46 protein-coding genes (1 of these 46 running past the window's edge) are annotated in these 57,671 nt (G+C 71.3%); 30 read left to right on the top strand and 16 right to left on the bottom strand.

What is annotated here, in order from left to right; translation table 11 throughout:
* The 4 genes in view from ACWD3C_RS33765 to ACWD3C_RS33750 are tightly spaced (at most 47 nt apart) and all read left to right on the top strand, a layout consistent with a single transcriptional unit that may run on beyond the window.
* Positions 1-181: the final stretch of a roadblock/LC7 domain-containing protein gene (locus tag ACWD3C_RS33765; protein ID WP_451149975.1), read on the top strand. Its footprint begins 233 nt before the window's first position; only the last 181 of its 414 coding nucleotides appear in the window; the start codon falls outside the window, past its left edge; it ends in the stop codon at positions 179-181.
* Positions 178-540 (top strand): DUF742 domain-containing protein, encoded by a 363-nt coding sequence (locus ACWD3C_RS33760; protein ID WP_451149974.1) that lies wholly within the window; start codon positions 178-180, stop codon positions 538-540. Before ACWD3C_RS33765 ends, ACWD3C_RS33760 begins: the two co-directional genes overlap by 4 nt.
* Positions 518-1,129: a GTP-binding protein gene (locus ACWD3C_RS33755; protein WP_451149973.1), complete on the top strand. Its 612-nt coding sequence runs from the start codon at positions 518-520 to the stop codon at positions 1,127-1,129. Before ACWD3C_RS33760 ends, ACWD3C_RS33755 begins: the two co-directional genes overlap by 23 nt.
* Positions 1,130-1,176: 47 nt before the next feature.
* Positions 1,177-2,475, top strand: coding sequence for a cytochrome P450 (locus ACWD3C_RS33750; RefSeq protein WP_451149982.1), 1,299 nt, complete (start codon positions 1,177-1,179; stop codon positions 2,473-2,475).
* A 131-nt stretch (positions 2,476-2,606) separates the two neighbouring features.
* Here ACWD3C_RS33750 and ACWD3C_RS33745 read toward each other — a convergent pair whose 3' ends face one another.
* Positions 2,607-3,851 carry a cytochrome P450 family protein gene (locus ACWD3C_RS33745; RefSeq protein ID WP_451149972.1) on the bottom strand — a complete coding sequence of 415 codons (1,245 nt, stop codon included), beginning with the start codon at positions 3,849-3,851 and terminating at the stop codon, positions 2,607-2,609.
* 181 nt (positions 3,852-4,032) lie between these two features.
* Here ACWD3C_RS33745 and ACWD3C_RS33740 point away from each other — a divergent pair, with 181 nt between their 5' ends.
* Complete coding sequence (locus ACWD3C_RS33740; RefSeq protein ID WP_451149971.1) at positions 4,033-4,422, top strand: hypothetical protein; 390 nt, start codon at positions 4,033-4,035, stop codon at positions 4,420-4,422.
* Between the two features lie 129 nt (positions 4,423-4,551).
* On the opposite strand, the gene ACWD3C_RS33735 is transcribed toward ACWD3C_RS33740, so the two are convergent.
* Both ACWD3C_RS33735 and ACWD3C_RS33730 read right to left on the bottom strand, forming a co-directional pair.
* A complete protein-coding gene (locus ACWD3C_RS33735; protein ID WP_451149981.1) occupies positions 4,552-4,983 on the bottom strand; it encodes a DUF6114 domain-containing protein in 432 nt (143 codons plus the stop codon).
* The gene (locus tag ACWD3C_RS33730) at positions 4,971-5,624 is read right to left on the bottom strand and encodes a DUF6230 family protein (RefSeq protein WP_451149970.1); all 654 of its coding nucleotides are present in this window, start codon (positions 5,622-5,624) and stop codon (positions 4,971-4,973) included. The genes ACWD3C_RS33735 and ACWD3C_RS33730 overlap by 13 nt, the downstream gene beginning before the upstream one ends.
* Before the next feature lie 678 nt (positions 5,625-6,302).
* On the opposite strand from ACWD3C_RS33730, the gene ACWD3C_RS33725 reads away from it, so the two are divergent.
* Positions 6,303-6,956: a Tat pathway signal sequence domain protein gene (locus ACWD3C_RS33725; protein WP_451149969.1), complete on the top strand. Its 654-nt coding sequence runs from the start codon at positions 6,303-6,305 to the stop codon at positions 6,954-6,956.
* Positions 6,957-7,007: 51 nt separating this feature from the next.
* On the opposite strand, the gene ACWD3C_RS33720 is transcribed toward ACWD3C_RS33725, so the two are convergent.
* Positions 7,008-7,982, bottom strand: coding sequence for a lytic polysaccharide monooxygenase (locus ACWD3C_RS33720; protein ID WP_451149968.1), 975 nt, complete (start codon positions 7,980-7,982; stop codon positions 7,008-7,010).
* Between the two features lie 435 nt (positions 7,983-8,417).
* Here ACWD3C_RS33720 and ACWD3C_RS33715 point away from each other — a divergent pair, with 435 nt between their 5' ends.
* The 5 genes from ACWD3C_RS33715 to ACWD3C_RS33695 all read left to right on the top strand — a co-directional run bounded on the left by ACWD3C_RS33715 (position 8,418) and on the right by ACWD3C_RS33695 (position 15,709).
* Complete coding sequence (locus ACWD3C_RS33715) at positions 8,418-10,169, top strand: S8 family peptidase (RefSeq protein ID WP_451149980.1); 1,752 nt, start codon at positions 8,418-8,420, stop codon at positions 10,167-10,169.
* 93 nt (positions 10,170-10,262) lie between these two features.
* On the top strand, positions 10,263-10,838 hold the full coding sequence (locus ACWD3C_RS33710) for a hypothetical protein (protein WP_451149967.1): 576 nt from the start codon (positions 10,263-10,265) through the stop codon (positions 10,836-10,838).
* Entirely contained in the window at positions 10,831-11,973 is a 1,143-nt protein-coding gene (locus ACWD3C_RS33705) for a damage-control phosphatase ARMT1 family protein (RefSeq protein WP_451149966.1), read from the top strand. Before ACWD3C_RS33710 ends, ACWD3C_RS33705 begins: the two co-directional genes overlap by 8 nt.
* Positions 11,974-12,189: 216 nt before the next feature.
* The gene (gene cyc2 / locus ACWD3C_RS33700; RefSeq protein ID WP_451149965.1) at positions 12,190-14,406 is read left to right on the top strand and encodes a germacradienol/geosmin synthase Cyc2; all 2,217 of its coding nucleotides are present in this window, start codon (positions 12,190-12,192) and stop codon (positions 14,404-14,406) included.
* 664 nt (positions 14,407-15,070) lie between these two features.
* A complete protein-coding gene (locus ACWD3C_RS33695; protein WP_451149964.1) occupies positions 15,071-15,709 on the top strand; it encodes a PDZ domain-containing protein in 639 nt (212 codons plus the stop codon).
* A gap of 48 nt (positions 15,710-15,757) precedes the next feature.
* On the opposite strand, the gene ACWD3C_RS33690 is transcribed toward ACWD3C_RS33695, so the two are convergent.
* Entirely contained in the window at positions 15,758-16,510 is a 753-nt protein-coding gene (locus ACWD3C_RS33690; RefSeq protein ID WP_451149963.1) for a phosphodiesterase, read from the bottom strand.
* A gap of 147 nt (positions 16,511-16,657) precedes the next feature.
* Between ACWD3C_RS33690 and ACWD3C_RS33685 the strand changes: the two genes are divergently transcribed.
* The 3 genes from ACWD3C_RS33685 (at position 16,658) to ACWD3C_RS33675 (ending at position 19,570) form a co-directional block, all read left to right on the top strand.
* The gene (locus ACWD3C_RS33685) at positions 16,658-17,278 is read left to right on the top strand and encodes a LysE family translocator (protein WP_451149962.1); all 621 of its coding nucleotides are present in this window, start codon (positions 16,658-16,660) and stop codon (positions 17,276-17,278) included.
* Between the two features lie 119 nt (positions 17,279-17,397).
* Entirely contained in the window at positions 17,398-18,519 is a 1,122-nt protein-coding gene (locus ACWD3C_RS33680) for an aminopeptidase P family protein (protein ID WP_451149961.1), read from the top strand.
* Positions 18,520-18,637: 118 nt separating this feature from the next.
* Entirely contained in the window at positions 18,638-19,570 is a 933-nt protein-coding gene (locus ACWD3C_RS33675; protein WP_451149960.1) for an aminoglycoside phosphotransferase family protein, read from the top strand.
* Positions 19,571-19,756: 186 nt separating this feature from the next.
* Here the strand turns inward: ACWD3C_RS33675 and treZ are convergent, their stop codons facing one another.
* Complete coding sequence (gene treZ / locus ACWD3C_RS33670) at positions 19,757-21,502, bottom strand: malto-oligosyltrehalose trehalohydrolase (protein ID WP_451149959.1); 1,746 nt, start codon at positions 21,500-21,502, stop codon at positions 19,757-19,759.
* Positions 21,503-21,682: 180 nt separating this feature from the next.
* Between treZ and ACWD3C_RS33665 the strand changes: the two genes are divergently transcribed.
* From ACWD3C_RS33665 to ACWD3C_RS33655, 3 genes are all read left to right on the top strand, one after another.
* Positions 21,683-22,234: an FHA domain-containing protein gene (locus ACWD3C_RS33665; protein WP_451149958.1), complete on the top strand. Its 552-nt coding sequence runs from the start codon at positions 21,683-21,685 to the stop codon at positions 22,232-22,234.
* Between the two features lie 232 nt (positions 22,235-22,466).
* A complete protein-coding gene (locus ACWD3C_RS33660) occupies positions 22,467-23,789 on the top strand; it encodes a M14 family zinc carboxypeptidase (RefSeq protein ID WP_451149957.1) in 1,323 nt (440 codons plus the stop codon).
* Positions 23,786-24,196: an SSI family serine proteinase inhibitor gene (locus ACWD3C_RS33655; RefSeq protein ID WP_451149956.1), complete on the top strand. Its 411-nt coding sequence runs from the start codon at positions 23,786-23,788 to the stop codon at positions 24,194-24,196. Before ACWD3C_RS33660 ends, ACWD3C_RS33655 begins: the two co-directional genes overlap by 4 nt.
* A gap of 43 nt (positions 24,197-24,239) precedes the next feature.
* Here the strand turns inward: ACWD3C_RS33655 and ACWD3C_RS33650 are convergent, their stop codons facing one another.
* The 3 genes from ACWD3C_RS33650 to glgX form a co-directional block, all read right to left on the bottom strand.
* Positions 24,240-25,484, bottom strand: a complete 1,245-nt coding sequence (locus tag ACWD3C_RS33650; protein WP_451149979.1) for a M14 family zinc carboxypeptidase — start codon at positions 25,482-25,484, stop codon at positions 24,240-24,242.
* Between the two features lie 142 nt (positions 25,485-25,626).
* Positions 25,627-28,020: a malto-oligosyltrehalose synthase gene (treY, locus tag ACWD3C_RS33645; protein ID WP_451149955.1), complete on the bottom strand. Its 2,394-nt coding sequence runs from the start codon at positions 28,018-28,020 to the stop codon at positions 25,627-25,629.
* 26 nt (positions 28,021-28,046) lie between these two features.
* Positions 28,047-30,176, bottom strand: a complete 2,130-nt coding sequence (gene glgX / locus ACWD3C_RS33640; RefSeq protein WP_451149954.1) for a glycogen debranching protein GlgX — start codon at positions 30,174-30,176, stop codon at positions 28,047-28,049.
* A 180-nt stretch (positions 30,177-30,356) separates the two neighbouring features.
* Between glgX and ACWD3C_RS33635 the strand changes: the two genes are divergently transcribed.
* The 4 genes from ACWD3C_RS33635 to ACWD3C_RS33620 all read left to right on the top strand — a co-directional run bounded on the left by ACWD3C_RS33635 (position 30,357) and on the right by ACWD3C_RS33620 (position 34,845).
* Positions 30,357-31,184, top strand: a complete 828-nt coding sequence (locus tag ACWD3C_RS33635; RefSeq protein WP_451149953.1) for a Tat pathway signal sequence domain protein — start codon at positions 30,357-30,359, stop codon at positions 31,182-31,184.
* A gap of 123 nt (positions 31,185-31,307) precedes the next feature.
* Positions 31,308-32,639, top strand: a complete 1,332-nt coding sequence (locus tag ACWD3C_RS33630) for a copper amine oxidase (protein WP_451149952.1) — start codon at positions 31,308-31,310, stop codon at positions 32,637-32,639.
* A gap of 102 nt (positions 32,640-32,741) precedes the next feature.
* Positions 32,742-33,980, top strand: a complete 1,239-nt coding sequence (locus ACWD3C_RS33625) for an SAV2148 family HEPN domain-containing protein (protein ID WP_451149951.1) — start codon at positions 32,742-32,744, stop codon at positions 33,978-33,980.
* Between the two features lie 139 nt (positions 33,981-34,119).
* Complete coding sequence (locus ACWD3C_RS33620; protein WP_451149950.1) at positions 34,120-34,845, top strand: exonuclease domain-containing protein; 726 nt, start codon at positions 34,120-34,122, stop codon at positions 34,843-34,845.
* Between the two features lie 150 nt (positions 34,846-34,995).
* On the opposite strand, the gene ACWD3C_RS33615 is transcribed toward ACWD3C_RS33620, so the two are convergent.
* Together ACWD3C_RS33615 and ACWD3C_RS33610 are read right to left on the bottom strand one after the other, a co-directional pair.
* Entirely contained in the window at positions 34,996-35,487 is a 492-nt protein-coding gene (locus ACWD3C_RS33615; protein ID WP_451149949.1) for a YbaK/EbsC family protein, read from the bottom strand.
* Complete coding sequence (locus ACWD3C_RS33610; RefSeq protein ID WP_451149948.1) at positions 35,457-36,617, bottom strand: DMT family transporter; 1,161 nt, start codon at positions 36,615-36,617, stop codon at positions 35,457-35,459. Before ACWD3C_RS33610 ends, ACWD3C_RS33615 begins: the two co-directional genes overlap by 31 nt.
* Positions 36,618-36,712: 95 nt before the next feature.
* Here ACWD3C_RS33610 and ACWD3C_RS33605 point away from each other — a divergent pair, with 95 nt between their 5' ends.
* Positions 36,713-37,669, top strand: a complete 957-nt coding sequence (locus tag ACWD3C_RS33605; protein WP_451149947.1) for a LysR family transcriptional regulator — start codon at positions 36,713-36,715, stop codon at positions 37,667-37,669.
* 78 nt (positions 37,670-37,747) lie between these two features.
* Here the strand turns inward: ACWD3C_RS33605 and ACWD3C_RS33600 are convergent, their stop codons facing one another.
* On the bottom strand, positions 37,748-38,599 hold the full coding sequence (locus tag ACWD3C_RS33600; RefSeq protein ID WP_451149946.1) for a phosphotransferase enzyme family protein: 852 nt from the start codon (positions 38,597-38,599) through the stop codon (positions 37,748-37,750).
* 225 nt (positions 38,600-38,824) lie between these two features.
* Here ACWD3C_RS33600 and ACWD3C_RS33595 point away from each other — a divergent pair, with 225 nt between their 5' ends.
* The 7 genes from ACWD3C_RS33595 to ACWD3C_RS33565 all read left to right on the top strand — a co-directional run bounded on the left by ACWD3C_RS33595 (position 38,825) and on the right by ACWD3C_RS33565 (position 51,251).
* Complete coding sequence (locus ACWD3C_RS33595) at positions 38,825-39,802, top strand: carbohydrate ABC transporter permease (protein ID WP_451149945.1); 978 nt, start codon at positions 38,825-38,827, stop codon at positions 39,800-39,802.
* Positions 39,799-40,632: a carbohydrate ABC transporter permease gene (locus ACWD3C_RS33590; protein WP_451149944.1), complete on the top strand. Its 834-nt coding sequence runs from the start codon at positions 39,799-39,801 to the stop codon at positions 40,630-40,632. The genes ACWD3C_RS33595 and ACWD3C_RS33590 overlap by 4 nt, the downstream gene beginning before the upstream one ends.
* Positions 40,632-41,912: an ABC transporter substrate-binding protein gene (locus ACWD3C_RS33585; RefSeq protein ID WP_451149943.1), complete on the top strand. Its 1,281-nt coding sequence runs from the start codon at positions 40,632-40,634 to the stop codon at positions 41,910-41,912. Before ACWD3C_RS33590 ends, ACWD3C_RS33585 begins: the two co-directional genes overlap by 1 nt.
* Before the next feature lie 358 nt (positions 41,913-42,270).
* Entirely contained in the window at positions 42,271-43,056 is a 786-nt protein-coding gene (erm, locus tag ACWD3C_RS33580; protein ID WP_451149942.1) for an ErmE/ErmH/ErmO/ErmR family 23S rRNA (adenine(2058)-N(6))-methyltransferase, read from the top strand.
* Between the two features lie 37 nt (positions 43,057-43,093).
* Positions 43,094-44,299, top strand: a complete 1,206-nt coding sequence (mgt, locus tag ACWD3C_RS33575; protein ID WP_451149941.1) for a macrolide-inactivating glycosyltransferase — start codon at positions 43,094-43,096, stop codon at positions 44,297-44,299.
* Positions 44,300-44,724: 425 nt separating this feature from the next.
* Complete coding sequence (locus ACWD3C_RS33570) at positions 44,725-50,826, top strand: DNRLRE domain-containing protein (RefSeq protein ID WP_451149940.1); 6,102 nt, start codon at positions 44,725-44,727, stop codon at positions 50,824-50,826.
* A gap of 98 nt (positions 50,827-50,924) precedes the next feature.
* Positions 50,925-51,251, top strand: coding sequence for a hypothetical protein (locus ACWD3C_RS33565; RefSeq protein WP_451149939.1), 327 nt, complete (start codon positions 50,925-50,927; stop codon positions 51,249-51,251).
* Positions 51,252-51,411: 160 nt separating this feature from the next.
* Here ACWD3C_RS33565 and ACWD3C_RS33560 read toward each other — a convergent pair whose 3' ends face one another.
* On the bottom strand, positions 51,412-53,679 hold the full coding sequence (locus ACWD3C_RS33560) for an MMPL family transporter (RefSeq protein WP_451149938.1): 2,268 nt from the start codon (positions 53,677-53,679) through the stop codon (positions 51,412-51,414).
* A gap of 236 nt (positions 53,680-53,915) precedes the next feature.
* Between ACWD3C_RS33560 and ACWD3C_RS33555 the strand changes: the two genes are divergently transcribed.
* Positions 53,916-54,464 (top strand): DUF1697 domain-containing protein, encoded by a 549-nt coding sequence (locus tag ACWD3C_RS33555; protein WP_451149937.1) that lies wholly within the window; start codon positions 53,916-53,918, stop codon positions 54,462-54,464.
* Positions 54,465-54,490: 26 nt separating this feature from the next.
* On the opposite strand, the gene ACWD3C_RS33550 is transcribed toward ACWD3C_RS33555, so the two are convergent.
* The 3 genes from ACWD3C_RS33550 to ACWD3C_RS33540 form a co-directional block, all read right to left on the bottom strand.
* A complete protein-coding gene (locus ACWD3C_RS33550; RefSeq protein ID WP_451149936.1) occupies positions 54,491-55,291 on the bottom strand; it encodes a sirohydrochlorin chelatase in 801 nt (266 codons plus the stop codon).
* 6 nt (positions 55,292-55,297) lie between these two features.
* The gene (locus ACWD3C_RS33545) at positions 55,298-56,173 is read right to left on the bottom strand and encodes an ABC transporter permease (RefSeq protein ID WP_451149935.1); all 876 of its coding nucleotides are present in this window, start codon (positions 56,171-56,173) and stop codon (positions 55,298-55,300) included.
* A 219-nt stretch (positions 56,174-56,392) separates the two neighbouring features.
* The coding region (locus ACWD3C_RS33540) for a sulfate adenylyltransferase subunit 1 (RefSeq protein ID WP_451149934.1) at positions 56,393-57,671 on the bottom strand (1,279 nt) is incomplete at its 5' end.

The following is a 57,671-nucleotide window of genomic DNA, read 5'->3' as shown; positions in this document are numbered from 1 at the left end:
CATCGAATTCGCGCACGGGTACGTCTTCCTGGTCGCGGCCGGCGAGGGCGCCTACCTGGCGGTCTCCACCGGCGAGGAGGTGGACATGGAGGCCGTGACCTACCGCATGCACAAGCTGGTCGACCGTCTCGGCAAGGAGCTCACCAGCCCGGCCCGGCAAGGCACCGGCAGTCCGGCATGACGCCCCGGCCGCGCCCCGGAGAGCGGCTGGTGCGGGCGTACGTCGTCACCGACGGCCGCTCCCACCCGAGCCGCAACACCCTCGACCTGGTCACGCTGCTGATCGCCGCCGGTGATCTGCCGCCGACCGGGCTGAGCCCGGAGAAGCGCCGGGTGATTGAGTTGTGCCGGCCCGGCGCCCTCTCCGTCGCCGAGGTCGCGGGGCATCTGTCGCTGCCGGTCAGCGTCACCAAGGTGCTGGTCGCCGACCTCATGGACAGCGGTCACGTCGTCACCCGCGCCCCCTTCGTCCCGGCGGCGGAACTGTCCGACCTGCGCATCCTTGAGGAGGTCCTCGATGTGCTCCGCGCCCGCCTCTGAAGCACCGTCGGGCATCCATCTGCGGCCGGGCGTCCGTACCGCCGCCAAGCTGCTGGTCGTCGGGCACTTCGCGGTCGGCAAGACCACGTTCGTCGGCTCGCTCTCCGAGATCCGGCCGCTGCACACCGAGGAGGTCATGACCGAGGCGGGCGCCCTCGTCGACGACCTCGCCGGTACGAAGGACAAGACGACCACCACGGTCGCCCTGGACTTCGGCCGGCTCACCGTCAACGACGCCTTGGTGCTCTACCTGTTCGGCACCCCCGGCCAGCAGCGCTTCACCCAGCTGTGGCAGGACATGACCCGCGGCGCCCTCGGCGCACTGGTCCTCGCCGACACCCGGCGCCTGGACCACTCCTTCGACGTCATCGGCGTACTGGAGGAGCTGGGACTGCCGTACGCGGTCGCCGTCAACGACTTCGACGACGCGCCCGCGCACGGCCTCGACGAGGTGCGCGAGGCGCTGGACCTGCTGCCCGGGACCCCGCTCGTCCGCTGCGACGCCCGCGACCGGGTGTCGTCCACCCGGGCGCTGATCGCCCTCGTCGAGTATCTGATCGGCCGCACCCGCGAACTGGAGCACGCGTGACCTCCGACCCGTCCGCACCGCCCCCGGCCTGCCCGGCCCACCACTCCATGTACGGCCCCGAGTTCGCCGCCGACCCGGCCGCCTTCTACAAGGGCCTGCGCTCTGCCGGACCGACCGCCCCCGTCGAACTCGCCCCCGGCGTCCGGGCCACGCTCGTCACGTCGTACGACGCCGCCCTGCACGTCCTGCGCAGCCCCGAGGCCTTCTCCAAGGACCCGCGCCGCTGGCGGGACCTCGCCGACGGCACCGTGGCCCCGGACAACCCGGTCGTGCCGATGCTGATGTACCGGCCCAACGCCCTGTTCACCGACGGCGAGGAGCACCGGCGGCTGCGCGGTGCGATCACGGACAGCCTGGCCCTGGTGGAGCCCAGCACCCTGCGCGGCTATGTGGAACGCAGCGCCGACACGCTCATCGACCGGTTCGCGCCGACCGGGAAGGCGGATCTGCTCGGCGAATACGCGCAGGTACTGCCGCTGCTCGTCTTCAACCACCTCTTCGGCTGCCCGGCCGAGTACGGCATCCGGCTGGTCGAGGGCATGTCCGGGATCTTCGACGGGGTGGACGCGGAGCAGGCCAACGAACTGCTGACGACGACCCTGTTCGAGCTGGTCGGGCTGAAGCGGGAGCGGCCCGGACAGGACGTGACGTCATGGCTCACCGCGCATCCGGCGCGGCTCACGGACGAGGAGATGGTCCACACCCTCGTCCTTCTCATGGGCGCGGGCACCGAGCCCCAGCAGAACCTCATCGCAGGCGGCCTGCGGCTGCTGCTGTCCGACGACCGGTTCGCGGGCAGTCTGTCCGGCGGCAGCCTCCCCGTAGAGGACGCGCTCGACGAGGTGCTGTGGACCGACCCGCCGATGGCCAACTACGCCGTCCACTACCCGATGCACGACGTCGTGTACGAGGGCACGGTGCTCAGGGCGGGCGATCCCCTCGTCGTCTCGCTCGCCGCCGCCAACACGGACCCCGCCCTGACGACCGATCAGCGAACGGGCAACCGCGCCCACCTGGCGTGGAGCGCGGGCCCGCACAACTGCCCCGCCCAGAGCGAGGCCCGCCTGATCGCGGCCGCGGCCGTGGAGAAGCTCCTGGACCGCCTTCCCGACATCGAACTCGCCGTCCCAGTGGGCGAGTTGGAGTGGCGGCCGGGCCCCTTCCACCGGGCCCTCGCCACCCTGCCGGTGATCTTCCCGCCGACGGCGGCGACACCTCCGGCGCCTACGCGGCTCCCGGCCGAGTCGTCCGACCGGGGTCCGCGGCCCCCAACGCCCACGGTGGAGCCGCCGGCCCGCCCGAGGAGTGGGTGGGCAGGGCTGCTGGCTTGGTGGCGGGGTGAGTAGAGCCGCGCCCCTGCCGGGGCGCGGGGCTGTATCGATGTGCGGCTCCGCCGCGCGGGCGCGACCAGCCACACCCGACCCGCGGACTCGCCACCGCATTCCGCGGCAGTACCTGGAGCATCTCTCCCCGGCGGTCAGCCGATCCGCACGGGAAGCTGCCTGTGCCCGTTGGAGATGAATGACTCCACGTGCCCCAACTCCTTCTCGTCGGCGGCAAGTTCAAGCGAGGCAAACCGCTCGAACAACGCCGGAAGCGCAACCCTGGCCTCCATCCGCCCCAACGGCGCCCCAAGACAGAAGTGCACCCCGTGCCCAAAGGCGAGGTGCTCCTTGTCGGCCCGGGTGACGTCGAACCGGTCGGCATCGGAACCGTGCCGTTCGGGATCGCGCCCGGCGGCGGCATACGCGGCCAGGATCGCCTCACCCTCGCCGATCACGAGCCCCTCGGGCCCGCCGAACTCGACGAGGTTCAGGTCCTCCACGGCGTACCGCAGCGGCAGACTGGCCACCGGCGTCTCCACGCGCAGCGTCTCCTCGATGACGTCGTCCCAGGTGGCGCGGCCCTCCCGGACGTGCGCGAGCTGCTCCGGGTGGTTGAGCAGAGCGTGCACCGCGTTGTCGAGGAGGTTGACCGTGGTCTCGTGCCCGGCGCTGATCATCAGGACCAGGGTGTCGAGGAGCTCCTGCTCGCTGAGCCGGGTGTCGCCCTCCTCGTCGCGAGCCGCGATGAGGCCGGTGGTCAGGTCGTCTCCGGGCGACTCCCGCTTCATGGCGACGAGTTCACCGAGGACGGCGTACAACCGCTCGTAGGCGGCGTTCATCTCGCCCGGTTCGGCGGAGGTGTCGAAGACGCGGTCCACCAGCTGCCGCAGCTCCGGCCCCATCCTCTCGGGCACGCCGAACAGTTCGCTGATCACCCGGATCGGCAGCGGGTAGCAGAACTCCTCGCGCAGATCGACGAGTTGACCGCCCTTGCCCGCGGCATCGATCCCGTCGAGGAGTTCCTTGGTGATCTCCTCGATGCGGGGCTGGAGCGCGGCCGTACGGCGGGCGGTGAACGCCTTGGAGACCAGGGTGCGCAGACGTTTGTGGTCGCCGCCGTACGCGGTGAACATGTTCTGCACCGCGACCCAGGTGAACAGCGGCCATTCGGGGGTGATCTCCCCGTTCACGAACCGGGGCCAGTGCCGCCGTGCGTCCTTGGAGACCCGGGGATCGGTGAGCAGCCGCTTGAGCAGCTCGGGGCTGCTGACCGCCCATGCCTCGACGCTGCCCGGGAGTTCGACGCGGGTCACCGGACCCCTCGCGCGGATACGGGCGGCTTCGCCGTGGATGTCATGGCCGGTCGCGTCAATCACTAACGGGCTGGGGTGTCCCATGGGGTCTCCCTGGTATTCGATCGCCGGTACGGCGCGTCACGCTACGCCCCGGTACGGTTGCCCCGCGAGATCGCCCGGCACGCACTGCGCGCGGGCACAACTTCCCTGCGCGTCGCCACAAGTCGACGTACCGGTAACCCCATAGGCTCTGCCCACCCCGAGGGAAGAGCCGGTGAATGCGATGTCCGTGAGCAGGGTCCCGCGGTGGATGTCGTCCCACGGCCCTTCGGTCCGCACGCTCCCCGCCGGCCGCTGGTGGGACGCCGTACGCGTCCCCCTCGTCCTCGGCGACCAGGCCCTGGAGCGCCTCGGAGGCGAGAGCGGCGCCGTCATCAAGGACGGCTACGGCGGCATCCTCTACTGGCTGGTCCCGCCGGGCGACGCGGCAGGCTGGTGCGTGCCGGAGGTCCACGTCCTGGGCCCGGGCAGCCATGTGGCCGTCCCGCCGCTGTACCGCACCACCGGGCCGGGCCTCTACTGGTACGTCCCGCCGGCCCGCGGCCGTGAGTGGACCAGGCCCGCCCTCCTGCACGCCGCCCTCATCGCGGCGGCTCCCCAGCCCGCCTCCTGAACTCCCGCCGCCCACTTCCCGAACACTCCTGCCCCGGCCGAAGCTGAGCTCGGCCGGGGCAGGAGCCACGCGGAGGGGGGCGCGTGTTGGGGCACGCGTTCGCCGGACAGGCCCTCGTGAGGGTGCGCGTCACTGACCGGCGGTGGCCGGTGTCGGCTGTTCGCGACGGCGGAGGAGACGCCGCTTGCGGGGCTCCTGCTCCGGGAGCCAGCCGAAGGCCAGGCAGCTGCCCACGGCCCCCATCAGGAGGCCGATGATGAAGCCGCCCAGGTTGGAGGTGAGCCAGGTGCCCAGGGAGAGCAGGATGCCGAGGATGGAGTAGAACAGGCGCTGGGTGGGGTTGAAGAGGATCAGCAGACCGCAGACCAACATCAGGGAGGGCAGGAGGTAGCCCGCCAGGCCCTGCATGCCGATGTGCAGGATGACCGGAAGGGGTGCCTTCATGGTCACCAGGATCTCGGCGCCCCCCAGCACGAGCAGCAGCCCGCCCGCGAAGGGCCGGTGCCCTCTCCACCGCTTGAAACGCTCCCTCCGCTGTCCGGAGCGGTTCACTGCGGGCAGCCCTTGCTCCCGAACCTCATGTGCAGGTCGGGAAGCTTGAAGACGGCCGCGGTGGCGGCGTAGTTGTGCTGGTACAGGTCGGTGATGACGACCTCGTCCGCCTGCTGGCCGTAGACACCCGGGGAGCCCTGGATCGGGACCTTGTCGAAGGTGCTGGAGTCGCGGCCGATCTCGATGTTCTTGAACGCGGCGTCGCCCTTGATGTCGTCGGAGTCGATGGCCAGGTTCTTCACGCTCACCGGGGTGGACCCGCCGCCGGCGGTGAGGACGAGCTGGATGCCGCCGAGGTCGACGCTCTGGCAGAGGTTGGTCAGCTTGCCGTTCTTCACCACGGAGGTGACGACGAGTACCTGGCCGCCGGTGTCGCCTTCGTTGGGGCTGTTCTCGATCATGTGGTCCAGCGCGCCGAACTGTGCGAAGCCCTTTCCTTCGAGCTTGTCGGCGGTGACCACGAACGGCATGCCGGAGATGGCGAACTGGACACCCAGTGCGCCCTGGGCGGTGAGGATCATCAGACCGGCGGCAACCGCCGTCGCGGGCACCGCCATCACAGCGGCGCGGCGCAGACGGACCCGCCCGCGTCTTTCGGATCCTTCGGATCTTTCGGTGGTGGACGCCGTGGCGTCGGAGGACGAGGCCATGTGTGCTCCCTGACTTCCAAGTCATTGCAGTTGGGGCTTCATTGGCACGTTGCCCTGGCGCGGACAGCGATGCGACGCACGCCTCCGCGCACCTCCCGACGGGTGCAAGGACCTACTCGTTACGCCGCAGTAGCCTTCCAGGAAGTTACCGGGGGTTACATTCGAGGGTCAAGGTCCTTGTAACAAAGGGATGTTGGTTGTGGGTCACCTGTGAAGACATGAACATCTCTCACCTTTGACTTCTTGGCTCCAGGGCCGCCCAAATCCCCTCCGGGTGATCCTCAACTTCCCTATCACACCTTGACGTTGACTCTCCTCCAGGTCTACAACTCTCCCGGGTTCCCCAACGGATCCGTGGCGCCGGATCCTTCACGCAGCGTCTGTCACCGTCCCGAGCCCCTCGCCGTCGGCGAGGTGTGCGTGACACACACGAGCGCGCTGTGCGGGTCTGCCCAGCACCATCCCTCCGCGGCACCGGCACGGTCGCTTCCCCCTCCGGCCGTGACCGGTCGCCCGGCTGTCCGCTGCCGGTCCGGCACGTACGGAGAAGGCGTTCCGGGCCGGCAGCGGCGGCCGCGCCGTGCTGCCGAGTTCCCGATCTCGCGCGCGTCCGGTCATCCTTGCGTCCCCTCGCGCGCAACAACCCCGCACATCTCACTTCTGAGAAGAGGCACCCCCATGCGTACGCGATCCCTCCTTGCCCTCGCCGGAGTCACCGCCGCCCTCGCGGTCTCGGCCGTCAGCCCCGCCTCCGCCGCCGACACCGTGCTCACCACCGGCGGCGCCGGCGGAGACGCGGTCGCCGTCGGCGACGTCCTCACCGCCTCCCTCGCCGAGGGCACCGGCGCGACGCTCTACTCCAGCGCCACCGGCACCAGCGGCGTCACCTGCGCCGACTCGACCTTCACCGCCACCGTCACCGACAACCCGGCCGCGCCCGGCACGGCCACCGAGTCGGTCACCGCGCAGACCTTCGACAGTTGCACCAGCAATGTCTTCGGCGTGCTCGGCGTCACCAGCATCACCGTGAACAACCTGCCCTACACCACCACCGTGACCTCCGACGGCGACGTCACCGTCACCCCGGCGGCCGACTCGACCATCCGGACCACCGTCGTCCTGCGGACGTTGCTCGGCAGCATCAACTGCGTCTACGAGGCGCCCAGCCTGACCGGCACGTCGAGCAACGACGACAACAGCATCAACTTCACCAACCAGGAGTTCACCAGGGTCTCCGGCTCGTCCCTGTGCTTCAGCAACGGCTACTTCACGGCGAAGTACGCCCCGGTCGCCGACGAGACCCAGGGCGAGGCCACGGTCTTCGTCAACTGACGGGCTTCGTCAGCTGGTCAACTGACGGTCCTCGTCGACTGACGGGCTTCGTCAGCCGACGGCGCGGTGCCGGTTGCCCCCCGACCGGCCCCGACGCCGTAGCAACGTGAACGCGGCGCCCGCGGCGAGCAGCATCGCCGCGGCGCCGCCCGCGATCAGCAGGGGCGTGGACGGGCGGCCGCTGTCCTGGCTCGCCGTCAGGAGCGGGGCGGGCGAGCTGCTCCGCTCCTCCTCGGTGGCGGGGGAAGCGGTCCGTTCCTCGGCGGTGCGGGAGGAGGTCCGCTCCGGCGTGGGCCTCCGCGCCGCGGGCGAGGTATTGGCCTTCGCGGCACGGGCGGGAGTCCCGCTCGCGTCGGGGGTGGGCGCATCGGGTGTCGGATCGGCTGTCGGCTCAGCCGACGGGAACACCACGTCCGAGCACGAGTAGTACGTGTCCACCGTGCTGCTGTTCTGCCAGACCGTGTACAGCACATGGTGCCCCGACCGGCCGGACGGCAGCCGCGCCGTGAAGCGGTACGCGCCGTCCCGCAGCGGAGGGTCGGTGGCCTCGGCGAACGGCTGCGACGGAAGGGCGGACCAGGTGAGCGGCTGGGCGGGGTCGTAACCCGGCTTCGTCAGGTACAGCTTGAAGGTGCCGGTGTGCGGAATCGTCGTGCGGTACGTGACGTTCAGTGACGCGCCGGGGGAGAGGCTGGTCGAGGGCCAGTCGGCGCGGGCCAGGTCGAGGCCCCGGTAGGCCGGGAGTCCTCCGCTGCACAACTGCCCGTCCGGGACGGTCTGTCGGTCACGGCCGCCGACGCCCGCCACCCGGAGGTTGTCCCAGGCCGTGAAGGGCGCCCCGTTCGCGGCGATCGCCGCCCGGCAGGCCGCCGACTCCGCCCGGCTCCCGCCCTCGGGCGAACACGCCGAGACCCGGCTCACCGGATCGGTCGGCGCTCCATGGGCCCGGGCCGGAACGGCGGTCAGTGCCGTCAGGAGCAGTGGGGCCGCTACGACGACCGTGGCGGTGGTGGTGCGGCGGTCCATTCGGCGGTTCTCCTCGGCCATCGACGCCCGGGCGCGGTGCACGGTCTCCTACGCGCCACCGGAGCCGCCCGTTCAACGAGAAGAACGCGAAGAAGGCAACCGGAACCAAAAAGGACTCAACAAGGTCAAACATCGGACCTCAAGGGTGAGTTCCGGATCGGATCGAGGGTTTTCCCCGTATTCACCTGACCTGGCTTTGCCTATTGTTCCAGCCACAGCTGACCCACTGGTAACCCCGAGTCGGGTCGCTCGCGCCAGGCCGGCCGTCCCGCCACGCTCTTCGCCCCCCGCCGCTTCGACGACGAAGCGTTTCCCCGATGCTCCGCGCTGCCCGGAGCAGGCACGAAAGGCAAGCCCTTGCGTACCTACCCCTCCCGACCCTCGGCACGGAAACTGATATCCGTCGCCGCGGTCTCCGTCGCCCTGGTGGCCGGCATGACCACCTCGGTCGCCGTCGCCCAGGCCCCCGCGGCCACCCCCGCCGCCCAGGCCGATCCCGCCGTCGCCGGCACCGCCGAGGCCGCCCCCGGCGTCCCCGCCGAGCGTCTGATCGTCGGCTACAAGTCCGGTGCCGCCGAAGCCACATCGAACAAGGCCGCCAAGGCGGACGCCGAGGCCAAGGGCAAGGAGGCCGGCGAGAAGCTCGGCTTCCAGCGCCGCCTGGGCTCCGGTGCCGCCCTCGTCGGACTGAGCGAGACCGTCACCAAGACGGACGTCGCCGACGTCATCGCCGAGTACCAGGCCGACCCGCAGGTCGCGTACGTCGTACCGGACCGCCTGAACAAGCCGCTGGCGACCCCCAACGACACCGAGTACAGCAAGCAGTGGGACCTCTTCGAGTCCACGGCTGGCATGAACGTGCCAGACGCCTGGGATGTCACCACCGGCAGCGGCGTGACCGTCGCCGTCATCGACACCGGCTACGTCGCCCACTCCGACCTCGCCGCGAACATCGTCGGCGGCTACGACTTCATCGCCGACACCGCGGTCGCCAACGACGGCAACGGGCGGGACAGCAACCCGGCCGACCCGGGCGACTGGACAGTGGACAGGGAGTGCTCCAGCACCTGGGTGGGCCAGTCCTCCTCCTGGCACGGCACCCACGTCGCGGGCACTGTCGCCGCCGCCACCAACAACAGCAAGGGCATCGCGGGTATCGCGTACAACGCGAAGATCTCCCCGGTGCGCGTGCTGGGCAAGTGCGGCGGCTACGACTCCGACATCATCGACGCCATCACCTGGGCGTCCGGTGGCACGGTCTCCGGTGTTCCCGCCAACACCAACGTCGCCAAGGTCATCAACATGAGCCTCGGTGGCGGCGGCCGCTGCTCCACCGCGACCCAGAACGCGATCAACGCCGCCGTGAACCGCGGCACCACCGTCGTCGTCGCGGCGGGCAACAGCAACGCCAACGCGGCCAACTACTCGCCGGCCAGCTGCAACAACGTCATCAGCGTCGCCGCGACCAACCGCTCCGGCTCCCGGTCGTTCTACTCCAACTTCGGCTCGGTCGTCGACATCGCGGCCCCCGGCGGTGACACCCGTTCCGGCACGGCCAACGGCATCTACTCCACGCTGAACTCCGGCACCCAGGGCCCGTCGTCCGAGTCGTACGCCTACTACCAGGGCACCAGCATGGCCGCCCCGCACATCGCGGGCCTGGCCGCGCTGATGAAGTCGGTGAACTCCTCGCTCACCCCGGCGCAGATCGAGTCCGCGATCAAGACCAACTCGCGTGCTCTGCCCGGCAGCTGCTCCGGCGGCTGTGGTGCCGGCCTGGCGGACGCGGCCAAGACCGTGCAGGCGGTGAGCGGCGGCTCCGGCGACGGCTCCACGGGGGGCACCACCTTCACCTCCACCTCGGCCGTCTCCATCCCGGACAGCAGCTCGGCGATCGAGTCCTCCATCACCGTCAGCGGCCAGTCCGGCAACGCGCCCTCGAACCTCCAGGTCGGCGTGGACATCACCCACACCTACCGCGGTGACCTGGTCATCGACCTGGTCGCGCCGGACGGTTCGACGTACCGCCTGAAGTCCTCCAGCAACTCGGACTCCGCGAACAACGTCAACACCACCTACACGGTGAACGCCTCCAGCGAGGTCGCCAACGGCACCTGGAAGCTGCGCGTCCAGGACGTGTTCGCGCAGGACACCGGCACCCTCAACAGCTGGAAGCTCACCTTCTAGGCAACGGGGCGTCCAGTAGTACGACCGCGCCACCCCCCATGGCAGGCGGCCGGCCGATGCGAGCGGGCATCGGTCGGCCGCTAGCGTATGCGCATGCCAACAGAGTCGGCCCACGGGCCAGTTGAGGTGATCTGCCCGGGATGCGGCGCTTCGGGGGTGCGCACGGTCCCGGAGGCATGCGCGGATCCGGTGTCCGAGCGCGAAGGGCTGACCGACCGGCTGGCGATGACGCCGGAGGTGCCGGACAGGCTCGACAGCCTCATCCACTTCCTCGAAGGCATGGTGCTGGCCGGCCTGGGCGGCGCCCTCGCGTACAGCGGCGTCACGAACGGCGAGCCGCTCCACACGACCGGCGGATCGCTGCTCGCCGTACTGCTGTTCTTCGGCACGCTCTGGGTGATCCGCGGCGAGATACGCGAGCGCTCCGTCGTGGCCGTGGGCGAGGGGACCGCGGAGAAGCTCTGGCGCCCGGCGTACTACTGCCCCTCCTGCGCGTCGGTCTTCTGTCCCGGCGGCACCCCGTGGCAGGGTCTGCTGACGCCGGAGCAGTTCAAGCAGTACGTGTGGACCGAGGCCGGATTCGAGAAGCGTCTCGAAGCGAAGGTCAAGGACGTGGAACTGCCTCCCGGGACACCGACCCGCCCCGGAGGAAGCCCCAACCATGCCTGACGCCCCCGTGATCCACAGCGCCGACCCGGACTCCTTCCCGCACAGCGTCCTCGCCGAACGGCACCCCGCGCTCATCCGCAAGGTCCAGGACGCCTTTCCGTACGGCCCCGAACAGCGCCGCGCGCTGGACGCGTTGCTGAAGACCGCCACCGAGGGCGTCGTCGAACCGCCGGAGGCAGGCGACGAGTGGTGGGAGGCATGGGGCGTACGGCAGTACGTCGGCCGGTCCTGGTTCGAGGTGCCCTTCCTCTGGTCCGAGAGCTACTTCTACCGTCGGCTCCTCGACGCCGTCGGATACTTCGGGCCCGGTGCCTGGCGGGGCGTCGATCCGTTCCGGCCCTTCAAGCTCGCGGAACTCGACACTGGCGAAGCGGCGGACGAACTGGCCGCGCTCGACCGGCTCGCCGACCTCCCGGAAGCGGAACAGCGGCAGGCCCTGCTGCACGGCTCCCTGTGGGGCAACCGGGCGGACCTCGGCTTCCGCATCCAGGCCGGGGCGGACGGCGAGAGGTCCGCCGCCTCCGCGCTGCTCGCGGACGACAGCGAGACGCTGTGGACCCTGCTGACCGGCGGCGCCCTCGTCCTCGTCGCCGACAACGCGGGCCGCGAACTCGTCCCCGACCTGCTCCTCCTCGACCACCTCCTCCGGCACGGCCGCATCGACCGGGCCGTCCTGCACGTGAAGCCGTACCCGTACTACGTCTCCGACGCCATCACCGCCGATGTCGTCGACGCCGTACGCCATGTGGCCGCCGTACGCGCGGACGTGGGCCGGAGCCTGTGGTCGGCGATGGCCGACGGCCGGCTCGTGCTCCGCGCCCACCCCTTCTCCTGTGCGCCACTGCCGTACGCGGACATGCCGGACGACCTGCGCGAGGAGTTCACGGCGGCCGACATGACGATCCTGAAGGGCGACCTCAACTACCGCCGCCTGGTGGGGGACCGGCTCTGGCCGCCCACCACGCCGTTCGCCTCCGTGACGGACTACTTCCCCGGCCCGGTGGCCGCCCTGCGCACCCTCAAGTCCGATGTGATCGCCGGCCTCGACGCGCCCACGGAGGCGGCACTCGTCGCCGCGGAGGAACAGCGCTGGCGGACGAGCGGCACGCACGCGGTGATCCAGGTCCGGCCCTGAGGCCGGCGTACGCCGAGCGCTGCCTCCGGCGGGGCTGGGGGCTGAGGGGTTCCTTCCTCCCGGCCGCCGCCCCTGCCTGTACGCCTCGCTGCCCGTATGTCTCGCGGTCATGCACAGACTCACGCACCGTTGCCCGTTCACACCCCGATTCACGCGATGGTGTGACCATGTCTCGCTGTGCGGATGCCCGCCGGAGGCGCCGGGTAGTGCCCGGCCATGACGCAGCCGTTCGAACTCCCCCACTTCTACATGCCGTATCCCGCACGGCTGAACCCGCACCTCGACGAAGCCCGTGCCCACTCCACCGAGTGGGCACGGGAGATGGGCATGCTGGAGGGCTCCGGCATCTGGGAGCAGTCCGACCTGGAGGCGCACGACTACGGGCTGTTGTGCGCGTACACCCACCCCGACTGCGACGGCCCGGCACTCTCGCTGATCACTGACTGGTACGTGTGGGTCTTCTTCTTCGACGATCACTTCCTGGAGCTCTTCAAACGGACCCAGGACCGCGCCGCGGGCAAGGCCCACCTCGACCGCCTGCCGCTCTTCATGCCGCTGGACCTCGACGCTCCCGTACCGGAGCCGGAGAATCCCGTCGAGGCGGGCCTCGCCGACCTGTGGGCGCGCACGGTGCCGTCGATGTCGACGGCCTGGCGCGAACGGTTCGCGGTCGCGACCGAGCACCTGCTCAACGAGTCGCTGTGGGAGCTGTCCAACATCAACGAGGGACGGATCTCCAACCCCGTCGAGTACATCGAGATGCGCCGCAAGGTGGGCGGCGCCCCCTGGTCCGCCGGCCTCGTCGAATACGCGACCGCCGAAGTCCCCGCGCCCGTGGCGGGTTCAAGGCCGCTGAGGGTCCTGATGGAGACCTTCTCCGACGCCGTCCACCTGCGCAACGACCTGTTCTCGTACCAGCGGGAGGTCGAGGACGAGGGCGAACTCAGCAACGGCGTCCTCGTGCTGGAGACCTTCTTCGGCTGTACGACACAGGAGGCCGCCGAGACCGTCAACGACATCCTCACCTCACGGCTCCACCAGTTCGAGCACACGGCGCTCACCGAAGTGCCCGCGCTGGCGGCGGAGAAGGGGCTCGCCCCGGACGAGGTCGCCGCCGTCGCCGCGTACACGAAGGGGCTGCAGGACTGGCAGTCGGGCGGCCACGAGTGGCACATGAGGTCGAGCCGCTACATGAACGAGGGCGCCGCCTCCGCGCGGGGCCCGCAGGACCTCGGCGGCGCGGTGCTCTCGGGCCCGGAGCTCGTCCGGCAGGCCGGCTTCGGCAGGTCCGCGGCCGACATGGGCGCGCTGCTCGCCTCCGCCGCGGCGGAGCGGCTGCGGGCGTACACGCACGTGCCGTTCCAGAAGGTGGGTCCGTCCAGGATCCCGGAAATCCACATGCCGTTCCAGGTGACGCTCAGTCCGCACCTGGACGGCGCCCGTGAGCGCGTCACCTCCTGGGCGCACAGCATGGGCTTCCTCCAGGAGGGCGTCTGGGACGAGGACAAGCTCGCCGCCTACGACCTGCCACTGTGCGCGGCGGGCATCCACCCGGACGCGACCCCGGAGGAGCTCGACCTCAGCTCCCAGTGGCTGGCCTGGGGCACGTACGGCGACGACTACTACCCCCTCGTCTACGGACACCGGCGCGACCTGGCCGCCGCCCGAGTGACCACGGCGCGTCTTTCGGAGTGCATGCCGGTCGACGGAGAGGAGGCCCCCGTCCCGGTCAACGGCATGGAGCGCGGGCTGATCGACCTGTGGCGGCGCACGACCGCGGAGATGACGCCGGACCAGCGGCGCACCCTGCGGGCGGCGGTGGACATCATGACCGAGAGCTGGGTGTGGGAGCTGTCCAACCAGCTCCAGAACCGCATCCCGGACCCGGTCGACTATCTGGAGATGCGCCGCGCCACCTTCGGCGCCGACCTCACCATGGGCCTGTGCCGCCTCGGCCACGGCCCCGCGGTTCCCCCGGAGGTCTACCGCAGCGGCCCGGTCCGCTCGCTGGAGAACGCGGCCGTCGACTACGCCATGCTCGTCAACGACGTCTTCTCGTACCAGAAGGAGATCGAGTACGAGGGCGAGATCCACAACGGCATCCTCGTCGTACAGAACTTCTTCGGCTGCGACTACCCGACCGCGCTGGGCGTCATCCATGACCTGATGACGCAGCGCATGCAGCAGTTCCAGCACGTCGCCGCCCACGAACTGCCCGTGCTGTACGACGACTTCGAGCTCTCCGAAGAGGCGCGCGAGGTCATGCACGGGTATGTGGTGGAGCTGCAGAACTGGATGGCCGGAATCCTGAAGTGGCATCAGGACTGCCGCCGCTACGGTGCGGCCGATCTCGCGCGCCGCTCCCACGGCTTCGTACCGGACAGGATTCCGACGATGCCGTTCCGAGGGCGCCCGGAACTGGTGACGCCCTGACGGCGCGCCCGAGCCCCTTGTCCACGTCCCGGGCGAGCCGTGCGCTCACGCTCGTCCGGGACGTCCCGGACGTCTGAACGGGAGGGCGCTCGGCCGCCCCGGCAGAACTCGGTGGCAGGCCGTCGCGCCGTTCGCCCACGGTCGCTGGGACGAGGCGACCCGGGCCCTCCAGGCCGCCGAGGACGGACAGCGGAACAACGCGGCCGCTGCCGTGTACGGGGCCGAGGGTGCCTTGACGCCACCCGCGCGGCCTGAGCGGGTTCGGGCAGCCGGTGCTGGTGCTCGCCGGGGAGACCGACCTGAATTCCCCGCCTCCCGCGATGGCCGAGCTGGCCGGGCTGTTCCCGCACGCCGAACTCGTCGTCCAGCCGGGAGCCGCCCACTTCCCGTGGCTCGACGACGCCGATCGGTTCGTGGCGACGACGGCGTTCCCGGCTGAGGGGCCGCCCGGCCAGGGACCGTCCAGCGGAGGCATGATGTCGCCGGGGCGCCGAGCCGCCGGGTCTCCGAGGCCGCCGTACGCCCCTCGCGTGCGCGAGGGCGATGTGCGCTCCCTGCGCGTCGTACGCGCGCGAGGTCGATTCACTGACGGTATGTCAGCGTCACTCTTTCGTGGCTCGTCGCGCCGTAGTGCGCCGGGTAGATCACTTGGCGGAGGCGAACCATGGAACAGACCACGTTGCGACCCAAGCCCATGCCCGGCCAGGAGCCCGAGGGCGACCGCCCGTCGGGCACCGCCCGGCGCCCGCATGCCGCGCCCCGCCGCGCGAAGCGGCTCACCACTGCGCTCTTCGCCGTGTTCGTCGGCACGGTCCTGGTCCTGTCGGGCATCGGGCTTGGCACCCTCGGCGCCACGGTGATCGGCATGAGCAAGCTGGCGGAGCTGCAACGGCAGGCGGGCGCCTCCGACGCGCCCGTGGCGCCCGGCTCGCCGGGGAGCGCGCAGCCGGGACCCCGCGACTCCACGCGCCCGTCCGACGTGACCAAGTCCGCGCCGGGCGGCGGGAGTCCGGCCACCGGGACGAACGCCCCCGCGCGTGCCACCCTCGGTGTGGAGGCCGTCGACGCGCCCGAGGACGGGGGCGCGCTCCTCGTCGGCGTCCACGTACCCGGCCCCGCCTACACCGCGGGCCTGGTGCGCGGCGACACCCTGCTCTCCCTCGGCGGGACCCGCGTCACCTCGGCCGCCGACCTTGTACGGGCGATCGCGGCCGCCCGCCCCGGGACACCGGTCGGTCTCGTCGTGCGGCACGCGAACGGCGCCCGCCAAGAGCTGTCCGCGGTCCCGGGAGTGGTCACATAGCGACGCAGGGCCGAACCGGGACCGAACCGGGACCGAACGGGGATCGAATCACGCCACCCTGAAGTGACTCGTCAACCGCCCCTCGTCGTCGAGCACATGGAACGCGAGCCCGGGCGGCGCGTCCCGGTCCGCGATCTGCTCGCCCTCCCAGGGCAGTCGCAGCGTCCACGTCACCCCGGGGCCGACGACGAGCGGCCGCCCCGCGAACACGGTCGCGGCGGGCGTGTGCGCATGCCCTGTGATCAGCCCGGCGATCTCCGGCCTGCGCTCCAGCAGCCCGGCCAGCAGGGCGGGGCGGCCCAGTCGGTACTTGTCCGGCAGCGGGTGGTGCAGCGCCACCGGAGGGTGGTGGAAGGCGAGCAACGCGGGCACGTCTCCGTCGAGTTCGTCGAGCGTCGCCTCGATCCAGCCGTACGTCTCCTCGTCCAGCTCACCGTCGTCCTCGCCCGGAATGCTGGAGTCGCACATCAGCACGGCCGCGTCGTCGAACACGTGCACGCTGTTCACCGGTCCGTCGGCCGCGGGCACCCCGAGGAGCGCCTTGCGGTACGGCTCCCGGCTGTCGTGGTTGCCCGGGCAGGTGAGGACGGGGAAGGGGCTCCCGGCTTCACGCAGCCCGAGGATCCGCGCGGCCTCCTCGTACTCCGCCTCCGTGCCGTGGTCCGCGATGTCCCCGGTCACCAGCAGCGCGTCCACCTGCCCCGGCAGCCCCCACAACAGGTCCCGCACCCGCTCGGCCCGCCGAGTCGCCCGCTCGGTCCCGTCCAGATGCAGATCGCTGATGTGTGCGAGTACGAGCATCGCTGTACGCCTCCCCTTGGCCGTTCGTTTGCGCTAATGCAATACGCGCATCTAAGCATTAGATCTAACGGATAGGCAATTGGAGTCCATTAGCCCACCCTCTGAAATGCCTTGGCGGAGCCCGCGCACGCGGGACACGATGGCGCCATGCTGACCACCCTCCTCGCCTTCCTCGGCGCCTGCACCCTGATCGCGGCCTCACCGGGTCCCAGCACCGTGCTGATCATCAAGGAGTCGCTGCGCAGCAGGCGTTCCGGCTTCCTGACGGTGCTCGGCAACGAGACGGGCGTCTTCGTCTGGGGCGTCGTCGCCGCCTTCGGCCTGACCGCGCTGCTGGCCGCCTCGGAGCTGGCGTACGACGTCATGCGGATCGTCGGCGCCGTCGTCCTGGTCGTCTTCGGCGCTCAGACGCTGTGGCAGGCGCGCCGGAACAAGGGGCAGCCGGAGGCCGTGGGGGAGGGGACCGAGAAGAGCGGCTGGGCCTCGTACCGGGGCGGACTGCTGCTCAACCTCGCCAACCCCAAGGCGGCGATCTTCGCGATGTCCTTCCTGCCGCAATTCGTGCCCGAGGGGGCGCCGCACCTGCCCACCATGATCGGGCTCGCGGCGCTCTGGGCCGTCTACGAGGTCGGCTACTACAGCACGTACGTGTGGTTCGTCGGCCGTATGAAGACCGTGCTGTCCCGTGCCGGGGTGCGGCGGCGCCTGGAGCAGGTCTCCGGAGGGGTCCTGCTGCTCCTCGGGGCGCGGCTTGCCCTGGAGAGCTGAGGGCGCGGGTTGCCCGAGAGTTGACGGCGCGGTGCAATCGGCTCGCGCCCGCTGCGGCGGAGGGGCAGGATGGCTGCCCGTAGGCCCCTGGGGAACTCCGGACGCACGCGGAGGCATGGATGACCGGCACACCCGCGCCCTTCACCGCCGATGACTACGAGGCCCGGATGCGGCGTGCGGTACGGGCCGCGGCGGACGCCGGACTCGACGGCGTCCTGGTGGCACCCGGGCCCGATCTGGTGTGGCTGACGGGATACCGGCCCGTGGAGACCGAGCGGCTCACCCTGCTGGTGCTGCGGCCCGGCGAGGACCCCGTCCTGGTCGTGCCCACCCTGGAGGCCCCGGACGCGGAGGCGGCGCCCGGCGCGCCCGCACTGACCCTGCGGGACTGGACCGACGGCAAGGATCCGTACGAGGCCGCCGGGGCCCTCCTCGGCTGCACCGGCCGCTTCGCCGTCAGTGACAACACCTGGGCGATGCACCTGCTCGGCCTGCAGAAGCGGCTGCCGGAGACGGCGTACGGGCCGCTCACCGAGGCTCTGCCGATGCTGCGGGCCGTCAAGGACGCGGCGGAACTGGACCGGTTGGCAGCCGCGGGCGCGGCTGCGGACCGGGCGTACGAGGAGATCCGGAAAGTTCCCTTCGCCGGACGCCGCGAGACGGACGTCGCCGGTGATCTCGCCGATCTGCTGCGGCAGTTCGGGCACTCCCAGGTCGACTTCACCATCGTCGCCTCGGGCCCGAACGGCGCCAACCCCCACCACGAGGCCGGCGAGCGCGTCATCGCACACGGCGACATGGTCGTCCTCGACTTCGGCGGCCTGAAGCACGGCTACGGCTCCGACACCTCCCGCACGGTCCACGTCGGCGAACCGGGCGCCGAGGAGCGCACGGTGCACGACATCGTCCGCGCGGCCCAGGAAGAGGGCTTCCGGGCGGTCCGGCCGGGCGCCGCCTGCCAGGACGTCGACCGGGCGGCCCGCGCGGTCATCACCGAGGCCGGGTACGGCAAGCGCTTCATCCACCGCACCGGGCACGGCATCGGCGTCACCACGCACGAACCGCCGTACATGATCGAGGGCGAGGAGCGGGCCCTCGTCCCCGGGATGTGCTTCTCCGTCGAGCCCGGGATCTACCTGCCCGGCCGCTTCGGCGTACGCATCGAGGACATCGTGACCGTGACCGAGGACGGAGGCCGCCGCCTCAACAACACCCCGCGCGAGATGGCGATAGTCGACTGACCGTGTACGCGCGTGCCGCCCGGCACGCGCGTACACGGTCGTCCGCACCGAGCACCAGGAGACCGCGAACTTCGCATACCCCCGACAGCCCGACACCCCGACTGACGACGGCGCGACCATGACCCAGGCACCGACACCCACCGCGGACACCGTCCGCCGACTGGCCCGTTCCCTGCTGCACGACGGCGGCGGACCGGACGTGCGGCCCGTCGCCGCGGGCGGTGAGCACTCCACCTGGTGGGTCGGCACCCGCCATGTGCTCCGGCTCGCCCCGGACCGTGACTCCGCCGTACGCCAGCGGCGCGAACTGCGGTTGCGCGACCTGGTCCGCCGGCACATCGGGGTCGCCGTGCCGGTGAGCGTCGCGCACGGCGAGTGGGCGAGCGGACTGACCTACACGCTCGACACCCGGCTGCCCGGCACCACCGGCCACGACCAGGACGTCTCCGCCGTGGGCGAGGCCGACCTCGCGGGACTGCTCGCCGGGCTGCGCGAGGTGCCCGTACGGCAGGCCGAGGCACTCGGCGCCCCGCGCGCCGCGCCCCGCTCCCTGGAAGTCCTGCGCACCGCCGCCACGCACGCCGCCCAGCGCCTCGCCGAGGCAGACGAGTTCGACCCCGCCCGGCTCACCCAGCTCACCGCGCCCGCCGCGGCCCAGCTGACCGCTCCGGCCGCGGTCCTCGTCCACCACGGCCTCGGGGGCGGACACCTCGTCGTGAGCGCCGACGGTCGCGTACGGGGCGTCCTCGGCTGGACCACCGCCGCGATCGGCGACCCCGCCGAGGACATCGCCGGCCTCGCCCTCTCCGTCGGCTCCCCGCCCGCCGTACGCGCCGCCACCCTCGCCGGGTACGGCGCCCGGCCCTGCCTGCGCGGCCTGTGGCTGGCCCGCTGCGACACGGTGATCCGCCTGGCCGACGGGCTCCGGGGGCACGACGAGACTCCGCTCACGCGGCTGCGGGAGCAGTTGCGGCGGGCCTGGGAGGCGATCCTGCTGGAGCGGGTGACGGAGCTGCGGGACGAGGGGGATGCGGGGGGCGAGGGGGCTTAGGGGAGGGGGGCGTGTCTGGGGCGGGGGCGGTGGCGCGTAAACGCTTACGTGAACGATTGCGCAAACGTTTACGTAAGCGTTTACACAGACGTTGACGTAAACGCTTGCGCAAGCGTTTACGTCCTCACGCGAACTCCGCAGAGCCCCCACCCACTCCTGTGCCCACTCCTGTGCCCACTCCTGCGCTCACTCCTGCGTAAACACCACACAGGACTCCCCCGGAACCATCAAGATCCCGTTCGCCCCCGGCACTTCGACCGGCTCCCACGCGGCGAGCACGCGCGCGTGGCGGCCGCCCAGCGGGACAGCGGCGGGTTCCTTGCCGAGGTTCACCGCGACCCGGACGTCCCCGCGGCGGAAGGCGAACCAGCGGTCGTCGACGTCGTAGGCGACCTTGACGTCGGCGAGGTCGGGGTCGGTGAGGTCGGGTTGGGCGTGGCGGAGGGCGATGAGTTCGCGGTACCAGGCGAGCACGCGTGCGTGGGGCTCGGTTTCCGGCTCGGACCAGTCGAGGCAGGAGCGGTCGCGGGTCGCCGGGTCCTGGGGGTCCGGGATGTCGTCCTCGTCCCAGCCGTGCGCCGCGAACTCCCGGCGCCTGCCCCGGCGCACGGCGTCCGCGAGCTCCGGGTCGGTGTGGTCGGTGAAGAACTGCCAGGGGGTGCCCGCGGCCCACTCCTCGCCCATGAAGAGCATCGGCGTGAAGGGCCCGGTGAGCACCAGCGCGGCCGCGCAGGCCAGCAGCCCGGGGGAGAGGCTCGCCGAAAGGCGGTCACCCTGGGCGCGGTTGCCGACCTGGTCGTGGGTCTGCGTGTAGCCGAGCAGCCGGTGCGCCGCGACGCGTGTGACGTCCAGCGGGCGGCCGTGGCGTCGGCCCCGGAACGTCGAGTAGGTGCCGTCGTGGAAGAAGCCGTGCGTGAAGGTCTTCGCGAGCGCCTTGAACGGGGCCCGTGCGAAGTCCTCGTAGTAGCCCTGGGCCTCGCCGGTCAGCAGGGCGTGCAGCGCATGGTGGAAGTCGTCGTTCCACTGCGCGTGCAGCCCGAGGCCGCCCTCCGCGCGCGGGGTGACGATCCGCGGGTCGGCCAGGTCCGACTCGGCGATCAGGAACAGCGGCCGGTCCAGCTCGGCGGAGAGCCCGTCGACGGCCGTGGACAGCTCCTCCAGGAAGTGGCACGCGCGCGTGTCCTTCAGCGCGTGCACCGCGTCCAGGCGCAGTCCGTCCAGCCGGTAGTCCCGCAGCCAGGCCAGCGCGCTGCCGATGAGATAGGCGCGCACCTCGTCCGAGCCCGGCGCGTCCAGGTTCACCGCGGCGCCCCAGGGCGTGTGGTGTGTGTCCGTGAAGTACGGCCCGAAGACGGGCAGGTAGTTCCCGGACGGCCCCAGGTGGTTGTGCACGACGTCGAGCACGACCCCCAGGCCGAGTTCGTGCGCCCGGTCGACGAAGCGCTTCAGTGCCTCGGGCCCGCCGTACGGCTCGTGCACGGCCCACAGCGAGACACCCTCGTATCCCCAGCCGTGCCGCCCGGGGAACGGGCACAGTGGCATCAACTCCACGTGGGTGACGCCCAGTTCCACGAGGTGCCCGAGCCGCTCGGCGGCCGCGTCCAGGGTGCCCTCGCGCGTGTATGTGCCCACGTGCAGCTCGTACAGCACCGCACCCGGCAGCGCGCGCCCGGCCCACGGCGCCCGCCAGGCGTATCGCTCGTGGTCGACGACCGCGCTCAGCCCGTCCGGGCCGTCCGGCTGGCGGCGTGAGCGCGGATCGGGCAGCACCGGCCCGTCGCCCAGCGCGAAGCCGTACCGTGTACCGTCCTCCGCCTCCGCCTCGCCGGTCCACCACCCCGTACGTTCCGGATCGTGCTCCAGCGCGCGCGTGGTGCCCGCGCAATGGAGCGTCACCCGGTCGGCCTGCGGTGCCCACACCTCGAACTGCACGGACGGGTTCTCCTTTGCCGGCGCGTCGACTGATCGTGAGGTAGCCCGTCCATGGTGCGCCAAGCGCGATCAATTCGCGTCTGAAACGGCCCATTCGCCCCGCCGGACGACCCGCGTGGCGGCGGCGGCCGTTTCCCCGTTTTCTGGACACCTCGGCCGCGCTGACCGACAATCACCTGCGTGACGTCGTCTTTCGAGTTCCACACGTACCCCGCGCGGTTGTCCGACGCGGAGCGCGACCGGGCCCTGAAGGTGCTTCGTGACGGCGTCGCCCTGGGCCGGTTGTCGCACGACACGTTCATCCGGCGCATGGAGCTGGCACTCACCGCGCGCCGCTCCGACGAACTCGCCGCGCTCACCGCCGACCTGCCCACCGAGAGCCGCTGGTCCCGGCTGGTGTTCGGCACCGTCGAGGCGGTCTCCGGCTTCACCGTGAAGCTGCGCCGGGCCTGGCGGGCCGAGCGGCTGCCCAAGCTGCTGCTGCCCCACCCCGGCAACGGCTACCCGCTGCGCATCGGCCGCGACCCCGCCAACGGGCTGCGCCTCAGCCACGAGACGGTCTCCCGCGTGCACGCCGAACTGAGCCGCCAGGGCGGCCTGTGGGTGCTGCGCGACCTCGGCTCGACCAACGGCACGAGCGTGAACGGACGGCGTGTGATCGGCGCGGCCGTCGTCCGGAACGGCGACCAGGTGAGCTTCGGGCGGATGACGTTCCGGCTCTTCGCCGAGTAGCCCCGCCGGTCGGCGTACGGCCCCGGAAGCAGCCCCCGGCGGACCGCGCACGGCCGCGAATCAAGCTCTGGCCTGGGGTTTACGCATCGAGTTCCCCAACTTCCCGTCTGTTCAACAGTGTTGACGTACCCCCGCAGTCGTGACTGACTGTGCGTACACCATGCACACCAGGTGAAACGACGACACCGCATAGTGGAGGTGCGCCCTGCCGCCACTCCTCCGCTATCCGACCGTGGACGAGCTGGGCGCCCGCGCGGCCGCACTCGTCGCCCGCCGCCCACGGGACGCGCGACTGCGCCGCGTGGGGACCTCGCGGGCGGGCACACCCCTGTGGCTGCTCTCCGTGGGCCACGGCAGCCGCCACGCCCTCGTCGTCGCCGGACCGCACGCCAACGAGCCCGTGGGCGGCGCCACGGCCGTGCGCCTGGCCGAACGGGCCCTCGCCGACCCCCGGCTGTGCGAGGGCGCCGACGCCACCTGGAACCTGCTGCTGTGCCTCGACCCCGACGGCGCGCGCCGCAACGAGGGCTGGCTGGCGGGCCCGTACACGCTCGGGCAGTACTTCAGGCACTTCTTCCGTCCGGGCTTCCTGGAACAGCCCGAGTGGCTCCCGGAGGGCGCGGACGGCGCCGTTCTGCCGGAGACCCGCGCCCTGCTCGACGTCCAGGACGAACTGCGGCCCTTCTTCCAGTGCTCCCTGCACGGCGTCGACGTCGGCGGCGGCTTCGTCGAGCTGACCCGGGACCTGCCCGGTCTCGACCGGCGTGTCGAGCACGCCGCCCGCCGCCTCGGCATCCCGCGCGAACTCGGCCCGTACGACACCCTGTACTGGCCGACGCTCGGCCCCGCCGTCTACCGCATCCCGCCGCCGCGCCGGGGCGACCTGGCCGCCGCCATCACGGAGGCCGCGGTCGAGTCCACCTGGTTCCACCCACACCCGTACGGGACGGTGACCGCCGTCATCGAGGCCCCCATGTGGGGCGTGACGGCCGTGGAGGACGACTCACCACCGCTGGACGCCGACGCGGTCCTGCGCACCGTGAGCCGGACGCTGCGCCGCGACACGAGGCTCCTGGAGGGCATCCTCGCGCGCGTGCGCCCCTCGGCCGGCGCCGGCCCCGACGCCGACCGCCTGCTTGCCCCGGTCGACGACTATTTACTGGTCGTTCCCGGTATCGCCGACTCCTGGGACCCCGATGCGCACGCCGCCGCGCGCCCCCTGCCGCCGCTCGACACGGCCCGCCTGACCACCCTCGGCATCTCGGGACGCCGGGTCGCGCTGCGCACGGCGGGGCTGCTGCACCAGCTCGTGACCCGCGCCGGGCGGGACCCGGCCGGTGCGCTGCCCGAGCTCGACCGGCTCATCAAGGAGTGGTGCGCCGACTACCGCGACGGCTACGGGGCGCACTGGATCCCGGTCGCGCGCCAGGTCGAGTACCAGACGCGCGTGGTGCTCGCCGCGTTCGAACTGGCGGGGCGGCACGCGCGCGTGGACTCCCATTCGGGTGAGTCGCAGTGGGGTTCCGAGGCCGCCGTGCCGATGCACCGGGAATGACACACACCACTCGAAGCGTGCGCACCCTGCTGACGGCGGCCGCCCTCCTCACGGTGGCCGCGGCCACCGCCCAGGCGGCCCCCGGGGAGACCGTCCCGGGCAACTGGCTCTACGTCACCGTCACCGAGGGCGACTCCCGGTCCAGCGACACCCGCGGCACGCTGCTGCTCTGCGACCCGCCCCAGGGCCACGCCCACGCGGCCCGCGCCTGCGAGGAACTCCGGGCCGCCGAGGGGGACATCGGCCGGATCCCGTCCAAGGAGGTCTTCTGCACCATGGTCTACGCCCCGGTCAGCGTCTCGGCCCGGGGCGAGTGGAACGGCCGCCGGGTCGCGTACGAGCGCGCGTTCTCCAACTCCTGCGAGATGGTGGCGCACACGGGAGCGGTGTTCGCGCTGTCGGACTGAGCCGGCCGGAGGGGCACGCGCGCGTGCCCCTCAACAACACCCCTCACACGTCCCGCGCGTACAGCGCCGCCGCCACCACGGTGCGGGCCTGGTGCTCGACCTGGTTCTCCAGCGGCACCCAGCGGGCCTTGAAACGTTCGGCGAAGGCGTCGCTCCAGACGGCGACAAGGTGTTCCAGCCGGGGCGCGGCCCGGTCGTCGGCCTCCTGGAGGACCCGCAGGAGCATCGCGGCGGCCCGCAGCGGCAGCCGGCGCCCGAACGCGTCCACGCTGCCCACGTACGCCATCGTGGTGTCCGGCGGCGGGCCCTGCTGCCACTCCCGGGCGAGCCCCGGCACCAGGTCCAGGGCCCACTTGGCGGCGCGCAGCAGCGGCCCGTCCGGCCCTGGCAGCCGGGGCAGCGCCTCGGCGAGCACCCGCTCCACGTGCCGCGCGTCCCGCAGCAGCCGCCGCCCCAGGTGCCGCAGAGCCGCCGCCGGAGCGGGATGCGGGGCCGGATCGTCCACCAGGTCGCTCGCCCACATGGGCACCTCGACGACCGCGGTCAGCCCGCCGTGGCGGTGCGCGTGGTACCAGGTGCTGTTGCGCGCGTCGTCCGGCAGGATCGGGTACGCCGTGTCGGAGCCGTGGTCCGGCATCACGTGTACGCCGGGCCCGGAGGCGGGCCAGCCCGCCGCGTCCGACGCGCCGGTCTCCACCGGGATGTTCAGCTCGGCCGCCGACTTGGCGAACGGCTCGGCGAGCCCCGGGACGTCCTTCGTCAACTGCACCCAGCTGCCGCCGAGATCGGTGCCGTGCAGGGTCACCTGGAGGTAGGGGCGCAGTTCGTCGATGACCCGGACGATGGCGCGCGTCTCGGGCGGCAGCCGGTCCGGCGGCAGCACCGACGGCGACCACTCCGGCTGCTCCGGCCCGGCCGGGCGGAAGAACCCGAGGTGGTAGTCGAGCAGGGTGCGCGGCGCCGGAGTAACATGCAGGCTCGCTCCGTCCGGGTCCGCGCAGAGCAGGAAGTGCCACGAGATGTCGGTCCGCAACCCACGCTCGCCCAGGACCCGTTCGGCCAGCGCCAGCAGCGTCGAGCCGCCGGTCGGCTCGTTGGAGTGGGCGCCCGCGACGACCAGGACCGCGCGCCGTGCGCGGCCGATGGACAGCAGCCGGAGAGGCCGGCCCGCGCGCGAGACGCCGATCTGCCGGAGCGTGCACAGGTTCGGCCGTCGTATCACCAGCCCCCGGACCGACGATTCGAGTTCCGTCACACTTGGGTAGCGCAGCTCCGGCAGGTGACTCACCCCCGACTTGTCCGCCCGGCGTCGCATTCCGCAGTACTCCACGGACCGGTTCGGGTGTCAAGGAGGTGAAGGGGGAGGCTCCAGGGGGCGCCCAGAGGCACTTGCCGCCGGAAGGGCCACCGGGGGGTGTTCCCGGAGTTGGTCAGTCCCCCTGAGCGTCACCGGCACGCTCCAGCAGCACCACGGGAAGCCGCTCGAAAAGCTCCTCCACGCGTGCGTGCCCCGCGAATGCCCGTCCCGGTACGAGGACATCGGCCCACCGCCCCGGCGGCAGCGCCAGCCTCGTGTCCCGCCAGCCGCCCGCATCGGCCAGCCGCAGCGACAGCCGCGTGACGGCCGTGACCACCTCTCCGGAGCGGGCGAAGGCGACACAGTGCGCGGCGGCCGGCCCCTCGGCGGCCAGCGGCTCGTACGTCGCGGTGTCGCCGAACACCTCGGGGCGCCGCCCGCGCAACCGCAGGGCGGCCGCGGTGAGCCCGGACTTCTCCGAGGGCCGCTCCCGGGGTGCGAACGGCTGCCGGTTGTCCGGGTCCACCAGCGCCAGATACTCGCCCTCCGTGCCCTGGTAGACGTCCGGCACGCCCGGCATCGTCAGATGGACCAGGGCCGCGCCCAGGACGTTCGCCCGCACATGGGGCTCCAGTGTGTCCCGGAGGCCGGCCACGCGCGTGTCGCCGCTCGGACCCTGGGCGACGAAGTCGGCCACCGCGTGCTCGTACGCGGGGTCCTGCTCGGTCCAGGCGGTGTGCAGCCCGGCCTCCCGCACGTGTTTCAGCAGAGCCCCCTGGAGGCGCTCCTCGGCGGCCGGGCCGAGCCCGAACGCCGTCTGCCAGGCCGCCCAGGCCAGCTGCGGGTCCGGCATGCCCGCACCCGCGCGGGTCACCTCGGCGAGCACGTCGGCCCACCGCTCGGGGCACTCGGTCAGTACGGCCAGCGCCGCGCGTACGTCCGCGCTGCGCTTGGTGTCGTGCGTCGACAGGACCGTGCCCATGGTGGGCCAGTCGCGCTGCACGCGCGCGCAATACGCGTGGAAGCGCTCCGGGGACACCGCCGGGCTCCCCGGGTTCCCGCCCACCTCGTTCGCCGACAGCAGCGGTACATAGCGGTAGAACGCCGTGTCCTCCACGGACTTGGCCCGCAGCGCGGACGAGGTCTGCGCGAACCGGGTCCGGAACTCCACCTGGGCGGGTCCGTCCCCGAGGCGGCCGAGCACCAGGTTCCGTACGACGTCGACGGACCGTGACTCCTCGGGCACCGTGAACGCCGTGCGCGCCTCGGCCGCGGCCTCCTCCGTGACGACCAGGGCGGCGTCCCCGGAGGCGTACAGCCGGTACACCTCCATCCGCACGAGGAGCTCGCACAGCGCGGTGCGCAGCGCCCAGGGCGCGTGGTCGCGCAGGGCGGGGTCCGGTGAGCGGGAGCACAGGCGGTGCGCCACGCGCGTGAGCCGGTCCACCTCCGTGGCCAGCTCGTGCGTGATCACCTTGTACGCGGCACGCCGTACGGTCGCCTCCCAGCGGCCGCCCCGGTCGGCCTGCGGGGCCGCGAAACGCCGGTACTGGCCGAGGAGTTCACCCGCCCCCGCCGGGTCCGTGAAGAGCCCGTCCACCTGCCGCAGCGCGTCGTATCCGGTGGTGCCCGCGACCGGCCACGCCGCGGGCAGCGGCTCGCCCTCCGCGAGGATCTTCTCGACCACCGTCCAGCGCCCGCCGGTCGCCTCGTGCAGACGGCGCAGATACGCGTCCGGGTCCGCGAGACCGTCGGGGTGGTCGACGCGCAGGCCGTCGACGATCCCCTCGTGCAGCAGCCGCAGGATCGTGTCATGGGTGGCCTCGAACACCTCGGGGTCCTCCACCCGCACCCCGATGAGCTCCGAAATGCTGAAGAACCGCCGGTAGTTGAGCTCGGTACGGGCCAGCCGCCACCACCCCGGGCGGTACCACTGCGCGTCCAGGAGCTGGGGCATCGGCAGCTTCTCGGTGCCCTCGCGCAGCGGAAACGCGTGCTCGTGGTAGCGCAGTTCGGACCCGTCCACCACGAGGTCGTCGAGCACCTCCCCGAGAGGCCGCCCCAGCACCGGCAGCAGCACCTGGCCGCCCTGCGCCTCCCAGTCGATGTCGAACCACCGCGCGTACCGCGACGCGGGGCCCTCGCGCAGCACCTCCCACAGGGCGCGGTTGTGGCGCGGGGCCATGGCCATGTGGTTCGGCACGATGTCGACGACCAGCCCCAGCCCCCGCGCCCGCGCGGCCCGCGCCAGCGACCGCAGCCCCTCCTCGCCGCCCAGCTCGCCCCGCACGCGCGCGTGGTCCACGACGTCGTACCCGTGCGTCGACCCCGGCACCGCCTCCAGCACGGGCGACAGATGCAGATGCGAGACGCCGAGCGAGGCCAGATACGGCACGGCGGCCTCGGCCGCGGCGAAGGGGAACTCCGGCTGCAGCTGAAGGCGATACGTAGAGGAAGGGGCGGAAGGGGCGGAGGGCGAGGAAGGCGTGGAGGGCGCGGTGGGCGCGGTGGAGGCCTCAGGGGTCATGGGACCCTATGTACCCTACGAGCCCCCTACGCAGGCCGATGCAACACCGCCATGCTCCGGTCCACCAGCGTCAGCCGGTCCCCGGCCTGCACCTTCGCCCCCGTCCCCGGCGGCACCCCGTCCGTTCGGGCGGTGTCCACCACGACCTGCCACTGGCGCCCGTGGTTGACCGGGACCACGAAGTCCAGGGGCTTCGGGGAGGCGTTGAACATCAGCAGGAACGAGTCGTCGCTGATGCGCTCCCCGCGTGCACCGGGCTCGGAGATGGCGTTGCCGTTGAGGAAGACGGTCAGGGCCGAGGCCGGCGCGGAGTGCCAGTCGCGCTGCGTCATCTCCTCGCCCGCGGGGGTGAACCAGGCGATGTCGGACAGCTCGTCGTGGGTGCCCTCGACGGGCCGCCCGTGGAAGAAGCGGCGCCGCCGGAAGACGGGGTGGTCCTTGCGCAGCCACACCATCGCGCGCACGAAGCCGAGCATCTCGCGGCTGCGGCCGTCACTGTTGCCGTCGGTGTCCGGCCACGGTACCCAGGACAGCTCGTTGTCCTGGCAGTACGCGTTGTTGTTGCCGCGCTGCGTGCGCGCGAACTCGTCGCCGTGACTGAGCATCGGCACGCCCTGCGACAGCATCAGCGTGGCGATGAAGTTCCGCATCTGGCGGGCCCGCAGCTCCAGGACCGCCGGATCGTCGGTCTCGCCCTCGACCCCGCAGTTCCAGGACCGGTTGTGGCTCTCCCCGTCGCGGTTGTCCTCGCCGTTGGCGTGGTTGTGCTTGGTGTTGTACGAGACGAGGTCGTGCAGGGGGAACCCGTCGTGGCAGGTCACGAAGTTGATGGAGGCAAGCGGGCGGCGGCCGTCGTCCTGGTAGAGGTCCGAGGAGCCGGTCAGCCGGGACGCGAACTCCGCCAGCGTGCGCGGCTCGCCCCGCCACAGGTCTCGTACGGTATCCCGGTACTTGCCGTTCCACTCGGTCCACAGCGGCGGGAAGTTCCCCACCTGGTAGCCGCCCTCGCCGACGTCCCACGGCTCGGCGATCAGCTTCACCTGGGAGACCACCGGGTCCTGCTGCACCAGGTCGAAGAACGACGACAGCCGGTCCACCTCGTGGAACTGCCGGGCCAGGGTGGCCGCGAGGTCGAAGCGGAAGCCGTCCACGTGCATCTCGGTGACCCAGTAGCGCAGCGAGTCCATGATCAGCTGCAGTACGTGCGGTGAGCGCATCAGCAGGGAGTTGCCGGTCCCCGTGGTGTCCATGTAGTAGCGGGGATCGTCGGTGAGCCGATAGTACGACGGGTTGTCGATGCCCTTGAAGGACAGCGTCGGCCCCAGGTGGTTGCCCTCCGCCGTGTGGTTGTAGACCACGTCCAGGATGACCTCGATCCCGGCCTCGTGCAGCGCCCGGACCGCCGACTTGAACTCCAGCACCTGCTGCCCGCGGTCGCCCCAGGAGGCGTACGCGTTGTGCGGGGCGAAGAAACCGATCGTGTTGTAGCCCCAGTAGTTGTTCAGGCCCGTCTCCACCAGGCGGTGGTCGTTGACGAACTGATGGACCGGCATCAGTTCCAGCGCCGTGACACCCAGCTCGGTCAGGTGCTCGATGATCGCCGGGTGCGCGAGCGCCGCGTAGGTGCCGCGCAGTTCCTCCGGCAGCCCCGGGTGCTGCATGGTCAGGCCCTTCACATGGGCCTCGTAGATCACCGTGTGGTGGTACTCGGTGCGCGGCCGCCGGTCGTCGCCCCAGTCGAAGTACGGGTTGACCACGACCGAGGTCATCATGTGCGGCGCCGAGTCCAGGTCATTGCGCTTGTCGGGCGCCCCGAAGTGATAGCCGTACACCTCCTCCCCCCAGGTGATCGACCCGCTGATCGCACGCGCGTACGGATCCAGTAGCAGCTTCGCGGAGTTGCAGCGCAGCCCGCGCTCCGGCGCGTACGGGCCGTGCACGCGGAAGCCGTAGCGCTGCCCCGGCATCACCCCGGGCAGATACGCGTGCCGTACGAACGCGTCGGACTCCCTCAGCTCCACCGCCGTCTCCGAGCCGTCGTCGTGCAGCAGGCACAACTCGACTCGGTCGGCGGTCTCCGAGAAGACCGCGAAATTGGTCCCGGCGCCGTCGTACGTGGCACCGAGCGGATACGCCTGTCCAGGCCAGACCTGCATGGATACGACTCTTCCAGTTGTCGCGCGCCCTTGGGGGCGACTCCGTGCCGAGTCTCCCTCAAAGTGATGGAACCACCTACGACTTACGCCCCTCTTACCGATCGACCAGCGCATACGCGGTATGCCGAACATGCGGGACCCGGAAAACTCCCGGAGATTACAGGAGGAGTAGGGGGAAATGTGCGAAAAGTAATACGCGGCCATCTGGGAAAGGTGGTGGCGGGTACGGGGATCGCGGTGGCCGGGACGGCCCTGATGGTCGGGATCACGCTGCCGGGGTCGGCGGGGGCCGAGGACTCCGGTGGCACGAACGGCGCGACCGCCCAGCAGACCGGGGAGGGGCAGGGCCAGGGACAGGAGCAGGGTCAGTCCCAGCCGGTGCGGCCCGGTGTCGTCGAGCAGGCGGCGGAGGACGGCGACAAGGGCACGGGCCGCGACCCGCTCACCGACGACGAGACGGCCCGGATCGAGCGGATCGCACTGGACCGGCAGCTGTTCAGAGCCAGTGAGAACGTGGAGGGCGAGCGCGGGCCCCAGCGCATCGGCGTCGGCCTCGCCGAGCCGGACGAGGACGAACTGGACGACCCGAACGCGCCCCGGCGCGCGGACGTCACGTTCTACGACTACAAGGACGACACGCTCGTCACCAAGACCGTCAACCTCGACACCGGCAAGGTCGAGCGGACCAGCACCCAGCAGGGGGTCCAGCCACCCTTCGGCCACCCCGAGCTGGTGGAGGCCGCGCAGCTCCTGATCGCCGACCCGCTCGGCGCCGGCCTCAAGGCCGACTTCAAGGACGCCACCGGCAAGGAGCTCACCTCGCCCGACCAGCTGCTGCTGAAGGGCATGGTCTACCACGCCGTGCCGGGGAGCACGCCCGAGCACCTCGTCGGCTGCGGCGAGCACCGGTGCGTGCGCCTCTTCCCGAAGGTCAAGAACGGGCCCTGGATCGACAGCCGTGACCTGGTGATCGACCTGAGCGCCCGCACAGTCGGCAAGCTCGGCTGAGCCGGCGCGGCGGCCGCGACCGGTCCGCCCGAGCCGCGTCCGTCCACATTTTTCCGGCCTGCTCCCGACCCGGGGCCATCCACTTTCCGAACTCTCTGATCCCTGCAAGGAGATCACTTCGTCATGCGCGCGAACAGAATCAGCCGTGCCCGCGGCCGGACGGCGGTGGGTCTCACCGTCGCCGCCCTGACCGCCGGCCTGACCACGGCCGCGGGCCCGGCCACCGCCCAGCCCCAGGACGCACCCAAGGCCGCCCCCGCGGCGGGCCCCGGCTGCAGTGCGGCGTACCGGATCGAGCGGAAGCTCTCCACCGGCACCACCTGGCGGATGTGCTGGCGCTACGAGCGCGAGGCCGGGCTCGTCCTGGAGAACGTCTCGTACCAGCCCCCGGGCGAGGCCCGCCCCATCAAGGTCCTCTCCAGCGGCAAGCTCGGCCAGATACACGTCCCGTACGACGACGGAACGGCCGAGTACGACGACCTGACGAGCTTCGGCTTCGGCCAGGGCCTGATGAATCTGAAGCCGTCCGAATGCCCCGGGGGCACCATCAAGACCGTGAAGGTCCCCGATGCCTGGGACCCGGAGCACCCGAACGTCAAGGGCCTGTGCACCACGACCCGCTCGCGCGGCCACGCCTACCGCATGCAGGGCGACACGGGCAACAAGGTCTACCAGAAGCAGGGCAAGGACCTGCTCGTCTACGTCGTCAACCAGGTCGGCTGGTACGAGTACATGACCGAGTGGCGCTTCCAGGACGACGGCACGATCAACATGAACGTCGGCGCGACCGGCAGCCTCGCCCCCGAGGACTACGACGCCGGTGACGGCCGGGGCTGGCCGATCGGCAAGGGCGCCAAGGACTACGCCACCAGCCACAGCCACAACGTCTTCTGGCGGCTCAAGTTCGGCCTGGACGGCTCCTCCAAGCAGAGGGTCGAGCAGTACGACTCCAAGGTCACCCCGCCCACGCGCGGCGACGTGGGCCCCACCAACAAGACGACCCGCACCCGGATCACCAAGGAACTCGCGGGCAACGCCAAGAACATGCGCTGGTGGCGGGTGGTCAGCAACACCGGCAAGAACAAGGACGGCCACGCCCGGTCGTACGAGATCGTCCCCGGCGCCACCACCAAGTACCCCGGGCGCAGCTACACCAGGCACGACGTCTACTTCACCCAGTACAAGAAGTGTGAACAGTTCGCCAGCAACAACATCCGCAACTGCGCCGCCGGCGCCGGAAAGTCCGTCGACCGGTGGGTCGACGGACAGACCCTGACCCACCCCGTCGTCTGGGTCAACGTCGGCTTCCACCACGTCGCGCGCGACGAGGACCAGCAGCCCATGCCGGTCCACTGGCAGGGCTTCTCGATCGCCCCTCGCGACGTCACCGCTATGAATCCGCTCACTCCCGCCGACCTCAAGGGTCAGAACGGCCATGTACGGCCCGGTCGTTGAGAAACTACCCGTCCATCCGGCTGCACCGCCGCCCACTCCCGGAGTACCCTTCCTTGATCGTTGCGTAGGGGAGAGCTCGGGGGAGCGGAAGGCGGTGCGTGGGTGGGCTCGGGAGGGCTGGAGTTGCCTCCTGGTGACGAGGGTCACGAGGGGAACTCCACAGATGTCCCACCCGGCGCGGTGTCCCTGGCACGGCCGATGGAAATGGGATCCATCGGTCCGGAACTGGACTGGAACGCCGACGCCTGGCGCGAGGTGCGCACCCGCGCCCAGCGGGCCGGCCGCGCCTACATCTGGCTGAACCTCGTCGAACAGCGGCTGCGCGCGGTCGTGGCCGCTGTTCTGCGCCCCATCTACGAACCCGTCCACGGCGACGACTGGGTGGTCGCCGCCGCGGGACCCGCCGGACAGGAGTGGGTGCAGCGCGCGGTCGCCGTACGCGAGGTCAGCCGCCGCAAGGGCTATCTGCTGGACCCCGCCGACGACAATGTGCTCAGCTTCCTCACCCTGCCGCAGCTGCGCGAGCTGATGGTGCAGCACTGGCCGTGCTTCGAGCCGTACGTCGACGAGCGCCGCGACGTCGAACTCGCCCTGGACGAGCTGGAAGTGACCCGGAACGTGGTCTCCCGCAACCGGGCGCTGTCGGAGGCCGTCCTCGCCCAGGCGGAGCGGGCCTCGGCGCGGCTGCTGGAGATCCTCGGCGCGGGCAGCGACGTGCCCTCCGCCCGCCGGCTGCCCGTCGACGCGGTCGAGGAACTCGTCGGCGACCGGTACGCGGACGTCGTGGCCGTGCACTCCGACCGCGTACGGCTGCTGCGCCGGTTCCCGGCGGAGGACCTGTTCGGCGGGGCCCGCCGCCTGGACGCCATCGGGATAGGCCTGAACCTGCTCGTACAGAACTTCTCCGGGCGACGGCTGGTACGCCTCGCCGAGTCGGGCTGCCGGGTACGGCTGCTGTTCCTGAACCCCGCGTCCAGTGCGGTCAAGCGGCGCGAACGTGAACTGGGCATCAAGCGGGGCGAGTTGAGCCGAGCCGTCGAGATGAACATCCTGCACATGCGCCGGGTGCGGTCCAAGCTGCGTGACCCGGGCGCCTTCGAGATCCAGGTCTTCGACGAGACGCCCCGCTTCACCGCGTATCTCGTGGACGGCGACGGCTCGGACGGTGTCGCCGTCGTCCAGTCGTATCTGCGCCGGACCCGGGGGATGGAGGGACCGGTGCTCGTCCTGCGCGGCGGCGGGCGGGTGCTCAAGGCGGACGAGACCGGCGAAGGCGGGCTTTTCGAGACATACCGCGAGGAGTTCGAGGTGGCGTGGGCCGACTCGCGGCCGGTGTCCTGACGCGGGGGCAACTGGTGCCGTGACCGGGTGGCGTGACAGGGTGGCGCACCGCTAAGCGGAACGCGGTCCTCTGATTGTCAGTGGCACATGGGATCGTGGAGACCACTGGGGGAAAGCACCACCAAGAAGGGGGGCCACCATGGGTTGGCACCGGCAGTTGCTGATCGGCTTCGACCTGGAGACGACCGGGACGGACCCGCGCGAAGCGCGCATCGTCACGGGGGCGGTGATCGACGTCAAGGATGGGGAGCCGATGGGGCGCCGGGAGTGGCTGGCCGACCCGGGCGTGGAGATCCCGGCGGAGGCGGTGGCCGTCCACGGCATCAGCAACGACCGCGCGGCGGCCGACGGCAGACCGGCCGACCAGGTCGCGGACGCGATCGCGGACGTCCTCACCGGGTACTGGAAGACGGGCGTCCCGGTCGTCGCCTACAACGCGGCCTTCGACCTCACGCTCCTCTCGGCGGAGTTGCGCCGCCACGGCCTGCCCTCGCTGCGCGAGCGCCTCGGCGGCCTCCACCCCGCACCCGTCATCGACCCGTACACGATCGACCGCTCCGTGGACCGCTACCGCCGCGGCAAGCGCAACCTCGAAGCGGTCTGCGCGGAGTACGGCGTCGCGCTCGACTCCGCCCACGACGCCTCGGCCGACGCCCTGGCCGCGGCCCGGCTCGCCCGCGCGATAGCCGAGCGCCACCCCAAGGTCGCGGCCCTCGGCCCGGCGGAGCTGCACCGCCGCCAGATCGAGTGGTACGCCGAGTGGGCGGCGGACTTCCAGAACTTCCTGCGCCGCAAGGGGGAGACGGACGCGGTGGTGGACTCGGCGTGGCCGCTGCGGGAGTTGGCGGACGAGACGGCGGCCTAAGCGCTCCGCTGGAAGTCCGGTGCATCACCTGCGGGCCCGTCGTGGCTGGTCGTGCCCCGCGGCGGAGCCGCTGATGTCACCGCCCCGCGCTCCTTTGGGGCGCTGTCGAACCGCACTGGACTTCGCTGGACCCGCTTAGGTCCTTGGTTTCTACGCCTGGCCGGCGATGCGCTCCACGCGGGGCTTGGCCAGCTGTTCGTAGTCGGCCCCCGAGATGACCAGGGAGCGGTCGAGCCGGGCTGCGTTGAAGTAGAGCCGTGGCTGGGCGACGACGTCCGGGTCGGCGACGAGTTCGAGCTCGGGGTCGAAGCTGAACGGGAGCACCGTGCCGGGCACGGAGCGGGCCAGCCGCTCGGCGGTGGCCGCGTCCGAGAAGCCGGCATAGCGGGCGGCGAACAGCTCCCGGACGGCGTCCAGGTCCACGCGCCGGTCCCCGGGGACGACCGCGAGGACATGACGGGTGGTCCTCCGGTCGACCTTGACCCGCAGCACGATGCACTTCGCGGCCTCGGACTCCGGGTGCCCGCGCAGCGCGCAGACGGCTTCGGTGGCGCCCTCGGGTGCGTGGTCGATGAGGCGGTACTCGACGGAGGAGGTGTCGAGCAGGGTGATCAGGCGCTGATAGGTGTCGTGGTGCGGCATGCGGGGTCCTCTTCGGCGCGGTTGTTGTCGGTGCCGTCGGTGCCGTCGGTGCCTTCGGTGCTGATGGCGGTGGCTCCGTCGGCTCGCTCGCGTCCGTCCGCCTTCTGGAGCTCGGCGGCGCGGCGGGCGGTGCCGTCTGCTCTGCGGGGGACGATGGCGTCGCTCCGGGCCTCGGCGGCTCCGGGGCGGGGCGGCTCGGTGGTCGCGCGGTGGGCGCGTTCCACGGCCTGCCCCCAGTAGGTGCCGGCGACCATCAGGGCCGCGCCCAGGCCGGTGAGCGGGGTGAAGTGCTCGCCGGCGAGGGCGATGCCGACGGCGGCGGCCCAGATCGGCTCGGTGCCCAGCAGCAGGCCGGCCCGGCTGGCGGAGGTGCGCTGGATCGCCCAGGTCTGCGCCAGGAAGGCGAACACGCTGCAGAACAGGGCGAGATAGAGCAGCTGGGCCCAGGTCGCGGCGTCGGCGCGGGCCAGAGTCGGGAGGTCGCGCGCGGTGAACGGCAGGAACAGCGCCGTGCCGACCAGGGTCTGCACCCCCGTCAGGTGCAGCGGACGGATCGCCCGGCCGGCGGTGAGCCGTCCGACGAGCACCACATGCCCGGCCCGCACGACCGCGGCGCCCAGCATCAGCACATCACCGAGCCGGGGAGCGTGGAAGCCGTTGCCGGACATGAGGAGGCCGACGGCCAGGACGCACACCCCGGCGGCACCGTAGAAGGCGGGAGGCAGACCGCCGCGACGGCCCGAGCGGTCGAGGAGAGGAGTGAGGACGATGGTCAGACTGATGATGAGGCCCGCGTTGGCGGCGCTGGTGTGGGCGACGCCGTATGTCTCCACAACCAGGACGGCGGCCTGTGTGACGCCCAGCGGCAGACCGGCCCGGAGTTCGTCGCGGGTCCACCGCCGGGGTTTGTGTCCGGGGCCGCGCCGGGCGGCGGTCAGGCCGAGGCAGGCGAGCGCCGAGAGGAAGTACCGGGCGAAGAGGACCAGCAGGACGGGGAGGGCGGTGGTGGCGGTCTGGGCGGAGAGATAGCTGGAGCCCCAGACGAGGGCGACCAGAAGGAGGACCGCGTCGGTACGACGAGGGTCACGGCGGAGGTCGCGGTCGGGACCGCGGTGGCGGGGATCGGGCATGCGCCCACCGTGCATCACCGGCGTACCTGAAGCCCAGGGCCACTTTCTAAAAGGATCTTTTAGCCTCCCTACATCATTGTCCCTATGATGGGCCGATGGATGAACGGCAGCTGAGGATCCTGCGGGAGCTGGGCGAACTGGGCAGTGTCACCGCGGTCGCCGATGCGCTGCTGGTGACCCCGTCGGCGATCTCTCAGCAACTGCGGCTGCTGCAGCGCTCGATCCCCGTCCCGCTCACCGAGAAGGACGGGCGGCGGCTGGTGCTCACTGACGCCGGGCAGGCCCTGGCGGGCGTCGCCATCGAAGTGGAGAGCGCGTTGGCGCGGGCCCGGCATGTCGTGGACGCGTTCGTGGACGAGCCGGACGGCGAGGTGTCGGTGGCGGCCTTCCACAGCGCGGGACTGGCGTTCTTCCCCCTGCTGCTGCGAGGTCTCGCCGGACCGGGCAAGCCGCGGCCGGCGCTGGCCGACGCGGACGTGGCACAGGACGACTTCCCCAGGCTGACCCGGGAGTACGACCTCGTACTCGCCCATCGTCTCGACCACGCCCCGCCGTGGCCGCGCACGGTCACCTCGACCACGCTGCTGCGCGAACCGCTCGACGTGGCGATGCCCGCCGACCATCCGCTGGCCGCCAAGCGACGGCTGTACCCGCGGGACGTGGCCGACGAGCAGTGGATCACCGCGCACGACGGCTTCCCGGTGTTCGCCACCATCGAGGCCATCGCGGCCGCGGCGGGCCGCCGTCTCCGTCTCGCCCACCGCGTCAACGAGTTCACGGTGGTCGCCGAGGCCGTGGCCGCCGGGGGAGGGATCGCGCTGCTGCCGCGCTGGACCATGCCCCCGCATCCCGCGCTCGTCCTCCGGCCGCTCGCCGGAGTCCAGGCCAGACGTCACATCGACGCGCTCCACCGCCCCGAGCGCACGGCCCGCAGAGCCGTCCGGACGGTCCTCGCGGAACTGCGCGGTGCGGCGGCGACCATCCGCGACCGGGACACCGAGAAGCCGGAGCCGCGACCGGAGGCCAACTCCCGCTCACCCCAGCCCCGTTGAGGCCGCAGAACGCCAGGCCGCAGAACAGCAGGCCGCAGAACGCCGGGCCTCGGAAACCAGGCCGCAGAACCCCTGGCCTCAGAACGGATACCAGCGCACCGTCTTGTCCCCGTCCCGCAGGGAAGCCACCCGGCGTTCGAACTCGGCGAGGGCCCTGGGGTTGCTCGGCGCGTGCTGGGCGACCCAGGCGCAGCCGGCCGTCTCGCGGGCGCCCCGCAGCACCGGGCAACCCGTCCACTCGCGCACATCCCAGCCGTACGTGGCCGTGAAGGAGCGGTACGCCTCGGCCGGGAGCCCGTAGCGGTCACGGGCCAGGGCCATGACCACGAGGTCGTGCTCGCGCAGGTCGGAGGAGAAGGTCTCCAGGTCGACCAGGACGGGACCGCCGGGGCCGACGTGCACATTGCGGGGCAGCGCGTCGCCGTGGATCGGGCCCGGCGGCAGCTGCGGGACGAGCCCGGCGGCGGCCGAGGCGAAGCCGTCGCGGCGCTCACGCAGATAGTCCGCGTCCGCCGGGTCGATCGCGTCGCCCGCGAGGCGCAGCCAGCGCTCCACGCCACCGAGCAGTTCGCGGCGCGGCAGCGCGAAGGGCGGAGCGGGCAGGGCGTGCACCACCCGCAGCAGTTCGGCCAGATCCCTGGGCTCGGCGGGGCGTACCGGATCGGGCAGCCGGTGCCACACCGTCACCGGGTGCCCCTCCACCAGCAGCGGCTTCGGCTCGGCCGCCCGCACCGCGGGGACCGCCGCCTCGGCGAGCCAGAGGGCGATGTCCAGCTCACGGCGGGCACGGTCGAGGAGTTCGGCGTCGCGGCCCACCTTGACGACCAGGTCACCGGCTCCGAACACCGCGTTCTCGCCCAGCGCGAGCAGCTCCGCGTCCCGCCCGAGCCCGGCCCCGGCGAGTACGTCCCGCGCCCGTGCCTCGTCCATCCGTCCCCTCCGTCTTCGCGCACCCGTGCACCCGTGCGTCCGTACGCCCGTACGGAAGTCCCACCCGTACGGACCGTCGTGTTCCCGCCAATCACCCGCCAGTGTCGCATTCGCACAGGTCGGACCGTGTGCGCGGTGTCTTGACGACCTGACGCTCCCTCAGCACCATGACGGAGGCCGCTCGGGCGGCCAGAACGTCAGGAGCCGCCCAAAGGAGCAGTTTCCGTGACACCGGCGACCTCGACGACGAGGCGACCACGACGGCGATCGCGACCGCGACCAAGACCGCGACTGGCGAAGCGTCGTCCGCCGGGTGCGGGCCGGGAGCGCCGGGCCGTCGACCACGGCCCCTGGTTCCTCGTCCTGCCCGCGCTGATCCCGATCCTCGTCCTCAGCGTCGGACCGCTGCTCTACGGGATCGCGCTGGCGTTCACCGACTCCCAGTCGGGCCGGACCGCGCCCACACAGTGGATCGGGACGCTCAACTTCCGTGATCTGGCGCAGGACACGCTGTTCTGGGAGTCGTTCCGCATCGGTCTGGTGTGGGCGGTCGGGGTGACCGTGCCGCAGTTCCTGCTCGCGCTCGGCCTCGCGCTCCTGCTCAACCAGGACCTGCGCCTGCGCTGGCTGGCGCGGGCCCTCGCGATCGTCCCGTGGGCGATGCCGGAGGTCGTCGTCGGCGTCATGTGGCGGCTCGTCTACCACCCCGACGCGGGTGTCCTCAACGAGACCCTCCGCGACCTCGGCCTCGGCGACGGCCGCGACTGGCTGAGCGGGCTCGCCACCGCCCTGCCCGCGGTGATCGTCGTCGGCGTCTGGGCGGGCATGCCGACGACCACCGTGGCCCTCCTCGCCGGCCTGCAGAACACCCCGCGCGAACTCCACGAGGCCGCCGCGATGGACGGCGCCGGTGCCTGGCGGCGCTTCCGCACGGTCACCTGGCCCGCCCTCCGCCCGGTCGCGCTCGCGATCACGGCGCTCAACCTCATCTGGAACTTCAACTCGTTCGCCCTGGTGTACGTCCTGACCAGCGGCGGCCCGGGCGGCCGTACCCGCCTGCCCATGCTCTTCGCGTACGAAGAGGCCTTCCGCTACGGGCAGTTCGGGTACGCGGCGGCGATGGGGTGTGTGATGGTCGCGGTGATCGCGGTGGTCCTCGCCCTCCATCTGGTCGGCCGGCTGAGGGGAGGCGAGGACACGTGAAGACCGGCAAAGGGGCCCGCGCGGGGCAGTACGTCGCCCTCCTCGCGTACCTCGTCTTCCTCGCCTTCCCCTTCCTCTGGCTGATCTCGACCTCCTTCAAACCCCCGCGCGAGCTGGGCAGTCTGCACCCGACCTGGATCCCCGAGGACCCCACCCTCGCCAACTTCCGCCAGGCCTTCGACGAGCAGCCGCTGCTGGAGGCGGCCCTCAACTCCCTGGCCGCGGCGCTCGGCACGGCGGTCGTGGCCGTACTGATCGCGACCCCGATGGCGTACGTCATGGCCCGGCACCGCACGCTGCTCGCGCGGGCGGCCACGGGGTGGGTGGTGGTCAGCCAGGCGTTCCCGTTCGTGCTGGTGATCATCCCGCTGTTCCTGGTGCTGAAGAACCTCCGGCTGATCAATTCCGTCCCGGGGCTGGTGATGGTGTACGTCGTGTGGGCGCTGCCGTTCGCGCTGTGGATGCTCGTCGGATACGTACGGGCCGTGCCCGCCGAGTTGGAGGAGGCGGCGGCGGTCGACGGGGCGGGGCGGCTGCGGACACTCGTGTCGGTGACCGCGCCGCTGCTCGCGCCGGGGATCGTGGCGACGGCGCTGTTCGCGTTCATCACCGCGTGGAACGAGTTCTTCTTCGCGCTGGTTCTGCTCAAGACCCCGGAGAAACAGACCCTGCCGGTCGTCCTCACCCACTTCATCGGCGCGGAGGGTGCCGTGGACCTCGGCCCGCTGGCCGCCGCGGCCTTCCTCGCGACGCTCCCCTCCCTGGTCATCTTCGCGATCATCCAGCGGCGGATCACGGGCGGGATGCTGGCCGGGGCGGTGAAGAGCTGATGCGTACGAGGCGGCTCCTGGCGCTGGTCCTGTGCGTGCTGGCCACCGGCTGCACCGGCGGCGGCAGGGAATCCGACGACGGCCGGATCACCCTCCGCTTCCAGTCCCTCGCCTGGCAGGAGGAGTCCGTCGAGGTCAACAAGGAGCTGGTGGAGGAGTGGAACGCCACTCACCCCGACGTCAAGGTCGAGTACGTGCAGGGGAGTTGGGACAGCGTCCACGACCAGCTGCTCACCTCCTTCGAGGGCGGTGAGGCGCCCGACATCATCCACGACGCCTCGGACGACCTCGCGGACTTCGCGTACGGCGGCTATCTCGCCGACCTGCGCGAGCTGCTGCCCGAGCGGCTCACGTCCGACATACCGCAGCGCAGTTGGGAGACGGTGACCTTCGGGGAGGGGGTCTACGGCGTGCCGTTCCTCCAGGAGCCGCGCGTCCTGATTGCCAACGCGACCTGGATCGAGGAGTCGGGGGTGCGCGTGCCGACCCCCGAGGAGCCCTGGACATGGGACGAGTTCCGGTCCGTGGCAAGGGAGTTGAGCGGTGATGGCAAGTACGGCGTGGCCTGGCCGCTCAAGGACCCGGTCTCGGCCACCCTCAACCTCTCCCTCTCCTCCGGCGGGCAGGTGTTCCACCGGGGCGAGGACGACAAGGTGGAGATTCGCTTCGGCGCCGACGACGAGGTCATGCCGAGGACCGTGCACGACCAGGTGAACACCGACCGGAGCGCGTCCGGCAGCACGCTCGGCATGGGCGGCTCCGACACGCTGCCCGGGTTCTTCGGCGGCCGGTACGCGATGGTCCCGCTCGGCTTCTCGTACCGTCAGCAGATCGCGCAGCAGGCGCCCGAGGGCTTCGAGTGGCGGGTGCTGCCCGCGCCGGCCGGCGCCGACGGGCTGACCCAGGGTGTCAGCCCGCAGGCCCTGTCCATCGCCGAGGACAGCCCGCACAAGGCGGAGGCCGCCGAGTTCGTCGACTTCCTCCTCCGGCCCGCGAACATGGTCCGCCTCGCCCTCGGGGACTGGATGCTGCCCACCGGTACGGAGGCGCTGAAGGACCCGGCCCTGCGGACGGCGAAGGACGACTGGGCGATCGGCACCGCCCTCGCCGAGCACCTCCGCTCCGCCCCCGCCCAGTCCGTACGCGGCTACCCGGAGTGGAAGGACAAGGTCGCCACACCCGCGTTCCAGGAGTACTACAGCGGGGCGATCGACCTCGACGAACTGCGCGAACGGCTGGTGGAGGACGGCAATCTGGTTCTCGCTCGCTATCAGCGCTGAAGGGCCCGTCCGCGGCTTCCGGCCGGGCGGAAAACCGGTTGTCCCCTCGTCCGGGCCCGCCTAGCGTGGCGTCCGTGGGAATCAACGCGATCTACAGCTCCGGTCTCGGCCGGGCCTGCACGTACTCCATCCGGATGCGTCGCGGCCCCGGTGCCCTGACCGGCCCGGGGAGCAACGCCCGCTGACGGTTCGACCGTGGCGGCATCCCCTTCACGTACGCCCTGAAACGGGCACGCCTCTGACGCGTGCCCGCGAACGTGTGCGTTCTTCTCCTGTCTCCGGTCGGGGCCTTCGTCTGCCCTCATGCCCTTCTGCCGTTCGCGGAAGGGCCCTTCACGGACGACAAGGACCGCAGGCCATGGCCCGCCCCACACACGTTTCCCGCGCGCTCTCGCAGAACTTCCTGGCCGATCGCGCGACCGCCGAACGCATCGCCTGTCTCGCCGTCCCGCACCAGCGACAGGCCCCGCTGCTGCTCGAAGTGGGCGCGGGAAAAGGCGCGTTGACGACCGCGCTCGCTCCCCGCTGCCGGGAGCTGCGCGCCTACGAAATCGATCCGGGACTCGTACCCGGTCTCCGCTCCCGCTGCGCCGACCGGCCCCAAGTCCGGGTCGTGCACGCCGACTTCCTCACCGTCCGGCCCCCGGGCACTCCCTTCTCGGTCGCCGGAAACGTGCCCTTCTCCCGGACCGCGGCCGTCGTCGACTGGTGTCTGCGCGCCGCGGAACTGACCGACGCCACCTTCCTCACCCAGCTCGAATACGCGCGCAAGCGCACCGGGAACTACGGGAGTTGGAGTCTGCTGACCATCCGCACCTGGCCGCGCTACGAGTGGCGGTTCCTCGGGCGCGTCGACCGCCGCCGCTTCCGGCCGGTGCCGCGCGTGGACGCCGGGATCATCCGGGTCGAGCGGCGTCGCACGGCGCTCCTCGGCCCGGCGGCGTACCGCGGCTGGCGGGGTCTGGTGGAGCTGGGCTTCTCCGGGGCGGGCGGCTCGCTGCACGCGTCGCTGCGCCGGGCCCATCCGCGCCGAAGCGTGGACGCCGCGTTCCGCGACGCCGGTCTCGACCCACGCGCGCTCGTCGGCGCCGCCACCCCCGATCAGTGGCTCAGGCTGCACCGGGTCCTCACGGAAGGAAAGTAAGTTGCACGATACGTCTCGTCTCGTCTATGGTCGCGTCATGACCTCCCACATCGCCATGTTCTCCATCGCCGCCCACGGCCACGTGAACCCCAGCCTCGAAGTGATCCGCGAGTTGGTGGCCCGCGGCCACCGGGTGACGTACGCGATCCCGCCCGCGCTCGCGGAGAAGGTCGCCGAGACCGGCGCGGAGCCCAAGCTGTGGCACTCGACGCTGCCGGGCCCCGACGCCGACCCGGAGGCGTGGGGGACCACGCTGCTGGACAACGTGGAGCCCTTCCTGCACGACGCGATCCAGGCCTTGCCGCAGCTCATCAAGGTGTACGAGGGTGACGAGCCGGACCTCGTGCTGCACGACATCACCTCGTACCCGGCCCGCGTCCTCGCCCACCGCTGGGGCGTCCCCGCCATCTCGCTTTCACCGAACCTCGTCGCCTGGGACGGCTACGAGGAGGAGGTCGGCGAGCCGACGTGGGCGGAGCCCAGGAAGACCGAGCGCGGAAAGGCGTACTACGCCCGCTTCCACGCCTGGCTGGAGGAGAACGGGATCACCCAGCACCCCGACCCGTTCGTCGGCCGCCCCGCCCGCTCCATCGTCCTGATCCCCAAGGCGCTCCAGCCGAACGCCGACCGGGTCGACGAGAGCGTGCACAGCTTCGTCGGCGCCTGCCAGGGCGACCGAGCGGCACAGGGCGACTGGCAGCGGCCGGCGGACGCGGAGAAGGTCCTCCTCGTCTCGCTGGGCTCGGCCTTCACCAAGCAGCCCGACTTCTACCGCGAGTGCGTCAAGGCCTTCGGTGACCTGCCCGGCTGGCACGTCGTGCTCCAGATCGGCAGGCACGTCGACCCGGCCGAACTCGGGAACGTCCCGGGGAACGTGGAAGTGCGGGACTGGGTACCGCAGTTGGCGGTACTGCGGCAGGCCGACGCCTTCATCACGCACGCCGGAGCGGGCGGCAGTCAGGAGGGACTCGCCACCGCGACGCCCATGGCCGCCGTACCCCAGGCTGTCGACCAGTTCGGCAACGCGGACATGCTCCAGGCCCTCGGTGTCGCCCGTCACGTGCCGATGGAGGAGGCGACCGCCGGGACGCTGCGGAAGGCGGTCCTGTCGCTCGCCGGTGATCCCGAGGTCGCACGTCGACTGCGGGAGATCCAGGAGCAGATGGCGCAGGAAGGCGGCACGCGACGGGCGGCCGACCTCATCGAGGCGGAACTGGAGGCGGCGGCCCCGGATCGGCGGTGAGGACACCGCCCGGCGCGGACGTGCTCCGCCCGCAGGGTCGGGGCACGTCCGCGTCGGGCGGACTGCACGCTGTCGCGCGCGTCGTCTCGATATCGACGACCATCCGTTGGGGACTGACTCTTGATGCCGCTTGATGCCGCCGCGGTCGATCACGATTCCATAACGGATCTTGGTAAAATTTTTACGGAATAAGCCATTCCTTTCGCCTCCTTCCTTACATGTGAGGGATCTGTCTGCGACTGATGTCCTTTTCGCGCACGGCAGGCGCCTGGTTCGCTCACAACTTTCGGGGTGCCCCGTCAAGTCGCCCTGTCGGATGGCAAGTCACTTGAGGGAAAACTGAGCTGACGCAAGGTCCGTACCAGCCATTCCCCTTTCTCGAAATACTCATAATCTCTGGACTCCTTTCACAAGAGGGGGCAGAGATGAGACACGTGCTGAGACGCACGGCCTGGGTGCTGGCGCTCGCACTGGCGGCCGAGACCGCCGTGGTGTCGTTGACGACAGGACAGGCGTTCGCGTCATCCACCACGACCACCACCACGACCACCACCACTCGGGCCAAGACCGCCAAGCCGACGGCCACGTCCGCCGACACCGAGTCCGCGGCGCTGCTGATGGCCCGGATGACGAACCGGAAGATCGAGGTGCTGTCGGCGCGTACGGAGTCGACCACGACCTACGCGCTGCCGAACGGGCAGCTCCAGACCACCGTCCACGCCGCGCCCGTACGCGTCGAGCGGGACGGGACATGGCGGGACATCGACACCTCGCTGACGGACACCGGGGCGGCGCTGGAGCCGGGGACCGCGGTGGCCGACATCGAGATCTCGGACGGCGGTGACCGGGAGCTGGCGTCGGTCACCAAGGGGGGCAAGTCCTTCGGGCTGGGGTGGGCGGAGAAGCTCCCCGAGCCGAAGGCCAAGGGCGACACCGCCTCGTACGACCTCGGTGACGGCGAGACCCTGACCGTCACCGCGCTCTCGCAGGGCTTCTCGCAGTACGTGATCCTCGCGAAGGCGCCCGACAGCGCGCCGGTCTACCGGATCCCGGTCCACCTCGACGGGCTGAAGCTCTCCGAGGCCCCCTCCGGGCACCTGCTGCTGAAGGACGGCAGCGGCAAGCTGGTGGCCGAGGCTCCGGCGCCGATGATGTGGGACGCGTCCGTCGACAAGCGGTCCGGCGAGTCGAAGCACCTCGCCCCCGTCGACACGGAGATCGAGACCGGCAAGGACGGCTCGCAGACGCTTGTCCTCACCCCGGACCCGGCCTACTTCGAGCAGGACCTGACCTACCCGGTCACCGTCGACCCGACCTCGACGCTCGCGGTCACCACCGACACCTGGGTCGCGACCAACTACCCCGACTCGCAGGTCTCGTCCACCGAGCTCAAGTCCGGGACCTACGACGCCGGTACGACCAAGGCGCGGTCGTACCTGAAGTTCGACGTGTCGGCGTTCAAGGGCAAGCACATCACCGACACGAACCTGGCCCTGTACTCGTACTGGTCCTCAACCTGCTCGACCGCCGGTGCGGGCACGCAGGTGCGGCGGATCACCTCTTCCTGGTCGTCGTCGACGGTGACCTGGGGCGACCAGCCGTCGACCACGACCACCGGCGCCGTGACGAACACCGCGGCCATGGGCTACTCGGACGCCTGCCCGGCCGGGACGATGAACTTCGACATCGACGCCATCGTCCAGGCGTGGGCCGGCGGCGCCACCAACCACGGCATCCAGGTGCGCGGCGCCAGCGAGACCGACAGCATGACCTGGCGTCGGTTCCGGTCGGCGAACTACGTCTCCGGCAACGGCTCGACGGAGCCGCACCTGACGGTGACGTACAACTCCTACCCGGCCACCCCGGCCTCCCGCGCGATCTCGCCCTCCGCCGTGAACGCCTACAACGGCAAGCGGTACGTGACGTCGCTGCGGCCGACGCTGTCGGCGACGGTGACGGACGCGGACGGCTCCACGGCGCGGGCCCAGTTCGAGATCACCGAGGACCCGGCGTACGCGGACGCGGACGGCTTCTCGTACACCAAGTCCACCTCCTACGTGGCCTCCGGCCAGACCGCGAGCCTGAAGATCCCCGAGGGCAGCGAACTGCCCGCGGGCAAGCACCTGCGGTACCGGGTCCGGGCGTACGACGGGACGGACTACGGCGCCTGGACGGGCTACACGACCTTCGTCATGAACACCGCCAAGCCCGCCGCGCCCACGATCGCCTGTGACACGTACGGGCAGGACACCTGGACGGCCAAGGCCGCCGACGCGGTGACCTGCACGCTGGACACCTCCTCGTCCGACGGCGCCGGGTACCACTGGGGCCTGGACGACGCGGACGTGCCGAACAAGAAGCTGGACACCACCAACGGCACCGGCGGCGACGAGCTGACCATCGGCATCGACCCGGCGGACGGCTGGCACACGCTGTACGCCCGCACTGTCGACTCGGGTGGCAACCTGTCCACGGCGACCACCGCGTACCGCTTCGGCGTCGGCGCGGACGGCGCCGCGATCACCGCCCCGGCGGACGGGGCCGACACCGCCCGGCGGCTGACGCTGGCGGCCCGCGGCCAGTCCTCGTACACCGGGGTGACCTGGCAGTACCGGCGCGGTGAGACCGACGCCTGGCACACCGTCCCGGCCGGCGACACCACCGCCGACGCCTGGCCCGCCGCCGTGACCGACGGCGTGGCCGACAAGCTGGTGTGGAACGTCACCGACACCCTCGACGAGGACGGCGCCCTGGACCTGCGCGCCGCCTTCACCGGCGGCACCGCCACCGGCTACTCCCAGACCGTGACCGTCACCCTCGACCGCGACGCGGGCAACGCGCCCACCAGTACGGTCGGACCGGGCACGGTCAACCTGCTCACCGGCGACTACACGATCACCGAGACCGACGCCGACGCCTTCTCGGCCTCGGTGACGCGCACCACCTCCTCCCGGGCCCGCGACGCCGAGAGCGAGGGCCAGGCGCAGATCTTCGGCCCCGGCTGGGTCTCGTCGGTCGTCGCGGACACCACCGGCGGCGACTACCTCCAGGTCCGCCGGACCTCCGGCACCTCGGTCGAGGTGCTCGGTGCCGACGGCTCGTCCGTCGCCTTCACCGCCACCAGCGACGGCGGCTGGCAGCCCGAGACCGGCGCCGAGTCGCTGACGCTCACCGGCACGCTCTCCGGTGACACCTTCACCCTCACCGACACCGAGGCCGACACCTCGGTGTTCACCAAGGCCGGTACGGACGCCACCACCTGGACCCTGTCGTCCGCCAAGGCGGCCGTCGACAATTCCACGGTCACCGTGGTCTCCGAGACCGTCACCGAGGACGGCAAGGCCCTGGCCCGGCCCACGTACGTGATCACGCCGACCGGCGCCGTTCCGGCGGCGGCCTGCCGGGCCACCCCGTCCACGGCCGGATGCCGGATGCTGGAGTTCGTCTACGCGACCTCCACCACCGCCACCGGCTACTCCACCGCCGCCGACTTCGGCGACTACACGGGCCGGGTCAAGGCGATCCGCCAGTGGTCCACCGAGCCCGGCGCCTCGTCGGCGACGTCCCGGGCCGTCGCGACCTACCGCTACGACGCGGCGGGCCGGCTGCGCCAGCAGTGGAACCCCAACCTGTCGCAGGCCACCCAGACCCAGTACTCCTACGACAGCGCCAACCGGGTCTTCTGGTACCACGCCAAGAACGAACTGGCCTGGAACTTCGACTACGGCAGGGCCGGATCGGCCGCCGGCGCCGGCGAGGGCATGCTGCTCAGCGCGTCCCGCCCGGCCCTGAAGCAGGGCTCGGACACCGAGACCGACGGCACCGCGGCCACCACCGTGGTCTACGACGTGCCGCTGTCCGGTGGCGCCGCCCCGTACCGGATGGACGCGGACACGGTCGCCACCTGGGGCCAGGACACGGCGCCCGCGGACGCCACCGCCGTCTTCCCGGCCGACCGCGTCCCGGCCTCCAGCACCGGTGCCGACCTGGCCGCCGACGCCTACGGCCGGGCCACCGTCACCTACATCGGCGCGGGCGGAGAGGAGACCAACACCGCCTCGCCGGGCGGCGGCATCACCACGACCAAGTACGACGACGCCGGCAACACGGTCCGCGAGCTGACCGCCGCCAACCGCGAGCTCGCGCTCGGCTCCTCGGACACACTGGCCGAGCTGGGCATCGACGGGCTGTCCACGGCCGAGCGCGCCGAGCGGCTGTCGAGCACGACGGTGTACTCGGCGGACGGTACGCGGGTCACCGACGAGTACGGCCCGCTCGCCCTCGTCACCCTCGCCTCCGGCCTGGCGGGGACAAGCACGGAGGCGACCCTCCCGGCCGGCACCGTCGTCCCCGCCCGGCAGCACACCTCGTACGCCTACGACGAGGACCGGCCCAGCACCGCGGCCGTCTCCGACCAGGTCACGTCCACCACGGTGGGCGCCGCCGTCGAGGGCTACCCGGCCGACGCCGACACCCGCACCACGGCGACCGGGTACGACTGGGCCACCGGCCTGGAGACCAGCTTCACCGAGGACCCGGGCGGCCTGGGCATCACCACCCGCACCGCCTATGACGAGGCCGGCCGGGTGGTCAGGGAGCGGCGTGCCGCGTCCGACGGTTCCGACGCGGGAACCATGACGACCACCTACTACACCGCGTCCGGCACCGGCACGTGCGCCGGACGCCCGGAGTGGGAGGGCCTGGTCTGCCGTACCGCCCCGGCGGGGACGGTCAGCGGTGACAACCCGTCAGAGCTGGTCACCACCGTCTACACCTACGACTGGTGGGGCCAGCCCGCGACGCGGACCGAAACCGCCAACGGCACCACCCGCACCACCACCATGACCGTCGACGACGCCGGCCGCGTCACCAGTACCGCGGTCACCGGCGGCACCGGACAGGAGACCCCCGCAACCACCTACACCTACACCGCCAACGGCCGGGTCGCCACGATCGCCTCGGGCGGCCGGACCATCACGTACGGGTACGACAAGCTGGGCCGCGTCACCTCGTACGACGACGGCGCGGGCAACACCACCACGACGGCGTACGACATCCTGGACCGGGTCGTGCGGACCGCCGACTCGGCCCCGTCCAGCGCCACGTTCGGCTACGACAGCGCGGACCGTGTCAGCACGCTGACGGACTCCGTCGCGGGCACCTTCACCGCCACCTACGACGTGGACGGCACCCTGCTGACCGAGACCCTGCCCGGCGACCGGACGCTGACCGTGTCCACCGACCCGGCCGGGAACCGGACGAGCCGGGAGTACACGCAGTCGGACGGCACCACCCTGCTGTCGGACACCGCCGCCTACACCGTCCACGGCCAGCGCGCCGGTCACACCCAGACCGACGGCACCAGCACCACCAGCGACTACGGCTACGACGCCACCGGTCGCCTGACCACCGCGACCGACAACAACGACACCAGCTGCGTCACCCGCGCCTACACCTTCGACCGCAACGACAACCGCACCGGGCTCACCACGACGTCGGACGACTGCGACAGCGCCACCGACGACGCCACCAGCAGCACGGTCTCCTACACCTACGACGCCGCCGACCGCCTGACCGGCGACGGCCGCTCCTACGACGCCTTCGGCCGCACCACCACCAACGGTGACACCGAACTGTCGTACTACACCAACGACCTGGTCCGCTCCGAGACCCTCGGCGGCCGGCGGCAGACCTGGACCCTCGACGCGGCGGGCCGCCTCGCGTCCGTCCGGGCCGAGACCTTGACCGACGGCACCTGGGCCACCACCAAGACCCGGACCAGCCACTACGGCGACGACGGCGACACCCCCGCCTGGGCCGTGGACGGCAACGGCGCCGTCACCCGCGAGGTCCGCGACCTCACCGGCCAGCTGACCGCCACCACCTCCGCCAACGGCGACGTGGTGCTCCAGCTGACCAACCTGCACGGCGACGTCGCCGTCCAGCTCCCGGCGGACACCTCGGCGGCAGCCACCGTCCAGCGCTTCGACGAGTACGGCAACCGCCTCGCGGAGACCGCCGCCGTCACCTACGGCTGGACGGGCGGCTACCAGCGGTCGTCCGCCACGGTCAGCGGCCTGACCCTGATGGGCATCCGGCTCTACGACGCGACCACCGGCCGCTTCCTCCAGACCGACCCGATCGCGGACGGTTCCCCGAGTGCCTACGCGTACCCCAGCGACCCGGTCAACGGGTATGACCTGGACGGGCGCAAGTGGAAGAAGATGAAGGAGTGGAAGGTCAAGAAGAAGAAGGCGAAGAAGCTCGCCAAGGCGCTGAAGGCCGGCGCCCGGCTGGTTTCCTCCTTCGGCCGGATCGGTATCACGATCCCGACCTTCTGGAGCCGTGTCATCGGACTCGCGCTGGAGGGGATCGGCGGCGGCCTGCGCTGGCTGGCGACGGAGATCCAGGTGAAGAACGCGATGCCGAAGAGCAAGGGAGTCAAGATCAGGGCCGGGATCTGGCAGAACGACAGATGGTCGTGGATCGTCTATCCCCGCATCCAGGTGAAGCGCTGGAAGAAGTGAAGCAATAGGGAAGCAGGGCAGCCGGGGCGACCAGTGCGGTCGCCCCGGCTCCCCGTGACGAGACCCGGAATACCGGAAGACCGGAAAAGTGGACGCTCATGATATTCCTGCAGTCGGTATTGGTGGTCGTGATGGCTGCCCAGGCGCTCACGGTGATGCGGCACAGCAAGTCGTGGAAACTGGAATCCGCCGTTTCCGTGGGATTCATCGCCGCCGTGCTCCTGTATGACGACGCGTACGACGGCCTGATGTCGACCATCGTGAAGGTCTTCGTGGCCCTAGGCATCGCCCCCATGGCGGAACGGCTCGCCCGGAACCTCGGCGCGGACCGCGAGAATCTCGAACACGGCACCGGGGCATGGTTCTGGGCGGCCGCCGCCTCCTCCGCGGGGCTGGCCGCGGTGGTGGCGTGCGTCCGGTTCTGACGGAAGGACAAGGCGTAGCCGCAGCCTCGTAGTACGGACATACGGACACCCCGCGATGGCCCGGATCCACACGGATCCGGGCCCTCACCGGGTCTGCCGACACTGTCGGCCCGCCGCCTCGTCGTGCGCACCGACGTACTGACGTACCGACGAGAACCTCTCAGACCCCGACCTTCTCGCCCTCCACCGCCGGCGGAGACGACGAGGCGACGGGAACGGACTCGTCGTGCGTGAGGTCCGGCAGGCGGTTCAGCCACTTCGGCAGGTACCAGTTGCGCTCGCCGAGCAGGGCCATGGCCGCCGGGAGCAGTACGCCCCGGATGATCGTGGCGTCGATGAGCACGGCGGCCGCGAGGCCGACACCCATCTGCTTCATGGACTGCATCGACAGCGTCCCGAAGATCGCGAACACGGCGACCATGATGACGGCGGCACTGGTGACGACCCCGGCCGTGGTGACCACGCCGTGCCGGATCGCCTCCTTCGTCGTACGGCCGCGCAGCCGCGCCTCACGGATCCGCGAGACCACGAACACGTGGTAGTCCATCGACAGGCCGAACAGGATCACGAACAGGAACAGCGGCAGCCAGCTGATGATGGCGCCGACGCCCACCGCACCCACCAGCGAGGCACCCCAGCCGTGCTGGAAGACGGCGACGAGGATGCCGTACGCCGCGCCGACCGACAGCAGGTTCAGCACGATCGACGTGATCGCGATGGTCAGCGAGCGGAACGACAGCAGCATCAGCAGGAAGGCGAAGACCACGACGAAGACGAAGACGGGGGTCACCGCGCCGGCCAGTTGGTCGTTGAAGTCCTTCGAGCCCGCGACCTGTCCGGTGATCGGCGCCTCGACGCCGTCGACCGTGCCGAGCGTGTCCGGCCGTACCTTGTCGCGCAGCACCTCCAGGCTCTCGCCCGCCTTGTCCAGATCGGAGCCGCCGACCAGCGGCACGTACACGAAGGCGATGTTCTGCTCGTCGTGCACCTTCATGTCGACCGGGCCGCGTGAGGCACCCGAACTGACCGCCTGCTCACGGAAGTCGGCGAGCGCGGCCCGCACGTCGGCCGCGTTGATGTCCTCCGCCCTGACGACGACCTCGGCCGGCTCGGAACCGCCGGGGAAGGCCTCGTTGACCCGGTTGTACGTTCCCACGATCGGCAGTGAGTCGCCGAACTCCTGGTCCAGGGTGAGGTTCTGCGTCTTCATGCCGAGCGCGGGCGCCGCGACGGCCAGCAGGGCACCGGCCGCGACCACCAGCGCGAGGGCGGGCTTGGCGAGGACGACCCGCAGGACGCCGTTCCAGAACCGGCTCTCGCCGTTCCCGGCACGCCCGTTGCCGTTCTTGCGCCGCTTGTCCGGGTGCAGGAACGGGATGCGCCCCTTCTCGACCCGCTCGCCGAGCAGCGACAGCAGCGCAGGCAGCACGGTCACCGAGCCGACCATGGCGACTGCCACGACGATCAGCGAGGCCAGGCCCATCCCCTCGAACTCGGCGAGCCCGGTGAAGAGCATGCCCGCCATCGCCACACACACCGTGACACCGGAGACGATGATCGCGCGGCCACTGGTCGCGGCAGCGACCCGGAGGGCCGTCTGCGCATCCCGCCCGGCCGCCCGCTCCTCGCGCTCGCGCCGCAGATAGAACAGGCAGTAGTCGACGCCGACGGCCAGACCGACCAGCAGCATCACCGAACTGGCGGCGTCGCTCATCGGGATCACATGGCTGACGATGGCCATCAGACCCATCGTCGCCATGATCGCGGTGACCGCCAGTGCCACCGGCAGCAGCGCCGCCACCAGCGCGCCGAAAGCGATGAGCAGAATGCCGAGGGCCACGGGCAGGGCGGAGTACTCGGCCTTCTGGAAGTCGTCACCGAAGGCGTCGTCGAACGTCTTCATCATGCTGGCGCCGCCGATCTCCTCGATCCGCAGCTGCTCGTAGTCGCCCTGCACACCCTCGACGGCCTTCAGCACGGGCTCGATGCGCTCGCCCGCCGTCTCCGACTCGCCGCGCACGTCGAACTGTACGAGCGCGCTGCGGCCGTCCTCGGAGATCGTGTCCGTGTCGTACGGCGACGAGATGCCCGTGACCTCGCCGGTGCCCTCGACGGCCTTCATGACGGCGTCGACGGCGGCCCGGAACTCGGCGTCAGTGGCCTTGACGCCGCTGTCCTTCCCCTGGATCAGGACCGTCTCGCCGGCGGGCTCCTCGATCCCCGCGTCCTCGATGATCCGGGCGGCCGTGCTGGTCTCGCCCGAGATCTGATCGCTGTCCTTGACCTCGGCCGTGCCCATCGCCGAGCCGATCCCCATCGTCAGGACGACGAACAGTACCCAGATCCCGATGGCCGCCCATCGATGGCGGGCGCTCCAGCCGCCGGCCCGGGCGGCGATTCCCCGCACCCGTGTGTCTCCGTTCACCATGACGGGCAAGCCCCCTCGTGAGCGGTGACGACCCCCTGCCGCCACCTTGCGTAATGAAGGTATGGGCCGGATAAACGCATCTCGTCGTACTGCCCGGTGAACCCTGCGGAGTACGGCTCCTCCGTTCGGACCTGCCCGTCTCCCCACCCGGTAGGACAGCGGCCCCCTACACGTACCTCCGGTTCTCAGGGACGTGGATCAGGGATCGGGCGGGCGCGCCGCCCTATCGTGTGCGGATGACGACGACGTACGCGGCGCTGCTGCGTGGAATCAACGTGGGCGGCAGCAAGAAGGTGCCGATGGCCGAACTGCGCACCCTGCTCCAAGGGCTCGGTTACGGCGACGTGGCCACATACCTCCAGAGCGGCAACGTGGTCTTCAGCACCGACGGCGGCGACGAGCACTCCCTCGCCGAGGAGATCGGGCAGGCCATCGCGAAGCACTTCGGCTTCACCGTCGACGTCCTCGTCCGCGACCACGCCTACCTCAGGGCCGTACGCGAGGCCTGCCCCTTCCCGGCCGCCGAACTCCAGCCCAAGCAGCTCCACGTCACCTACCTGTCGACCCAGCCCACCCCCGACCGCTACGCCGACCTCGACCAACCCGCCTTCCTCCCCGAGGAGTTCCGCATCGGGGACCGAGCCCTCTACCTCTACGCCCCCGAAGGCCTCGGCCGCTCCCAACTGGCCGACGCCCTGTCGAAGCCCCGCCTCACGAAGGGGCTGATCGCCACCACCCGCAACTGGAACACGGTCGTCAAGCTGGAGGAACTGACCGGTGCCTGACCCCAAGTGCTGAACGCCTGTACGGCTCAGGCGCCCAAGGCCGCCAGCCGCGGTGCCCTCGCCCGGTCGAACCGTTCAAGGAGCACCCGCGCCACCTCCGGCGCCGCCCCCAGCACCTCCGCCAGTACGTCCGCTCCGGCCGCGCCCCGCACGATGCGGTCGGGGAGGAAGCCGGGGGCCAGGACGTACGGCGCCACGGCCACCCGTTCGCAGCCGAGGGCGCGCAGTTCGCGCACGGCGTCCTCGGTGCGAGGGAACCCCGCGGGAGAACCGGCGGAGGCGAACGCAGGTCGCACGGCGCACCAACCGGTGTGCCGCCACTCCCGCGCGATTTCTGCGATCACTGCGATCGCCTCCGGGTCGGTGGACCCCGCCGAGGCCAGGACGACCCCGGTCGAGGACTTGTCGGCGGGGGACAACCCCGCCTCGTACAGCCGCCGTTCGAGGGCGGCGAGCAGCAGCGGCGACGGGCCGAGGACCTCCGCCTGGCGGATCCGCAGGCGGGAAGGCGCCTCGCGCAGCACGGCCGGGATGTCCGCCTTCGCATGGAAGGCACGGGTCAGAAGCAGCGGAAGCGCCACCACGTCCCGCACTCCCTCCCGTCGCCCGCCACCGCCCCTCCAACGAGGCGCTTCGCGCCGCACCTCCTCTGCCAGGGACTCCAGCACGCCTTGTACGGAGGGGATGTTGAAGTCCAGGAAGCCGGTCTCCACGCGCAGCCCGGGACGCATGGCCCGCACCCGCCGCACAAGGGCGTGCACGGTCGCGGCATGACGCGGGTCGCGGCTGCCGTGGGCGATGACGAGGAGAACCGGATTCTGACGCATGGGACTTCAGCTCCTCACCAGCAGACCGCGGCCGCGCAGGACCCGCCGCTCCAGCGGGCTGAAGATCAGCAGGTCGACGGCGATGCCGACGGTCAGGATGAGCAGGACGGCGAGGAACACCACGGACATGGAGCCGGCGTTGTGGCCGTTCACCAGCAACTGGCCGAGGCCGACGCCGAGATCGGGGTGCGAGGCGATGATCTCCGCCGCCATCAGCGCGAGCCACGAGAACGCCCACCCCTGCTTCAGACCCGCCACGTAGCCGGGCAGGGCGGCGGGCAGGACGATGTGCCAGGTCCTGCGCAGGCCGGTCGCGCCACGGGTGCGGCCCGCCCGCAGCAACTGCGGCGGTACCTGGTCCACGCCGGACACCAGGCCGTTGGCTATCGACGGTACGGCGCCGAGCAGGATCACCGCGAACATCGTCCGGTCGTTCAGGCCCAGCCAGATCACGGCCGGCGGCACCCAGGCCACCGACGGCAGCCACCGCAGGCCGGAGAGGACCGGGCCGAGGGCCGCCCGTACGAACCTCACCCGCGCCACCAGCAGCCCCAGCGGCGTGCCGATGGCCAGCGCCAGCAGGAAGCCGAGGAGACCGCGCGCGACGCTCGTCCAGATGTACTCGTGGAGCGTGCCCCGCAACCAGGCCTCGCGGACCTCGCCCCACACGTCGGACGGCGCGGGCAGCCTGGCCGGGTCGTCGACGGCGCCGAAGGTGATCAGCGCCTGCCAGACCACCAGGACGAGGGCGACGGCGACGACCGGCGGCAGGACCTTCCGGACGAGAGTCCGCCGGAACGGGGGCCGCCCGCTCCGGACGGTCTCCAGGGGGAGCGCGGCTGTCACCGCGAGGGTACGTCGGAGGGCTGATGTGGCAGGCACGGGAGGGGTTCCTCTCGTTGGCCCGGCGATCGCGGCCCTGACAGGTCATGCCACCGGGAGTTCGGCAGATCTTCGTCTCTTACGGGAACGAGTGCGCGGGCAGCGCGTGTACGCCATCACGCACATCGAGCCACTCCGCCCTGTCCGCTGCCGAGGGCACCGCTGCCGACGCGGCCGCCCTCCTTGGCGAACGTCCCGTAAAAGCCGGTGGACTTCATGTCAGAAGTCCCACCCGTCGTCCTCGGCCTCGTCCTTCACCGGCTCCGGGGAGGCGAAGGACTCGCCGACCATGCCTGCGGTGAGCGTGGTGCCGTCCGCCGGGTCGATCAGGATGAACGAGCCGGTACGACGGGAGTCGGCGTAGGAGTCGAGCGGCAGCGGCTCCGCCGTACGGATCATCACGCGGCCGATGTCGTTCGCGACGAGCTGTCCCGGGTGCGGGTGCAGGGACAGGTCGTCGAGCGTCAGCCGGGACGGGATGTCCTTCACTATGGCCTTGACCGTGCGGGTGCCGTGCTTGAGCAGCACGCGGTGGCCCACGGTCAGGGGCTGGTCGGCCACGTGGCAGACCGTCGCCTCGACGTCCTGCGTGGTCGACGGCGCGTCCTTGGTCGGCACGATCAGGTCGCCGCGCGAGATGTCGATGTCGTCCTCCAGCAGGAGGGTCACCGACTGCGGGGTCCACGCCGCGTCGACCGCCTTGCCCAGCAGGTCGATCCCGGTGACCTTCGACGTACGGCCGGAGGGCAGCACGGTCACCGGGTCGCCTACGTGGAAGGTGCCGGCGGCGATCTGGCCCGCGTACCCCCGGTAGTCGGGGAGCTCGGAGGTCTGCGGACGGATCACGTACTGCACGGGCAGCCGGGCGTGGCAGTGCGCCAGGTCATGGGCGACCGGCACGGTCTCCAGGTGCTCCAGGAACGTCGGGCCGCCGTACCAGTCCATGCTGGCGGACGGCTCCACCACGTTGTCCCCGGCCAGCGCCGAGATCGGGATCGCGGTGATCTCCGGGACGCCCAGCTCGGTCGCGTACGCCGAGAACTCCTCGGCGATCCCGGCGAACACCGTCTCCTCGTAGCCGACGAGGTCCATCTTGTTGACGGCGAGGACCACGTGCGGCACCCGCAGCAGCGCGGCGATCGCGGCGTGGCGGCGGGTCTGCTCGACGACGCCGTTGCGGGCGTCGACCAGGATCACCGTCAGCTCGGCCGTGGAGGCACCCGTGACCATGTTGCGGGTGTACTGCACATGGCCGGGGGTGTCGGCGAGGATGAACCGGCGGCGCGGGGTGGCGAAGTAGCGGTAGGCCACGTCGATGGTGATGCCCTGCTCCCGCTCGGCCCGCAGACCGTCGGTCAGCAGCGCCAGGTCCGGGCCCTCCTGGCCGCGGCTCGCGGAGACGCGCTCCACGGCTTCCAGCTGGTCGGCGAGGACCGACTTGGAGTCGTGCAGCAGCCGGCCGACGAGCGTGGACTTGCCGTCGTCGACGGAGCCCGCG

The sequence above is a fragment of the Streptomyces sp. NPDC002845 genome, from assembly GCF_053591955.1.
Note: the sequence above shows the minus strand (reverse complement) of the source record. Positions and strands in the feature narration are given on the sequence as shown.

Excerpts from the sequence above, each read along its gene's own strand:
- ACWD3C_RS33755 (WP_451149973.1), top strand. The coding sequence starts at position 518 with ATGTGCTCCGCGCCCGCCTCTGAAGCACCGTCGGGCATCCATCTGCGG.
- ACWD3C_RS33630 (WP_451149952.1), top strand. The coding sequence starts at position 31,308 with ATGCGCGCGAACAGAATCAGCCGTGCCCGCGGCCGGACGGCGGTGGGT.
- ACWD3C_RS33610 (WP_451149948.1), bottom strand. The coding sequence starts at position 36,617 with ATGCCCGATCCCCGCCACCGCGGTCCCGACCGCGACCTCCGCCGTGAC.
- ACWD3C_RS33615 (WP_451149949.1), bottom strand. The coding sequence starts at position 35,487 with ATGCCGCACCACGACACCTATCAGCGCCTGATCACCCTGCTCGACACC.
- ACWD3C_RS33620 (WP_451149950.1), top strand. The coding sequence starts at position 34,120 with ATGGGTTGGCACCGGCAGTTGCTGATCGGCTTCGACCTGGAGACGACC.
- mgt (WP_451149941.1), top strand. The coding sequence starts at position 43,094 with ATGACCTCCCACATCGCCATGTTCTCCATCGCCGCCCACGGCCACGTG.
- ACWD3C_RS33695 (WP_451149964.1), top strand. The coding sequence starts at position 15,071 with ATGGAACAGACCACGTTGCGACCCAAGCCCATGCCCGGCCAGGAGCCC.
- ACWD3C_RS33680 (WP_451149961.1), top strand. The coding sequence starts at position 17,398 with ATGACCGGCACACCCGCGCCCTTCACCGCCGATGACTACGAGGCCCGG.
- erm (WP_451149942.1), top strand. The coding sequence starts at position 42,271 with ATGGCCCGCCCCACACACGTTTCCCGCGCGCTCTCGCAGAACTTCCTG.
- ACWD3C_RS33560 (WP_451149938.1), bottom strand. The coding sequence starts at position 53,679 with ATGGTGAACGGAGACACACGGGTGCGGGGAATCGCCGCCCGGGCCGGC.
- ACWD3C_RS33600 (WP_451149946.1), bottom strand. The coding sequence starts at position 38,599 with ATGGACGAGGCACGGGCGCGGGACGTACTCGCCGGGGCCGGGCTCGGG.
- ACWD3C_RS33550 (WP_451149936.1), bottom strand. The coding sequence starts at position 55,291 with ATGCGTCAGAATCCGGTTCTCCTCGTCATCGCCCACGGCAGCCGCGAC.
- ACWD3C_RS33740 (WP_451149971.1), top strand. The coding sequence starts at position 4,033 with ATGTCCGTGAGCAGGGTCCCGCGGTGGATGTCGTCCCACGGCCCTTCG.
- ACWD3C_RS33690 (WP_451149963.1), bottom strand. The coding sequence starts at position 16,510 with ATGCTCGTACTCGCACACATCAGCGATCTGCATCTGGACGGGACCGAG.
- ACWD3C_RS33585 (WP_451149943.1), top strand. The coding sequence starts at position 40,632 with ATGCGTACGAGGCGGCTCCTGGCGCTGGTCCTGTGCGTGCTGGCCACC.
- ACWD3C_RS33760 (WP_451149974.1), top strand. The coding sequence starts at position 178 with ATGACGCCCCGGCCGCGCCCCGGAGAGCGGCTGGTGCGGGCGTACGTC.
- glgX (WP_451149954.1), bottom strand. The coding sequence starts at position 30,176 with ATGCAGGTCTGGCCTGGACAGGCGTATCCGCTCGGTGCCACGTACGAC.
- ACWD3C_RS33685 (WP_451149962.1), top strand. The coding sequence starts at position 16,658 with ATGCTGACCACCCTCCTCGCCTTCCTCGGCGCCTGCACCCTGATCGCG.
- ACWD3C_RS33675 (WP_451149960.1), top strand. The coding sequence starts at position 18,638 with ATGACCCAGGCACCGACACCCACCGCGGACACCGTCCGCCGACTGGCC.
- ACWD3C_RS33745 (WP_451149972.1), bottom strand. The coding sequence starts at position 3,851 with ATGGGACACCCCAGCCCGTTAGTGATTGACGCGACCGGCCATGACATC.
- ACWD3C_RS33720 (WP_451149968.1), bottom strand. The coding sequence starts at position 7,982 with ATGGACCGCCGCACCACCACCGCCACGGTCGTCGTAGCGGCCCCACTG.
- ACWD3C_RS33730 (WP_451149970.1), bottom strand. The coding sequence starts at position 5,624 with ATGGCCTCGTCCTCCGACGCCACGGCGTCCACCACCGAAAGATCCGAA.
- ACWD3C_RS33710 (WP_451149967.1), top strand. The coding sequence starts at position 10,263 with ATGCCAACAGAGTCGGCCCACGGGCCAGTTGAGGTGATCTGCCCGGGA.
- ACWD3C_RS33655 (WP_451149956.1), top strand. The coding sequence starts at position 23,786 with ATGACACACACCACTCGAAGCGTGCGCACCCTGCTGACGGCGGCCGCC.
- ACWD3C_RS33750 (WP_451149982.1), top strand. The coding sequence starts at position 1,177 with ATGTACGGCCCCGAGTTCGCCGCCGACCCGGCCGCCTTCTACAAGGGC.
- ACWD3C_RS33705 (WP_451149966.1), top strand. The coding sequence starts at position 10,831 with ATGCCTGACGCCCCCGTGATCCACAGCGCCGACCCGGACTCCTTCCCG.
- ACWD3C_RS33565 (WP_451149939.1), top strand. The coding sequence starts at position 50,925 with ATGATATTCCTGCAGTCGGTATTGGTGGTCGTGATGGCTGCCCAGGCG.
- cyc2 (WP_451149965.1), top strand. The coding sequence starts at position 12,190 with ATGACGCAGCCGTTCGAACTCCCCCACTTCTACATGCCGTATCCCGCA.
- treY (WP_451149955.1), bottom strand. The coding sequence starts at position 28,020 with ATGACCCCTGAGGCCTCCACCGCGCCCACCGCGCCCTCCACGCCTTCC.
- ACWD3C_RS33570 (WP_451149940.1), top strand. The coding sequence starts at position 44,725 with ATGAGACACGTGCTGAGACGCACGGCCTGGGTGCTGGCGCTCGCACTG.
- ACWD3C_RS33725 (WP_451149969.1), top strand. The coding sequence starts at position 6,303 with ATGCGTACGCGATCCCTCCTTGCCCTCGCCGGAGTCACCGCCGCCCTC.
- ACWD3C_RS33715 (WP_451149980.1), top strand. The coding sequence starts at position 8,418 with ATGACCACCTCGGTCGCCGTCGCCCAGGCCCCCGCGGCCACCCCCGCC.
- ACWD3C_RS33605 (WP_451149947.1), top strand. The coding sequence starts at position 36,713 with ATGGATGAACGGCAGCTGAGGATCCTGCGGGAGCTGGGCGAACTGGGC.
- ACWD3C_RS33555 (WP_451149937.1), top strand. The coding sequence starts at position 53,916 with ATGACGACGACGTACGCGGCGCTGCTGCGTGGAATCAACGTGGGCGGC.